Here is a 43,140-nt window from a genome sequence, read left to right on the forward strand (position 1 = left end):
ACACCAGGGAAAACGTGAACCTGCGTATTAATTTCTGGTCGTATTCGCAGGTTGTCGGGATTCGTTGATACATCATACAAGCAACAACATAGCAAATGTAAGCGCTCTTGTTACAAGATTCATTAAAATATGTGATAGAGATTACTGTTTGTCACTAGAACAGGTTAAGCGATTGACAGCATAAGAAAAGGGGGAAAGTGATGAAAAGAGTGGGTGTCGTGTTAAGTGGTTGCGGTGTTTTTGATGGTGCAGAGATACATGAATCCGTCTTAACACTGCTGGCTTTGGATCGCGCCGGTGTAGAGGCAGTTTGCTTTGCGCCGGATAAACCACAACTTCATGTTATTAATCATTTATCTGGTGAGGTTTCGGCAGAAGTACGTAATGTTTTAGTGGAGTCTGCGCGTATTGCTAGAGGCCATATTCAGCCGCTTTCGGCGGCCAATTCGGATAATCTGGATGCTTTGATTGTACCCGGAGGATTTGGAGCAGCGAAGAATCTGAGCAGCTTTGCCACCGAAGGCTCTGCGTGTTCTGTCGACCAAGATTTATATAAACTCGTACAAAAAATGCATAAGGCAGATAAACCAATTGGTTTTATGTGCATAGCCCCAGCTTTGCTGCCAAAGCTGCTGGGAGATCGGGTTCGCCTGACTATTGGTAATGATATTGATACCGCAGAGTCTATCGAGAGCATGGGGGGTGAACATATTGTCTGCCCGGTTGATGATGTGGTGGTAGATGCTGAGCACAAAGTGGTGACGACACCGGCTTATATGCTGGCCGGTTCCATTTCTGAGGCGGCAACAGGTATTGATAAATTGGTTGCCAAGGTGCTGGATTTAATCAAATGAAATCGGGTCGGTACGGGCTGAGAGGGGGCTGGCGTAGATTAAAACAGGGAGTTTTTGCGTTGCTGGGCTTTTGGCTGGCGGCGATTTTGATTTTCGCTTTCCTGCCCGTACCTTTCTCGATGGTAATGATCGAAAGGCAAGTGGGAGCCTGGTTTAGTGGCGAATTTTCTTATGTTGCCCATTCTGACTGGGTACCAATGAGTGAAATTTCGCCCTATATGGCTTTGGCAGTAATGGCGGCAGAAGACCAAAAATTTCCTGAGCATTGGGGGTTTGATGTCGCCGCTATCGAATCGGCATTAGCTCATAATCAACGTCATCAGAAACGTATCAGAGGCGCCTCCACGCTTTCGCAGCAAACGACCAAGAATTTATTTCTCTGGGATGGGCGCAGTTGGTTGCGAAAAGGGCTGGAAGCTGGGCTTACCGCTGGCATTGAACTGATATGGACTAAACGCCGCATCCTGACGGTTTATCTGAATATTGTTGAGTTTGGCGACGGTATTTTCGGCGTAGAGGCGGCCTCACAGCATTTCTTCAACAAACCCGCCAGCCGGTTAAGTGCATCAGAGGCGGCGATGCTAGCCGCGGTATTGCCTAATCCTCATCGCTATAAGGCGAATGCGCCTTCAAGCTATGTGATGGGTCGCCAGCAATGGATTTTGCGTCAAATGCGGCAATTGGGCGGTAAAACGTTCTTACAGGAAAACGATCTGTAAGCGGGAAGGGATTTGCAACTGGAATATCAAACTAGAAAAAAAGTGAGCCTAACAAAATCAGGCTCACTGGTGTTTATTTTACGTAGGTAAAGGCCGTTGTGACGTGTTTTACGCCCCCAACTTTACTGGCTATCTGGGCAGCGGACTGCCCTTCTTGCTGAGTAACCAGGCCGAGCAGGAAGACTTCCCCATTCTCAGTGGTGACTTTTACGTTGGATGATTTAACCGAATCGCTGGTCAGGATCTGCGAGCGTACTTTTGTGGTGATCCAGGTATCGGATGACGCGGTACCCAGATCAATCGGTTTACCTTGACGGATCTCGTTGTACACCTCATTGGTACCTTCAACACCCGCAGCGATCTGTTTGGCTCGGCTAGCCAATTCAGTGTTCGGTGCTTGGCCGGTTAATAGCACTTTGCCCTCATAGGCTGTTGCGACGATACGGGCTTCTTTTTTCAACTGTTGGTCTTTGCTTAGCGCATTACTGATGCGGGCTTCTAGCGTGCCGTCATCAACCTGAGTACCAACACTGCGAGGGTCAGTTACGGATTTGGTCGCCACAGCGGCGCTGCCAACCACGACGGCACCGACACAGCCTTGCAATAGCAGGGCGCTGAATAGCACGGCAAAAAATGGGAAACTAACCTTCATTTATGCTCCTTTAATCGTCCTGATGGGGAAATAGAGTGTTATCAATAAGATCACACAAGCAATTGACTGTAAGCATGTGCACTTCCTGCACTCGAGCGCTGCGATGGGAAGGGATGCGAATTTCCACATCTTGCTGACCTAACAGGCCAGCTAGCTCACCGCCATCATAGCCTGTAAGCGCAACAATAGTCATATCTCGGGTTACAGCGGCCTCAACCGCTTTCACGATATCACGGCTGTTGCCACGAGTGGAAATTGCCAGTAAAACGTCACCGGCCTGGCCTAACGCGCGAACCTGCTTGGCATAGACTTCATCGTGCAGCCGGTCATTGCCAATAGCGGTCAATACCACGTTATCGGCGTTCAAGGCGATAGCCGGCAGGCTTGGGCGCTCGGTTTCGAATCGGTTGATCATACTGGCGGCAAAATGCTGAGCGTTGGCCGCTGAAGTCCCGTTGCCGCAACAGAGAATCTTGTTACCGTTCAGTAGTGACTGAACCAGTGTCATGGCCGCCCGGGATATGGCATCAGGCAAGGCTTCTGCCGCCGCAATCTGGGTTTGAATACTTTCGGTAAAACAGACTTTGATTCTATCCAGCACGTTGATTTAACCCACTCAGTAAAATGAATTGCCCGGCTTTGCCGGAGAAGAATGATCAATCCGCATTAAAAGCATTAGGCAACCATTCTAACTGGTTACCGGTAATTGCAAAAACATCAAAACGGCAAGGCGATGTGTCAAAGCTGGCTCCACGTTGTGCCAGCCAAACGGCGGCGGCGCGTAATAACCGCTGTTGCTTGGTGTTAGTGATGCTGGCGGCGGCACCGCCAAAAACAGCATTACGTCGAAAACGAACCTCGACAAATACCCAAGTATCCCCATCACGCATGATGAGATCGATCTCACCGCCACGCACCGCCACATTGGCAGACTGGAAAACCAGGCCCGCTCGCTCAAGATGCTGTCGAGCCAGTCTTTCGTAACTTGCGCCAGTATCCCTTTGGCTCATGAAGTTATCCATTATTTAAGCCCCGTCCTGAGACGGGGTACTAAAACCCCTAGGGGTAGAGTTATGCGGCTGGAACCACCATACCTTGGCGGTAGATCAACCAAGGCAATTTGCGGTTAACCACGCAGTTTTCTGATGCAGTCAGTTCACCGGTCGTTCCTGATACTTTAAAACCGGGAATCTGGCGCATTTCAGCAAAGTGGTTGGACAGAGTCCAAGCATCTATCCCCATAGCGTACAGGCGTACCAGCGAGTAGTCATTGGCATATTTGGCGGCAGTCTGCTGCATCAGTGCCGGATTGGCTCCTGCCATCAGAGGAATATCGCTGAATTGCACCCCTTCCATTTCCAGGCGGTAGTCCGGGCCAGCGCCAGCCTGATAGCTGCGCGAGCTGGCGTACAGCGCGGGTTTACTCTGGGAAGAGGTCGCCATGTCGATCATCGGTTTAATCAATGTCAACTGGTCTGGGGTTGCCACAATATAGACCGCATCCACGTTACCGTTACTGGCGGATGTTGAAATGACCGGTGCATCAACCGGTGGAGCCGGAATGGTTAACCCCGCGATAGTGACTGATTGCGGTGCTGCTGCCGTTGTGACGGAAACAGGTTGGCCAGTGATCCGAATTCCTGCGCCACTATTGATGGACTGCTTCAATTCAGCGGTAGAGCCAAAACTTTGCTGTAGCACGGTTTGGCCACCCTGTTTTTGCCATTCTTCGGTAAAGGCTTTGGCAATACGATCGCCAAATGCTCCACGCGGAGTGAGCAATAACGGCATCTGTTTTTGTTGCTGCCATATATGGTGAGCGGCATCGCGTGCTTCATCTTCTGGTGACAGCGCGAAATAACAGATATTCGGGTTATTCGTGCTGGATTCCGGCTGGTTCAGTGCCAAGATATTGAGGGTCGTTGGTGTGGTTGCCAGTTGTTCGACCTCAGGCTTGAGTAAGGGGCCGACAACCAGTGTTGCTCCATCTTGCTGTGCCTGAGCCAATAGTGCAGCGATAGGTTGGGTCGTGGTGTCATACACTTTGACCTGTGCATTGCTGGTGGCTACGGGAGTTGCAACGGGTGCCGGTTCTGGCGTGGTTACCGGCGCTTCGTTACCGGTTGTGGCATCAGCATTGGCGGCAGGTTCAGTCACTGGCGCTGGTGCTGGTGCCGACAAACCGCTTTGCGCGGCCATAAAACCTTGCTGAATGGCATCACCGAACACTTTGGCCTGCCCACTTAACGGCAATAATAGCGCGATTTTTGCGGTAGATGCCTGAGTGAAATTCACCACTTGGGTTAATTGCGTCGGCAGTGATTTTGCCGCTGGATTCTGCGGATAGCGGGTTTGCCAGTCTTTGATCGCCGCCTTCAATAAATCCGGATCCTGACGGTTATCCAGATAGATATGCAGCAAATCCAGCCAGCCTTGTAGCACATTTTCATCAGCATTGATCACCAATGTGTTCAGCTCTTGTGGCGTCAGTTGCGCCAAAGTCTGCCAGGTCGCATCAATGTTGTCTTGATGGGCTTTCTCTTTCAGCAACGGCTCCTGCGCGATATAGGCACGGATGAGTGGCAGAGTGGGTTTTCCCTGATTTGAGCCGATAAGCGCCTGATAGTAGCGAACCTGTTGATTGGCCGATAACTGACTGGCGTCTAATTTGGTCAGTATTGTGGCGGCGGCAGAGGTATTCTTCTGTGCAATCAACAACTCAGCGGTCAGCAATTGTTGTTCCTGACGCTGAGTATCGTTCATTTTTTCCGGTAATGCGTTTAACTGTTCGCTGGCCTGAGGCAGCTTTCCTTCACGTAGCAGGGCACGAATGGCGAGTAATTGCCAGTCAGCCTTGTTATCATCACTGCTTTGCTGCAATTGTTGCAGATAATAATCAGAGTTCGCGCTTGCTTCGTCCTGTATATTTGACGGAGGCGGAGTCTGCGGGGCACGGCCAGAACAGCCAGCCAAGACAAGAGCGGCCAACACTGCAGGGATAAAAAAACCTGCTTTGGTACGAACGGATGTTGAGGAAAGCATACTGTATCCAGTGATGTTTTTTTCAAGATGCTCAATATTAAATCGGTAATCCGGATGAAACAATGAATCAACACGATCGAGCAGTGATTTCTGCATCTACGCTTTACGTGGTACCCACCCCAATCGGTAATTTAGGGGACATCACCCACCGGGCGTTAGAGGTACTGAAAAGCGTTGATTTGATTGCGGCAGAAGATACGCGCCACACGGGTTTGCTGTTGCAACACTTTGCTATCAACGCGCGCCTGTTTGCGCTTCATGACCATAACGAACAACAAAAAGCCGACCAACTACTGGCGAAACTTCAGGAAGGCCAGAGTATAGCGCTGGTTTCCGATGCTGGTACGCCATTAATCAACGATCCTGGCTACCATCTGGTACGCCGTTGCCGCGAGGCGGGCATCCGTGTGGTGCCATTGCCTGGAGCCTGCGCGGCCATTGCTGCATTGTCGGCTGCGGGCATGGCTTCGGATCGTTTTTGCTACGAAGGCTTCTTGCCTGCAAAAACTAAAGGCCGTAAGGATACCTTGCAGGCGCTGATTGAGGAACCACGAACGTTGATTTTCTATGAATCGACTCATCGGTTATTGGAAAGTTTACAGGACATGGTGACGGTACTTGGCCCACAGCGTTATGTAGTACTGGCGCGTGAATTGACGAAAACCTGGGAATCCATCCATGGAGCGCCAGTTGGCGAACTGCTGGCCTGGGTGCAGGAAGATGATATGCGCCGTCGGGGCGAGATGGTGCTGGTGGTTGAAGGCCATAAAGTACAGGCTGACGATGCGTTACCGGCGGAAGCCCTGCGGACACTGGCATTGTTGCAAAAAGAGTTACCGCTGAAGAAAGCTGCGGCACTGGCCGCTGAAATCCACGGCGTGAAGAAAAATGCGTTGTATCGTCATGCATTAGATCAACAGGGCGAAATGGCAGACGATTCGGCAGAGTAGAAGCCAGACCAGCTTGATCAAGACTGGTGAGCGGGTAATAAATCGGCATAAATCTTTGTTGCAAGGGAAAGATGACATTTCGTCTCAATGTGACTATAATCCGCCGCGGAGTTGACTAGACAGTCGCCGCTTCACTGTAGTCCCTTTCGGGGGAGACAGGTGGAGGGGAGGAAAGTCCGGGCTCCATAGGGCAGGGTGCCAGGTAACGCCTGGGGGGCGCAAGCCTACGACAAGTGCAACAGAGAGCAAACCGCCGATGGCTCACGCAAGTGGGATCAGGTAAGGGTGAAAGGGTGCGGTAAGAGCGCACCGCGCGGCTGGCAACAGTTCGTGGCAAGGTAAACTCCACCCGGAGCAAGGCCAAATAGGGGTTCACATGGTACGGCCCGTACTGAACCCGGGTAGGCTGCTTGAGCCAGTGAGTGATTGCTGGCCTAGAGGAATGACTGTCCACGACAGAACCCGGCTTACCGGTCAACTCCCTCGATAAATGATGACCCTGTGTGGCTTGCCGCACAGGGTTTTTCTCTTTTAGGGGATCGGCTACTGCGCGTTTGTCACTTGAGTTTGGGCTGTGCTCGGCCTCCTCGTGTACTGCGTGTACACTCCGGGGCACTGCGCGCAGGCCGCGCTCAATTGTCTGCCGCTCGTTACGCCCTTGGCTTGGGTGATTGTCGGCTACTGCGCGTTTGTCACTTGAGTTTGGGCTGTGCTCGGTATTCTTACTCATACCGGTAAGTCGATCAGCAGTGCGCGTAACGAGGTTTCAGCTTTAATCGTCAATGCTTGCTCTTCCTGCACAAATGCGCCATCGCCGCAGGTGAGCCGCTGTGGTGCGGTTGTTTGGGTTCCCGCTACCTTGACAGTGCCGTGGATAGATTGCAAATAGGCTCTTTGCCCTTGCAGAAAAAAGGTTCTCTCCTCGCCTGCGGTCATATCCAGATGGTGAATCCATATCTGTTGCCGTAATTTCAGGCTGCCTTGTGCGCCATCTGGCGAAGCCAGTAAATGATAAGATTCATTGTCTAAAACTAAATGCTGGCTTGGCTCGACTTCACGCTCGGGGCAGGCATTTAGCCATAACTGAATACGGGTTAACGGCTTACAGCGACTTAAATTGCGCTCGCTGTAGCTCACGCCTTGTTGAGGTGAGAATAAAATGGCTTCACCGGCCTTGGCCTGAATAGGGTTGCCCAGGCTATCCCGATATTCCGCTTCCCCTTGTAAAATCAGGTTCAGAATATCCACTTGAGGATAAATCCGTGGCTGAAAAGAGGCGTCGGGAGCCAGTACTTCCTGATTCAGTACGCGTAGCGAAGCGTAACCCAGCAGCTTGGGATCGAAATAATGACCAAAAGAAAAAGTATAACGGGCTTGTAACCAACCAAAGTCAGCTTGCCCGCACTGTTTTGCTGTTCTGCATGTGATCATGACGATGATTGCCCTTATTAATTGATAGATGAATGGTAAGCGTCTGGACGCAGGATTGTTAGCCAGTTAATCTGGTCGCTATATTCAAATTTCCTGATTGAGAAAACTGATGGCTAAAGATCGGGCGTTAACGTTAGAAGCGTTGCGGGTAATGGACGCGATTGATCGCCGTGGCAGCTTTGCTGCTGCCGCAGACGAGCTAGGCCGAGTGCCTTCAGCTCTCAGCTACACCATGCAGAAACTCGAAGAAGAATTGGATGTTGTCTTATTTGACCGTTCGGGGCATCGCACCAAGTTTACCAATGTAGGCCGTATGTTATTGGAACGTGGTCGGGCGTTGCTGGATGCGGCAGACAAGCTGACGACTGATGCCGAAGCGCTGGCTCGTGGTTGGGAAACCCATATCACTATCGTCAGCGAGGCCTTGTCGCCTGCTTGGAAACTCTTCCCACTGATCGATAAGTTATCCCTGAAGGCCAATACCCAGGTGTCCATTTTGACTGAAGTGCTAGCTGGGGCGTGGGAGCGTCTGGAGCAGGGGCGCGCTGATATCGTCATTGCACCGGATATGCATTTTCGCGCATCGTCAGAAATCAACTCGCGTAAATTGTATAAAGTCACCAGTGTTTACGTTGCCAGCCCAGACCATCCTATTCATTTGGAGCCGGAGCCTCTTTCAGAAGTTACCCGCGTGAAATACCGTGGCATTGCCGTGGCAGATACGGCGCGTGAACGCCCGGTGATTACCGTGCAATTATTGGATAAACAGCAGCGTTTAACGGTGAGTAGCATTGAAGATAAACGACGCGCGCTGTTGGCTGGATTAGGCGTGGCGACCATGCCTTATGAAATGGTCGAAAAAGATATCGAAGCTGGGCGCTTACGGGTTGTTGGGCCGGAATACAGCCGTGAGATCGATATTATTATGGCCTGGCGACGAGACAGCATGGGCGAAGCTAAATCCTGGTGTCTGCGCGAAATTCCTAAATTATTGGGACGCGGCTAGGTAAATAAAAAAACGGCGTAGTTGCTGATCTTTTTTATTATTTATCTTGAACCATCCCACCCAATAACAACGCCCTATCTGATGATAGGGCGCTAGAGATTAACCGCGGGCAATGATTACCACTTTTTCCCCAGCAGGCGGTCAATACTGAATGCACCAGGACCAGTCATTGACAGCAGCAGGAAGCCTCCGGCGATAGTCAGGTTTTTCATGAACATTATCTGGTTTACGCCTTCCGCAAAGTTGGTATGGAATATCAGCGCAGTTAACAGTGTAAAACCAGCGATAAACAGTGCGGTAGTGCGGGTCAGGAAACCAAACAAAATGGCCAGACCGCCACCGAACTCCAGCAGAATAGTCAATGGCAGGAAGAAGCCGGGAACGCCCATCGCCTGCATGTATTGTTGAGTTCCTGCATAGGCATCGCCCATTTTCCCATAGCCGGCAACAATAAACAGAATTGGCATCAGAATACGTGCAACCAATAGGCCGGTATCTTGTAATTTACTCATCGACTATTTACTCCAAATAAAGGGTGATGCTAATGCCTGACATTAGCGCAATACTTTCTGGTCATGCGTTGGGCTTGCCAGCGTTGTACCGAGTTGATGAATAATATGTTAGTCGTTAAGTTGGAAAGTTGTTAGCAAGTAAAACTGTCTGTTTTTATCAAAAAAATTGAAGGGTTTAACAAAGCGTGCGGAAAAATCATTTAGCCCGATATTTAGAGGTATTAATGGGCAATGACGAATGGATTTAATAAGATGAATAATAACAAGAAAAACTCGCCTGTGACTAAGTGGCGATATCAGGCGAGTTTAGCGAGAAGAGAAAGTGCGGCGAAAAAGGCGAACGGTTCCCCATACACTTAATGCACGGCGAGACCAGCGAATCACTCGGCTGGGATGACGGGTGCTATAAATAGCCAACACACTGGAACCCAGAACCAAAAGCTTACGCATTTCGAGGATTTTCAGCCAACCGCGATCGTAAGGTGCAGTGATTTCAAGCCAGTGTGCCGCGCTGTTAGCCAGATCCAGACGTTGCTGTTCAATTTGACGCAGCAATTTTTCTTTTTCTAACTGCAATTGTTGACGGCTCACTGGTCTTTCTCCAGTCGTTGTCGATCGATTTCCAACTGTTTACGGGTGGATGTCAAAAAGGTGGAACGACGGGTTTTAACCCATGTCCAGATGCCGCCAATTAGCGCCAGCGCCAGTAAAACGCCAGTGGTGATGGCCAAGGCCATAAAGCGATGAACCGGATCGACTGCCCACATCACTAATACCAGCAAGCTCATTAAACCAAAAGCGGTCAACAGCAAAGTTATTCCTGCCATTATCAGCAACTGAATCAGCGTCGCTTTTTCTTCTTCCAGCTCAATAACTGCCAGGCGAACCCGAGTTTCAACCATGCCGACGACAAGGGCGGCAATGCGGTGGACAGTATCGAGGACCCCTTTACCGGGGCCCTGAGTGCGAGGTTGTTCTGCCATAATTAGCGGCGGGACAACAGAACGCCTAACACCACGCCAACCGCAGCGCCGATCCCAACACCGGTCCAAGGATTGTCATGTACATAGTTATCTGCTTTACCAGCGATTTCTTTAGTCTGAGCGGCAATTTTGTCACCGGTTTCGCTCAAGCGCTCACGGGTATCCTTTAACGCACTTTCAGCTTTGGAACGTAATTTATCCAACTCAGCCTTAGGCTTGTCAGTCGAAGAATGCAGCACTTCTTCCAACGTATCGGCTAGTGATTTGAGTTCGGCGCGCAAGTTTTCAGCAGTTCTATCCTGTGTCATATAAATAACCCCTTAACATAACTGAGAAGAATAACTAACATAGCGGATTTTCTGAACGGTTAAAAGGTTAACCTTTGGGAAAACATGCTTATCTGTTTACAGATTCATCTTAAAAAACACCAGAAAATAGCGGTTAACCCCGATTTTTGACTGCAAAAAGCGGCCAGTTAAATCTATTCTGCTTGAAGCTGTTTCAGCTCATGTTGAGCCTCAGCCAGTTTATTTTGTTTTTTGGCAATTTTTTCTACGTCACCGGTTTGCTGTGCATCTTTTAGCTCTTGCTGGCGCTCGGCAACTTTTTGTTGCTTCTGACTCACTTTCTGCGCCTGCTCTGCCTGTAAGGCGGCTTCGGTACAGTGGGTTTTCACTTCTTTCAACGCGGTTTCCAGACCTGCAACGCGGTGAGTATTGCCATGCTGTTTGGCATAGTCGATCTGCTGCTCAATATTTTTTGCTTTAATTTCGCAGCCGTTAGTGGCCGTAGCCTGAGCCAGAGCACAAGAGAAAGCGAACGGTAAAACCAGCAGAAGAGAATGGCGGAACAACATCATATTATGTCCTTTTATGTAGCCTAATGGCACAAAACAGCACCAGTTCAATACCGCATAATGAGTTATAGAGATTAGTCATGATGAGGCTGTGCTTCGATTAAGCATAGCGCCGAATAGGGTATTGCCCAAGTTACCGTTGGTGTTATCTCAGTATAATCTTCATCTTTCAATTTGTTGTGGCGTTGGTCAGCACGCAAGATCGATGAGATATGTACATCAGTTATCAGTGAAAAAAGTTGAGGTCGGTCAAATCAGATAGGCGGGGGAATGATGATTCCCCCGTAGAGAGAAGTATTAGCCGATTTCTTGCCGGTCACTACCAAATTTAGGCAACCAGCGATGGCGCTTGGTTGACTCACTGGGCACTATAATATAGCCACTTGGTAATATGTCTTGCAGGGCTTCAATGGCTTTCTCCTGCTGTTCTGGTGACTCAAGACTCACGACCAGACTATCGTTTTCCGGCGTAATGCTTTTAATCCGAATACCGCGTTCGTCTAGATGTTGATAAAGATAAAAGCCATCCGGCAGGCTTAAACCTTGCTGATTAGGGCTAATTTTAAGCGTGCTTTCTGTCCGCAGCATAATAGGTGTGAACAGTGCGACCAGTAATAAAATGCTCAACGTCAGCACGGCATAATGCCAGAGTGGACGGCGAAAACGTGACAACAATTGGCTCACGCTTGATTTCCTTTATCACTTTTCTGGGTTTGTTTTTTACGCCATAACACATACAAAGAGCCAAACAGCCCGATAACCAGCAGTGCCAGCGGGAGCAACATCAGGAAAAACATCACTTCATCTTCGTACTTGCGGAATACTGGGGTCTTACCCAGAGCAAAACCTAACGTCGTCAGAATCAGTACCCACAGTAAGCCACTGACCCAATTAAAGAATTGGAAGCGTGTATTGCTCAAACCAGAAAGACCGGCGATGGTTGGCAACAGCGTGCGGACGAAAGCCAGAAAACGACCGACCAACAGTGCTGATAACCCATGGCGGTGGAAGAGGTTATGTGCGCGAGTATGGTAATGAGCGGGCAGATGAGACAGCCAGCTCTGCACTATTTTTGTATTCCCCAGCCATCGTCCCTGTATATAGCTGACCCAACAGCCCAAACTGGCAGCAGTGGTCAGAACGACCAAGGTGACTGGAAAGCTCATGGCACCTTTGGCAATCAGCACGCCAACCAGAATGAGCAAACTGTCGCCGGGCAAAAACGCAGCAGGCAGCAGGCCGTTTTCCAGAAATAGAATGACAAACAGCAGGATATAAATAGCCCATACCAATGAGGGATTGGCTAGCGTTTCATAGTCCTGCTGCCATAAAGCATGTAAGAGTTCTTTAATTATATCCATCTGGAATTCCTAAAACGTCATTGTTTGTTGTGCTCACCCGGCGGTTCAGATAAAGATGCTGACATTTACACAGTGAGCTAATCCTTTGATATTCATGATTAAATATATTTTTTTATATAAGTTATTATGATAACGAAAACGGAATATCTTTGTCGTGATAGATCAGCATTCCACTATAAAGAATATTACTCTCTTTCCAGCCGCCTAGGCGACTTTGCTGCGCTGCTGAGCTAAGAATCCAGTGGACGTTGTTCGATAATGCTGAAGGTTGTCTGGATTGTTTGTAGATCTCGTTGGCCTGAACGGTGCGTGAGGCGAGAAATAGCCAACGATGTCCGGACAGGCGCGTCCATAAAGTATTGCCGGTTCCGGTGAATTTAGCTGTGCCCAGCCGATTTTTTATTGAGAAATCTTTTACCCGTGGGCCAAGACGTAAACCATCTGCTGGCGGTACGTCATTTTTGGAAAGCTGTGGTGCGATGGGGATATCGCTACTCTGAGGTGCGCGATAGGAACAGCCTTGTATGGTGTTGGCGTTTCCAGCGAATAGCGACTTGCTGGCGACCGAACCGGTCCAGCAACAAAGAGCAATAAGCAGGGTAAACATCCAGCGCATATTTTCGCGTTCCGCTCCCAAAGTTGCGGGAAAAAAAGAGGAACCACTTTAGCAAAATAGCAGGATATGAAACAGGGAAATATAGATGTGAATTGGCGCTTTATTGAACTGATATTTAAAAATGGCAGCCATACTGACGTTTGCTGACAGAACTCGACATTTACTGACTTGATGGCAGCTGGATTCGGCCTATATCACGGGGGAAACCGCGCTTTTTATCCGCTGCATCCCCTTTATTTGTTGATTTCTCCCTCAGAGAAAAGTTTGCAACCCTGCAAGGGAGGTCATTTTGCTCAGACTTTGTTATTTACGGCGATATTACCGGTTGCCAGGCTATCCAAATGCACGACTGGATTCTCTGCAAACAAGTAGCGATCGACATTAAATTCGAAATCATCGGTAGTGGCGTGGAACAACATTTGTTTGGTGTTTTCCAAGTGTTGCCACATGGCTAGTTTGCTGGCGTAAGGATCTTTGCGCATTAGTGCCTTGAGGATCTGGTCGTGATCTTCACACCAGCTTTCAATCGATTTGTCATCAATATGTTCGTGTAGCTTAATCCAGTAAGGATTATGTACGCGCTGGCTCCACATCTTCTCGACGATGGTTGCCATGGCAGTGTTTTGGGTTGCCAAAGCGACCTGCACATGGAATTTTAAATCCCATTGTGAATCCCGGAAACGATCTTCATGGCGGGCATGATCCTGAATTTCAATCAGTTTGACGATGTCCTGACGAGTAATTTGCGTAGCGGCAAACTCTGCGATATTACTTTCAATTAATTGACGAGCTTGAAGCAGTTCAAACGGACCAGCAGCAGCGAATTCAATTTCATTGTTTGGCATGACCAAATGCTTTTGCTGATTGGACATGACGTGGATACCCGAGCCTTTGCGTACTTCTACATAGCCCTCGACTTCCAGCATAATAATCGCTTCACGAACGACGGTTCTACTGACATTCATTTCTTCAGAAATATAGCGCTCAGCAGGCAATTTATCGCCAACCTGATACACACCGGCTTCGATGCGTCGTTTTAACTCTGCGGCTAACTGTTGGTACAACCGACTGGTATCTGTGAATTCCATGATTAAGGCTCTTGGATCAATTGAGATAGCTAAGGATGCGACTCATTTTTGTCAGGAAGTTGAGATAATCCCGACGGTATATTTCGTGTACTTGTTATACCACTTATCCTGTTCTGGTTCTAGCTGTAGCTATCACAGTTATGTACAACAATAGCTGTAGATTATGGCTTGAAAAAACAAACCCGGCAAAATATCAGCCGGGTTTTTCAAAGAGTATTTAGCTCGATAGGAGATTAGTTTTGCTCAGCCGGTGCTTGTTGTATTGGGTCGATATGGGAGTCGTCGGCGGTGCGATTTTGCAGCACCGTCCAGATAACAATCACCGCCAGTACATCAAAGACAGCCAGTGCGGCAAACAGTGGGCTAAAACCGAGAGTATCTGCCAGAGCACCGACGACCAGAGCAAACAGGGTGCTGGCTGTCCAGGCGGCCATGCCAGTCAGACCGTTGGCAGTAGCCACTTCGTTACGACCGAATACATCGGAAGACAGGGTAATCAGCGCACCAGAAAGAGACTGGTGAGCAAAACCACCGATGCACAACAGTGCGATAGCGACATAAGGACTGGTGAATAGGCCGATGGTGCCAGGTGCGATCATTAACAGCCCCCCCATAGTGACCACCAGTTTTCGAGAAACGATCAGGTTCACTTTGAAGTGTTTCTGGAACAGCGGCGGTAGGTAACCACCCAGGATGCAGCCAAGATCGGCAAACAGCATAGGCATCCAGGCAAACATCGCAATTTCTTTCAGGTTAAAACCATAGGCTTTAAACATGAACAGGGGAATCCAGGCGTTGAAAGTCCCCCAGGCAGGTTCAGCCAGAAAACGCGGAATAGCAATGCCCCAGAACTGGCGGTTACGGATAATCTGCATGGCAGACATTTTTTTAGCGTTGGCAACGGAGTGATGCGCTTCCTGTCCATTTAAAATATAGTCGCGCTCTTCATCTGTCAGTCGTTTCTGATCTTTCGGATGCTTATAGAAAATCAACCAACAGATAGCCCAGATCAGGCTCAGTATACCGGTAAGAACAAAGGCCATTTGCCAGCTATGCATGACGATAGCCCAGACCACCAGCGGTGGAGCAATCATGCCACCGATTGATGAACCCACGTTGAAATAACCAACGGCAATGGAACGTTCTTTAGCCGGGAACCATTCGCTACTGGCTTTCAGGCCGGCAGGAATCATAGCGGCTTCAGCAGCACCTACCGCACCACGGGCAATCGCCAAACCACCCCAACTGCTGGCCAATGCGGTACTCATACAAAAGATTGCCCACATGACGGCGAACATGGCGTAGCCCACTTTTGTTCCCATGACATCAAGAACATAGCCAGCTACCGGTTGCATTAGGGTATAAGCAGCGGAATAGGCTGCGATAATATAAGAGTACTGTTGCGTGGTGATATGCAACTGTTCTTGAAGCGTAGGTGCGGCAACGGCAATAGCATTACGTGTCAGGTAACCCAGTATGGTACCCAAGGTGACCAAGGCTATCATGTACCAGCGTAAGCCTTTAATTTTACGCATCATTATAAATCTCTCCCCGTCTCTAAGATTACTGCTGTGGAATGCAACGTTGGTGGCCGTCCACGGCGCAATTTGGTCCAACCAGTCAATGCCAATGCATTCGGCGGCACCTAAAAGCTCCCTTTTTGATCGTATTTCCCAACGCGGAGTGTTTTCGCTTGATTACGCTCCCCAACGTTGTGATGCCTTGTATCATCACGCTCTTCAGCCGTTCAACCCAATGATACTGACGATGTATTCCTTCACCGACGACCTGTCATTTTTTTCAGCTTGGTTTCCCTGAACTCTCGGAATATGGATTCACAAGATGATTCAAGGCGACGCAACAATAACTTGTCATACAGATTTAAAAGTTGAGTGATATCACAAAAACCACTTTTCAATTAGGGAATAATAGAACTCATCATCCCTGACGGTTAAAGGGACAAATTAAACCGAATGTGTTGAGTATTTGTTCATTTTGTTAGGTTTTTGCGATGGCTGTCAGGTAAAAGTACTGGACGCTAGATTAAATTGGTGTGATAACTTCGCGATAACAGAAAACAGTGCTCTACGATGTAGCCATGTGAGGAAGCCAATATGTCGCAGTTTTTAACCGAAGATTTTTTGCTAGAGACTGAGTTTGCCCGTCGTCTGTATCACGATTATGCAAAAGATCAGCCGATCTATGACTATCACTGCCATTTACCGCCAGAACAAATCGCAGAAGACTATCGTTTCAAGAATCTGTATGACATCTGGCTGAAAGGTGATCACTACAAATGGCGTGCCATGCGTACCAACGGTGTTGCAGAGCGTTTCTGTACGGGTGATGCCTGTGATAAAGAGAAATTCGAAGCCTGGGCAGCTACGGTGCCTCACACTATCGGCAACCCGCTGTACCACTGGACGCATTTAGAATTGCGCCGGCCTTTTGGTATCACCGGTAAACTGCTTTCGCCAAAAACAGCGGAAGAAATCTGGCAGCGCGGTAATGAACTGCTGGCACAACCCCAGTTTTCAGCACGCGGTATCATGCAGCAAATGAATGTCAAAATGGTCGGTACCACTGATGACCCTATTGATGACCTGCGCCACCATAAAACCATTGATGCTGATAGCAGCTTTACTATCAAAGTGTTGCCAAGCTGGCGTCCGGATAAAGCCTTCAATATTGAAGCCGCTGGTTTTAATGATTACATCAAATTGCTTGAGGCTGCCGCCGACACTTCAATCAGCCAATTCTCCGATTTGTGTGATGCATTGAAAAAACGCATGGATCATTTTGCCGCTCACGGTTGCAAGGTATCTGATCATGCGTTGGATGTTGTGGTCTACGGCGAAGCTGACGAAGCAACCCTCAATGATATTCTGGCGCGTCGTCTGGCTGGTAGCTCGCCAACTCCGGAAGAAGTGGCTCAGTTTAAAACGGCGGTCTTGTTGTTCCTGTCCGGTGAATATCATCGTCGTGAATGGGTACAGCAGTATCACATTGGCGCTCTGCGCAATAATAATAGCCGCATGTTTAATCTGGTTGGCCCAGATATTGGTTTTGACTCAATTAATGATCAACCGCTGGCACAACCGTTGTCTCGCTTGTTGGATGCCCAAGGACTGCGTAATGCATTGCCTAAAACCATCCTTTACTGTCTGAACCCACGGGATAACGAAGTTATCGGCACTATGGTGGGTAATTTCCAGGGGGAAGGTGAGGCGGGGAAAATGCAGTTTGGTTCTGGCTGGTGGTTCAATGACCAAAAAGACGGCATGCAACGTCAGATGACGCAATTAGCACAACTGGGTCTATTAAGCCGCTTCGTGGGTATGTTGACCGATAGCCGCAGCTTCCTTTCTTATACTCGCCATGAATATTTTCGCCGAATCTTGTGCCAGATGATCGGCCGTTGGGTGGCTGATGGTGAAGCACCCGCAGATATCGAACTGCTGGGGGCGATGGTGAAAAATATTTGTTTTGATAACGCCAGGCAGTATTTCGCGATCGAGCTGTAATACGCCAAGCGGGAGTGCCAACTGGCCTCTCGCTTTTAAATTCTTGGTTAATTCAACGTTGTCTGCGGGATGGTCAGTGACCGATTGTGCATCGGATGCCGGTCTGGGGATCATGACCTGTCCACGGCTGAAAGCGTTATAAGGTGGACCCAATATGCAAACCCTGAACCGTCGTGATTTTCCTGGCCGTAGTTATCCTGACAAAGTCATCCAATTTGGTGAAGGTAACTTCTTGCGCGCCTTTATTGACTGGCAGCTGGATTTACTTAACGAACATACCGATCTTAATGCCGGAATAGTTGTGATCCGCCCGATAGATACCGATTTTCCTCCCTCTCTGAGCACTCAGGATGGCCTGTATACCACAGTTATTCGTGGGCTGAATGATCAAGGTGAAGCGGTGCGAGAGTCTCGTCTGATTCGCTCAGTCAATCGGGAAATCAATATTTATCGCCAGTTTGATGAGTATCTGGCGCTGGCTCGTGATGCCAATATTCGCTTTGTTTTTTCTAATACGACCGAAGCGGGCATTGCCTGGAATGAGCAAGATAAACCGGATGATGCGCCACCGAGTTCTTTCCCTGCCAAACTCACCCGTTTGCTTTTTGAGCGTTATTCGTATTTTGACGGCGCGACGGATAAAGGCTGGGTATTACTGCCTTGTGAACTGATTGATTACAACGGCGAGGCTTTGCGCGAACTGGTATTGCGTTATGCCGAACATTGGCAATTACCGGCAGATTTTACCCGCTGGCTAATAGAGAACAATACATTTTGCTCTACTCTGGTGGATCGGATTGTTACCGGCTATCCCCGCGATGAAGTGGCGACGTTACAGGCGGAACTGGGTTATCAGGATAGCTTTATCGACACGGCAGAATACTTCTATCTGTTGGTTATCCAAGGACCGCAATGGCTGGCAAAAGAGCTGCGGTTGGATCAGTTGGATCTGAATGTGCGCATTGTGGATGACATCAAGCCTTACAAAGAACGCAAGGTGGCGATTTTGAATGGTGCGCATACAGCGCTAGTACCGATTGCTTATCTGGCGGGGCTGGACACCGTCGGGCAGACCATGAACGATCCTGAAATCAGCCAATTTGTGGAGAAAACCATTACCGAAGAGATCGTGCCAGTGCTGGATTTACCTGAAGACGAACTGCTTTCCTTCTCTCAGGCTGTGTTGAGCCGCTTCCGTAACCCCTTTATTCAGCACCAATTACTTTCTATTGCGCTGAACGGCATGACCAAATTCCGTACCCGAATCCTGCCACAGTTACTGGCCTTTCAGCAGCAAAAAGGCATGTTACCACCGCGTTTGACGTTGGCACTGGCGGCATTAATCGTCTTTTATCGCGGTGAGCGTCAAGGGGGCGCCTACCCACTGCAAGATGATGCTCACTGGCTGGAAATGTATTCTCGCCTATGGAGCGGTGTGAAACAGGGAGAAATGACTACGGGTGCATTAGTTCAGACTGTTTTGTCTGATGCTGGCCACTGGGGGCAGGATTTGACCCAGGTTCCTCATCTGGTCGATCAGGTAACAGAGCAGTTGCAAACCATTCTGGATCGCGGAATGAGAGCAACCATTGCGGTTTATAGCTAAAGGTTTTTTCTATGCAAAAGACGATAAAAATTCATCCGCTGGATAATGTCGCTGTCGCGCTACAGGATTTGGCGCAGGGAGATGTCATTAACATCGATGACATGACAATAACGTTGGCTCAATCAGTTGTTCGTGGGCATAAATTTGCACTGTCTACTATCCAGCCAGATCAGATGATTGTGAAATACGGTTTGCCGATTGGGCATGCCTTGAGCCTGATTCAGGCTGGCGAACACATCCATTCACAGAATGCGAAAACTAATTTAAGCGACTTGGATCAATATCAGTATCAACCGGAATTCAGTGATCTGCCAGCACAAATGGCCGATAGAGAAGTTCAGATTTATCGTCGTAAAAACGGTGATGTCGCTATCCGTAACGAATTGTGGATCATTCCTACCGTAGGTTGTGTAAATGGTATCGCCAGACAAATTCAGCAGCGTTTTCTAAAAGAAACCAATGATGCGGCGGAAATTGACGGCGTGCATTTATTCAGCCATCCATTTGGTTGTTCACAACTTGGTCAGGATCACGAAAATACCCGCACCATGCTGCAAAATATGGTGCGTCATCCCAATGCTGGCGCGGTATTGGTGATTGGACTGGGCTGTGAGAATAACCAGGTTGATGTCTTTCAATCCACCTTAGGTGAAGTGGACAGCGATCGCGTGCGCTTTATGGTGTGTCAGCAGCAGGATGATGAAGTTGAAGCTGGCTTGGAACGTCTGCGCGAACTTTATCAGACCATGCGTGGTGACCATCGCGAGGCGGGCAAGCTGAGTGAGCTTAAATTTGGTTTGGAATGTGGTGGCTCTGACGGGCTTTCTGGTATTACCGCCAACCCGCTGCTCGGGCGATTCTCGGATTATGTGATCGCCAATGGCGGTACCTCGGTACTGACGGAAGTTCCGGAAATGTTTGGTGCGGAGCGTATTCTGATGAGCCGCTGTCGTGACGAGTCAATCTTCGAAAAAACCGTCAGTATGGTCAATGATTTCAAACAGTATTTTATTGCCCACCACCAACCGATCTACGAAAACCCATCACCGGGTAATAAAGCCGGTGGCATCACGACGTTGGAAGAAAAATCATTGGGTTGTACTCAGAAAGCAGGACAGAGCCAAGTGGTTGATGTATTGAAATACGGCGAGCGCCTCCAGCATCCCGGGCTGAATTTACTTAGCGCGCCGGGGAATGATGCGGTGGCAACCAGTGCTCTGGCTGGTGCCGGCTGCCATATGGTGCTGTTCAGTACTGGCCGGGGTACACCTTATGGCGGTTTTGTACCCACGGTGAAAATAGCGACCAATAGTGAATTGGCGGCGAAAAAATCGCACTGGATCGACTTTGATGCGGGAAAATTGATCAAAGGCACGACGATGGAAAATCTACTGGAAGAGTTTGTTGAGCTGATTGTCGCGATTGCCAACGGCAAATCAGCACGTAATGAAGTCAATGATTTCCGTGAGTTAGCCATTTTTAAAAGTGGCGTCACCTTGTAAGCAGTATAAAAAAACAAATCATGTAAAACGTCATTTCATTTTTACAGGTTGCTTACTGCCAGAAATTTCTGGCGGTAAGCGTGTCGTTTTACACTTGAACGGCCTCAGATGAGATAGGGACGTCTCTATACCAGGAATATCTCCCCATGACGTTCTATTGGTTTGCACAAGCTGTTGGTGTACTTGCATTTTTTGTTGGTATCACCATGTTTTTCAACCGGGATGAACGACGTTTCAAGCAGCAACTTTCTGTCTACAGCGCGATTATCGGTTGTCACTTTTTTTTGATGGGTGCCAGTGCGGCAGGCAGCAGCGCGGCTCTTAACGCCTTACGAACCCTGATTTCCATGAAAACCCGCAGCCATATTGTCATGGTGGTTTTTATCACTCTGACGTTGGTATTGGGTCTATGGCGTATGCAGCATTGGGTCGAACTGTTACCGATACTGGGTACCGTTGCCAGTACCTGGGCGCTGTTTCGTACACAGGGTTTAACTACCCGCTGTATTATGTGGGGTTCCACCGCCTGTTGGGTGATTCATAACATCTGGCTGGGTTCGATCGGTGGCTCGCTGATCGAAGGTAGTTTTTTGTTGATCAATGGATTTAATATTATTCGCTTCCATCGCCTGCAATTACAGGGTATCGATCCCTTTTTGGCCGAAAAGAAAACGTAAAAAAGGGCGACTTACGCCGCCCTTATTGCGAGTATCATACGAAATTAGCGAGTTGCCAATGGGTCTGGATTAGCCAGCTTAGCATCGTCTGCCTGACAAGCTGCGGCGGTAAACAGGACATCGGTTGAGGAGTTTAGCGCGGTTTCGGCGGAATCCTGCAATACACCAATGATAAAGCCTACGGCAACCACTTGCATGGCAATTTCATTCGGAATACCGAACATATTACAGGCCAAGGGAATCAGTAGTAGCGAACCACCAGCCACACCGGATGCACCACAGGCACAGACGGCAGCAACGATGCTGAGCAGCAATGCTGTCGGCAAGTCTACGGTGATACCCAGCGTATGCACTGCTGCCAGTGTTAGTACGGTAATAGTAATGGCCGCACCGGCCATATTAATGGTGGCACCTAACGGAATGGAAACCGAATAAGTATCTTCGTTTAAATTCAGCTTTTTGCACAACTCCATATTCACCGGAATATTAGCCGCTGAGCTACGGGTAAAGAAGGCGGTAACGCCACTTTCGCGTAGGCAGGCAAAGACCAGAGGGTATGGATTACGACGAATTTTCCAGAATACGATCAATGGATTAACAACTAGCGCCACCAGTAACATACAACCTATCAATACAATAAGTAATTGTATATAACCCAGTAATACGCTGAAGCCGGTTTCTGCCAACGTTGAAGCCACCAAACCGAAAATACCGATTGGCGCAAAGCGAATCACTACCCGCACGACAAAAGTCACGGCGTGAGACATATCCGTAATCAGTGATTTTGTTGAGTCTGCCGCATGGCGCAAAGCAAAACCTAGCCCCACCGCCCAAGCCAGAATGCCGATATAGTTGCCGTTAAGCAGAGCGTTAATTGGGTTGGCTACGATGCTGAGTAACAGCCCTTTCAGTACTTCTACGATGCCGCCTGGTGGGGTGATATCGGCGTTATGCGTTGCCAATACTAATGTGGAAGGGAACATAAAGCTGATGGCCACGGCGATCAATGCGGCAGAGAATGTTCCCAGTAAATACAGAAATAAAATGGGGCGAATACTGGTTTTCTGCCCTTGTTTATGGTTTGCAATAGAAGCCATAACTAGTATCAATACTAATACCGGTGCGACGGCTTTCAGCGCGCCAACAAACAAGGTGCCCAGCAAACCGACTGCAACTGCCGAGGCCGGAGATACGCTAGCTAAAGCAATACCGGCGAGTAGACCAACTAATATCTGTTTAACCAGACTGCCTCGAGATAGGTACGCTATAAGCCCTGATTGTTTATTTTCCATAGTTTTCGATTCTGCCTCTTCCCAGTGAACTTTATGCTGTTGTGTTGGACGGTGTTGCACAGGTTGCATACCTCGGCCGGAACCTGACCGGATATTTTTTCTTCAGACCTGTCACTAACGGTGTTTGCAAGATTGAGTATAAGGAAATGAATAGGGCTGAAAAGAGACAATTGGTAAAATATAATAATGATCACTTTGTATAACATTTTGTTTACATATCTGTGATCGAGATAACATTTGGTCATTAGTGGTATCAGCCAAATAAAGACGGGGTGCTTGGCACCCCGTGTAATAGATTATCAGGCAAGTAGACACAAAATTAGTGAGGGTGCTTTTTATTGTTTGTTAAACGGCTGTCGGCACGATGATTCACCCAAGCGTTAATCATCAGGGTAACCACCAGAATACCGGCCACAACGCCGAGTGAAATACCGATTGGAATATGGAATAGATCGATAATCATCATTTTGGTACCGATAAATACCAAGATTATCGCCAGGCCGTATTTCAGCATAGTGAAACGCTCTGCAACGTTCGCCAATAGGAAATACATCGCCCGTAGGCCAAGAATGGCGAACAGGTTAGAGGTCAAGACGATAAAGGGATCGGTGGTGACGGCAAAGATCGCTGGAATACTATCGACGGCAAAAATAACATCGCTCAGTTCAACTAAAATCAGGACCAACACCAAAGGCGTTGCGTACAACAGCCCATTTTTGCGAATAACAAAACGATCGCCTTGTAGTTCATCAGTCATACGCAAATGGCTGCGAATCCAGCGAACCAGCGGTTTGTCGCCAATAGGGCTGTTATCTTCTTTGGCCAGCGCCATTTTAAGACCGGTAAACAGCAGGAAGGCACCAAAGACATAAAGTATCCAGCTAAACTGGGAAACCAGCCAGCTACCGGCGAAAATCATCCCGGTACGCAGCACGATAGCGCCCAATACGCCGTAAATTAATACCCGACGTTGGAGATTGGCGGGAACGGCAAAATAGCTAAATAACATTAGCCAGACAAAGACGTTATCAACCGCCAAGGCTTTTTCAATCAGATAGCCGGTCAGGAATGCGAGCGCTTGCTTATCTGCAATATCACGTCCTACGCTTTCACTCAGATACCACCAAAAACCGGCGTTAAACAGCATCGCCAGACTGACCCATACCAGTGACCAGGCGGCAGCCTGACGTAGAGTCATGGTTTGAGAACCACGGCGTCCCTGCAGGAACAGGTCAATGGCCAGCATAATGGTTACAACAACGGCAAAACAGCCCCACAGTGCGGGCGTACCAACGGAATTCATCATTAAAGGAACCTCATAAAAAACAAAAACGGCCAACGTCGGAAGACGCCAGCCGCTATGTCTGAGCTGCAAGCAAACCTCGCCTTCCGGCAAGGTCTCACTTACAACACTGATGATGTAAAAGCGTACTCGTCGCTATTACATAATGAGGTTGCCCGGTAACCGGGTGCTTTCGCACCGTAATGACGGCAGACCGGCAATAAGAAGTTACTCCCCTTTGCAGCGCAGAAAATAATGCAAAAGGGTTATCAGGTCAATCTCATTCATCAAATTAGCCGATTAAGCATCTATCCCATTTGGTGGGCACCCCGGTGATGACCAGTCTAAACGAGGGTCGCGCAGAAGACTGTAGCGCACGCAGGGTACGTGAGAATCCCAGATACGACCCTGCTGCAACGTGGCAAATCAAACAGCCTTAAAAGGATAGGCAATTGTCTGCCGGGAACACGATTCCGGTCTGGCTACGAATTTCGGTTTGCAACCGTGCAGTACTGAGTGAAAGAGCCAATCCTGAATGCTCGAATTGATGATTTTCAATCAGATCAGCGAAAACCTCTGCTTCATAGCGCATATTGTTTTCATGCTGTGGCAGCGTCAAATCCTGTTTTTCTTCACCTCTTGGAGTATAGGTTATGCGGTGACACTCGGAGATTCTTTCAATAATCAGTGAGCCTGTTTCGCCCTGAATCTCGCTGGGGATATCCGATTGACTGACTTTAGAGTGAAACAGTACGACGTCAAAATCACCATAGTTCAGGCAAACCGTACCGTGAGCATCCACACCGCTTGGCAGCAGAGTGGCGCTGGCTTGAAGAGTTAATGGTTCTCCCCATAACGCAATGGCACTGGCGAGACAGTAGTAGCCAATATCCATAATTGATCCGTTGGAAAAGGCTGGATTGAAGGTATTCGGATTTTCGCCATCAAGATAGCGCTGATAACGAGAGGAATATTGACAGAAATTAATAAAAGCTTTGCGCAACTTACCCAGTCTGGGCAGAGCTTGTTTCAGTTGAATAAAGTTGGGCAAATAAGCTGTTTTAAACGCTTCGAATAACACAACCTGATGTTGTCTGGCGCAAGCCACCAGCGCTTCAACTTCAGCTAAATTTGAGGCGAGGGATTTCTCACAAATAACGTGTTTTTTATGACTAAGTAGCGTGAGAGCTTGCGAATAATGCAAAGAGTTGGGACTGGCGATATAAACGGCGTCGATATCATCATTGTTGGCTAATTGTTCCAATGAATCAAAACAGGTTTTGATCGCAAATTTATCGCCGAAATCTTGTGCCTGCGCCAGACTGCGTGAGTAAACTGCGGTCAGTTTCATCCGACCACTTTCGTGGGCGGCATCAATAAAACGTTCAGTAATCCAGTTAGTGCCAATCACAGCAAAACGAATCATCGGAAGCTCCGTATCAGTGCTCAATGTGAAACGTTAGGCCGACAGTTAAGACAACCATCGGTCGCGAAAATGAATTGATGCTGGATAACTCAGGCCGATTAAGGGTAAATATTGCCAAACAGAGAAAGCTGAGTCAGATACAGACGAGTATCAAACTCTAACTGATGGTATTCCGGCTCCATATGGCAGCACAAACTGTAGAAGGCCTTATTATGTTCCTTCTCTTTTAAATGAGCTAACTCATGTACCACAATCATTTTCAGAAAAGGTTCGGGTGCATTTTTAAATACCGTCGCCACTCGGATCTCTGCTTTGGCTTTTAGCTTTCCACCCTGGATCCGTGAAATAGAGGTATGTAGCCCCAAAGCGTGCTTCATGACCTGAATTTTACTGTCGTAAGCCACTTTACTAATCGGTTGAGCGTTGCGTAGATACTGGTTTTTTAGGTCAATCGTATATTGATAGAGCGACTTGTCAGTATTGTAATCATGTGGCTGAGGGTAACGGTTATGTAATACCTGTCCCAGACGTTGTTCAGTGATTAGCTGACGAACCTGAGTTTGCAACTGTTCGGGATAACCTTGCAGATAGGTCAGTTCCTGCATTTGAATGCGTCCTGGCTAGGAAAGTTCACGAAAAATGATCACTGTGGCAATTCTCGCGAAGAGAGCTGCATAGTGAAGTTATCCGCCGATAATACCGTTTCCCGCTATATTAAACAAAAAATGTACCGATGCAGGCACGCTTCATTCAACCTTTGCCAGCATCGGTATCCGTGTTAAAAGTGGTACTTGATACCTACACCGGCACTGGTGTCGGAGTAACCCTTTCTTCCGGCTTGATGCCCTAAATTCCCCCAAATATTGAGATTTTTGTCAAAGGTACCCTCAACGCCGATTTTGACTTGCGCAATATTCTTGTTACCCGCTTGCCCAACGCTGGCGTTATCCATGATAATGTCCGCTTTATTATCGTTATGAATCCAGCTTGTTTCTAAATAGGGTTCAACCTGTAGTGTTTGTTTCCCTGACAGAGTATCCATATTGATAATCATATGGCTGCGTAACCCGATATCAGTCATCAGATTACCTTTATGTGATGAGGATACCTGCATTCCGTTGGCTTCAGTATGCTGACCGCCCCTGATTCCCTGCCAGACAACTTTGGCCTTGGGTTGAATAAACAAACTTAATTGTTCCCGTTCCGCCAGCTTAAAGTTATATCCGGTGGATATGGCTGTGGTGAAGCCTTTACTCTGGTATTGCTCGCTAATTGAATTCTGGCTAGTTACGCTATTTTTATACCAGCTGTATTGCGCCAGAATATCAACATAGGCACCGAGTTGGTTGCGATAATCGGCATACCAAGACGTGTAAGCACCGAGGTTATATCCGTGTACTCTTGAATGAGCGCTGTACCCGGTAATATTTGATTGGTTATCCGCCTCACTTTTACCGTAACCGCCAGTTAAGCCGATATATCCACGATCCTTCTCAGTTGCTGACCATTGGCTAAGTGCGTCACCAATTTGAATGGAATAGCGAGTCGCTTTATTATTTAACTGACCTGATGTGTCTTTAAAACGGTGGATACCCTGCATACTTTTCATCCACATATGGGTGGTCATTTTTTCGCCGCTAGTGGGGTCAAGATATTCGCTTTCATTAAAGCGATCCTGTATTTCGCTCATAAACAACGTATTAGCTGCTGCCTGATTGGCGATATAGCCAGCGACTTCAGGACGATACACCCGCATAGCTGAGTTAGCCGCCGCAGGGTCGAGAGAGACTTTATTCGTCAAAGACCAGCGATAATTCCCCGCATCTTGTTGTTTGAGCAAGCGGTAGTCATAAGCACCGACCGTAATTCGCCCTCGTTGAACAAAGTCACCGTCTACCTTGCCATTCACCTCGATGAGTTTGAGTTCATCATCCTGTTCATCCTTGAACCCAGAAAAGAGATTATTATCCACTACGATATAAGTCGTACCTGTTACATTACCATTGATAGTTAAATGCGTTGCTGGGAATTTATTGTTTCCTATTTGTGTTTTTACGTGTATTTCATTATTCTTATCATCAGAAGAATAATTGCCACTCACGTAAATATCATTGGTTTTATTAACGGGGGGGATGATTATTTTTGCTTTGTTATAAAGAGAAAGTCCCTCAATCACAGAATTACCCTTGGTTACCCAATGGCTATTATCGATATCGACCTGCGTCATATTATTAATAGAACCAGTAAATATGGTGGCCGCGTTTATTTCTAACCATTTATTCTTCGGACGATAAATTTCAAAGACAGAGGGTGCGGCCAGTATAAGGTCAGGAAAAGATTCAGAGAGATTAAGACCTTGAATATTACCGTGGTGATTAGCGCCAGCAAGTTCTAACGTCCCAGAATAAACTTGTGTGCCACCATGATAGTTATTTTTTCCGGTTAAGGTGAGTTTGCCTACACCTTGCTTAATCAGCGTTCCTTTTCCTTGTAGATTACTGTTTACGATTTGAGCATCATCTTGAACGAATTTTATTCTACCATTATTGGTTAAAGTGACCGCTGAAGTATCCTCTAAAGTGCCTCCCATATAGAATATAGTATCGCCTCCCAGCGTGATTTTCCCATTTTCGAGCTTCAGTTTCCCCCCCCAGATCATATAAGCATCTTGCTGTACGTCGGCAGTATCTCGTAGTACTGCCTTAGCCGGTTCTCCAACCACATACAGTTGTTTCACACTGGACGAGTCTTGCATAAATAATGTGGCATGATCGTTCACGCTAATTGCATCGGTATGTGCCTGCTGGGATAAATGCATCACGCTATTGTCACTAAGGTGGGCATCAATGATGCCAACCTGGTCTCCGGCGTTAATCTGGCTATCACCATAAGCTTTTAGAACGTCGAGGGTGGATTGATCATTGAGGGTAACCTGATTGCCTTTTTTCGCTGTTTTAAGCGAATCTTCATAGCTATAACCGTGAAAGAACGCGTTTTGGCCTTCCTCTAGTTGGTGAGATGATGATATTCCAGGGCAACTCAGAGAGAAGGAGGTACCTGCCTTGAAACATTCTATTTTTGGGTTAGCAAAGTAGTGAACTATTCTTTGGTTAGCAGAGTAGTGAATATCAATATCAATAGCATTGACGCCAGCGCTATTCATCACCAATAGCGCAGTAGCAACGCTTTTAGTACATAAATTATGACGAAAGATTTGACGCATTCTGGTGTGACATAGTGGTGATTTGACGTGGGACTTTGGTGTTAAAAAATTGCAGACATCCATGAGTTCGTACCTTCCGTGGCTATTATATTGCAGGGCAAGCATAGGAAATTGCTTTTGTCGTTTCGCGTTAATTAGTTCTTTAATTTGTTTCATTAATAATGTATTATCATTACCGGATATATAACCTTGTCGCTTGGAATTAGTGAGCGGATTGTATATTTGCTTATTTCAATTTGATAGCTGCAATATCCTTAGTGAACTAAAAATGGGATAAACTGTAGAATTTTTTGAGGTTTATTCATTATTAAAATATATCCCTATACATCAATTATATAACTATAAGAAGAATTCCCCTCTGGTTAGTCCGTTATCAATAAAACTCTTATTAGTGAAAAAACAATTTACTGATCGCCCGTTTTAGGGGATAAACAGCCCAAATTTATTATTTAGGAGCGGCGATGAGCCAACTCGATTTGGAAACGCAAAGCCTTAGATTGGAACGTTTTCCACAGCAGGAAGATTCAACCAACCTTCAGGCGTGGGAAGCAGCAGATGAATATCTGTTAAAAAACATCGACATCAGTAAAGCTGCCGGGCGTCCGGTGCTGCTGTTTAACGATCAGTTTGGTGCTTTGGCCTGTGCATTACACGCGTCTAATCCATATAGCATCAGCGATTCCTACATGAGTCAGCTGGGTACCGCGCATAATTTGCGGTTGAACCGTCTGGATGAAGATGCGGTGACCTTGCTGAGCTGCATGGATGCCTTACCCGACGCACCGGCGCTGGTGGTGATCAAGATTCCTAAGGCTCTGGCATTGCTGGAACATCAGTTACAGGCGCTGCGCCGTGTGGTAGCACCGGATACCGTTATTATTGCCGGTGCTAAAGCTCGCGATGTACACAATTCCACTCTGCAACTGTTTGAGCGAATTTTAGGCCCAACCAAAACCAGTCTGGCGTGGAAAAAAGCCCGTTTGATTCACTGTGAAGTTGCCGATTTGCCGTTGACTGAAACGCTGGAAACAGCGGATTGGCCATTGGGTGGCACTGATTATGTAATTCATAATCACGCTAACGTTTTCTCTCGCAACAATTTGGATATTGGCGCGCGTTTCTTTATGGAAAACCTGCCATATAACCTGAGTGGCAAAATGGCTGATTTGGGCTGTGGTAACGGTGTTGTCGGGTTGATTGCCGTCGAGCAGAATCCTGATGCCGAGATGTTGTTCGTGGATGAGTCTTATATGGCGGTGGCATCCAGCCGTTTGAATATTGAACGCAACCTACCACAGGATCTGGCACGCTGTGACTTTATGGTGAGCCATGGTCTGGCTGGTGTCGAGCGAGAAAGTTTGCAGATGGTATTTTGCAACCCTCCTTTCCATCAGCAACATACGGTCAGCGACCATGTGGCCTGGCAGATGTTTTGTGATGCAAAACGTTGCTTGAAAACCGGCGGTGAGTTGATGATCGTCGGTAACCGTCATTTGGATTATTACCATAAGCTGAATCGCCTATTTGGCAACTGTGAAACCATTGACTCCAATCAGAAGTTTGTGGTGCTGAAAGCAGTGAAAACCAGCTCTGGCTCTCGCCATGAAGGTGGTGGTTCCGGTAGCCTGGATATGTCGTACAGCGATTTCTAATCGCGGGGTAGGGAGCTGACAACTCCTCCCCTGCCGTTGACGAACCCCACTTTGGGTGGGGTTCTGTTTATTTCGCGACCTAAAGTCGCGATCGCGATATTTTTTCTCTGCCACTTTATTTTGTCAGATGGCAAGTGCCAAACGGGTACCTTGATCGATGGCTCGCCGTGCATCCAGTTCCACCGCCACATCTGCGCCGCCAATCAAATGCACCGGTTTCCCCATATCCAGCAGCGGCTGGTAAAGTTCTCGGCGTGGTTCCTGTCCGGCACAAATAATCACGGTATCCACTGGCAGACAGCTTGATTGTTCTGCTCGGGTAATGTGCAAACCTTCATCATCAATACGATCATAACTGACGCTGTTAAGCATTTTAACACCCCGCATCGCTAAACTGGCACGGTGAATCCAGCCAGTCGTCTTTCCTAACCCATCGCCAACTTTACTTGTTTTACGTTGCAACAAGAATATCTGTCGTGGAGACGCTGGAAGTGCTGGGCCTTGTGGATCAAGGCCTCCTCGGTGTTCCAGACGCTGATCGATTCCCCATTCGGTATTGAATGCCTGGCTATCCAGACTGGTAGATTCCCCCGATTGGCTGAGATATTCGGCGGTATCAAAGCCGATCCCTCCGGCACCAATAATGGCTACTCGTGCTCCAACGGGTTTTTTATCCCGTAGTACATCAATATAGGTGAGCACTTTGGCATGATGAATGCCTTCGATTATCGGGAGTCGAGGCATGATACCGCAGGCAAGAATCACTTCATCAAACCCGACCAATTCTTCGGCTTGTACCGGTTTGCCCAACATTTGAGTGACGCCTTGGATGTCCAACTGTCGACGGAAATAGCGCAGAGTTTCATTAAACTCTTCTTTACCGGGAATCTGGCGGGCAATATTGAATTGGCCACCAATATCATCGGCAGCTTCAAATAAAGTGACCTGATGCCCCCGACTGGCGGCAGTGATAGCAAAAGACAAACCTGCCGGGCCGGAACCGACAACCGCCAACCGCTTGGGTACCGATGTAACAATAACCGGCATTTCACTTTCGCGACAGGCGCGTGGGTTGACCAGGCAAGAAGTGAGTTTGCCTTCAAAAATCTGATCGAGGCAAGCTTGATTACAGCCGATGCAGGTGTTGATTTCATCGGCTCGACCTTCTGCAGCTTTTTGGACAAATGCCGGATCTGCGAGGAATGGGCGAGCCATCGAAACCATATCGGCACAGCCGTCAGCCAGAACCTGCTCCGCGACCTCTGGATCATTTATTCGGTTAGTGGTGATTAACGGGATGGTTACTTTTCCCATCAATTTACGGGTAACCCAACTGAAACCGGCCCTTGGTACCATGGTCGCAATCGTGGGAATTCGAGCTTCATGCCACCCGATGCCGGTATTTATCAAGGTTGCGCCTGCTTGTTCAATCGCCAGTGCCAGTTGTTCAATTTCCTGCCAATCGGAGCCTTCCTCCACCAGATCCAACATGGATAAACGATAAATAAGGATAAATTCTGTACCCGCAGCCTGACGTACTGCTCGGACGATTTCCACGGCAAAACGCATACGGTTCTCAAAGCAGCCACCCCATTCATCGGTACGCTGATTGGTTCTGGCGGCCAGAAACTGGTTGATCAGATAACCTTCGGAACCCATGATTTCCACGCCGTCGTAACCGGCTTGCTGGGCGAGCTTGGCGCAGTGAGCAAAATCAGCAATGGTTTGCTCGATCTCCACTGCGGTTAATGCTTGCGGTGGAAACGGGTTAATCGGGGCTTGCAACGCGGATGGTGCTACAGGGTGTTTCTGATAACTGTAACGTCCAGCATGGAGGATTTGCAGCGCGATTTTTCCACCGGCCTGATGGACGGCATCGGTAACCACTCGATGATGGGCGATTTGGCCTTCCTCAGTCAGCATCGATCCTCCCTGATAAACGACCCCTTTTTTATTCGGGGCAATACCGCCGGTAACAATCAGGCTGACGCCCGCAGCGGCTCGCTCGGCATAGAATCGCGCCATACGTTGTGGGCCATTGGGCAACTCTTCCAGACCGGTATGCATAGAGCCCATCAGTACGCGGTTTTTTAACGTGGTAAAACCGAGGTCAAGCGGGGCGAGTAGATTAGGGTAGGCGATCATTGCAGTCTCCATCGAGTGTTTGGGTTATATCAGATACCACCAAACCATTATTGTTATTTATCTCTCTGACCTAGGCTCACTTCAGTGGTCGGATGAGATTTTTATTTCAATCTAGACGTTGCAGTGTAGCTTGGGAAATTTCTCTGTGGCGAATGTGATATCCGTCATGAATATGCTGGATATATACATTGACGCAGGCACTGCCGGTGGGCGAACTAAAATGAAAACGGCGCCGACACTGCTAATGCCTTGGGTTATTTGACTAATGAGAGAATTTAAGGTTTTCCAATAATAACCGTGCTTTATCAATTAGCGACTTATTTCTATTTTCTATAGAAATTCAAAATAATAGTATCTTTATTTATTGGGTAAGATATTTCTTGTTTTTTTATATTTTTTTATTGGTATTAAAATCATATTGTAAATAACCCTGGTGTGGGCATAATACATTAAACTTTTTATTCTATTTATTATCTTCCCCAGCTGGGAAAATAAGGATATGCCCCGTGCTGCGTTATTTGTATATTACATTAATAGCCTGCTTACTATTGCCAGTGATGGTTATTTCACGCGTCGGTTATGGCGCGGAATTAACGCCTATTCAACAACAGGATATTCATCAACAGGAACGGCAACGGGCGTTGGAACAGCGTTTGGCTCCACCGGCACCGGATGTGCGTTTGTCTGCGTCTTCCGCTTCCTTTGGTCGCATTTCCTTCCCCGTTGAGAAACCCTGCTTCGTTATTGACCGCATTACCCTCAGCGGCACCGAGCCTTTACCCCACTGGTTGCCACTGCAACGCCTTGCCGATCAGGCGCAAGGCCAGTGTTTGGGCGGACAGGGCATTAATCTGCTGATGAGCCAATTGCAAAACCGCCTGATCGACCATGGCTATGTAACGACGCGAGTTTTGGCTCCGCGACAGGACTTGAACAGCGGCACTCTGGCGTTACAAATTGTACCCGGAAAAATACGCCATGTTGAGCTGAAACCCGGCAGTGACCGTCATGTCACGCTATTCAGTGCCTTCCCCGCTCGTCCCGGTAACCTATTGGATTTACGCGATATCGAACAAGGGCTGGAGAATCTACAGCGCGTCCCCACCGTGCAAGCCAGCATGGAATTGGTTCCCGGCGCTGCCCCAGGAGAGACGGATATCGCCCTGAGCTGGCAGCAGAGCAAAATATGGCGGCTGGCGGCTTCACTGGATGACTCAGGCACCCGCAGCACCGGTCGTTATCAGGGCGGTGCGACCCTGTTTCTGGATAACCCGCTCTCTCTGAGTGACCTGTTTTATGTCTCTGCGGGTGGCTCAATAAAAAATCGCGGCGAGAAAGGCACCAATAACCTCACCGGTCACTACTCACTGCCGTTCGGTTACTGGACCGCGGGCATCACTGCCAGCAGCTATGACTATCACCAAACCGTGGCGGGCCTGAATGGTGATATCCGATACAGCGGTGACAGTGAGAATGTGACGCTGCAACTTAGCCGCCTGCTGCACCGCAATGCCAGCCAGAAAACCACCCTGACTTACGATGTGCTGACCCGTTCGTCGAAAAACTTTATCAATGACACTGAAATCGAAGTGCATCGCCGCCGCACCTCAGCCTGGCGCGTTGGCCTGCAACACCGCCACTTTATTTCGCAGGCCACGCTGGATGCCGGTGTCAGCTACCAGCGCGGCACCCGCTGGTTGGGTGCGGTACCCGCACAGGAAGAATATCTCGGTGAAGCCACCGCCCTGAGCAAAATTTTGCGGCTGAATGCGCAGTTGGATATTCCTTTTGCCGTCCAAAAACAAAACTTCCATTACAACCTGCAATACCAGCGCCAAAGCACCAACACGCCATTGACGCCACAGGATCAGTTCGCCATCGGTGGCCGCTGGTCAGTGCGTGGCTTTGATGGTGAACGCACGCTGAACGCCGACCGTGGCTGGACGGTGCGCAATGATCTGGGCTGGTATACCCCGCTGCCGGGGCATGAGCTGTATGTTGGCGTGGATTACGGTGAGGTCAGCGGTCGCAGTGCCCCTTATCTGCTGGGCCACCATCTGGCCGGTAGCGTCGTCGGGGTGCGTGGCACTGTGCTGAATACCCGCTATGACCTGTTTGCTGGCAAACCGCTGTCTCAACCTGATGGCTTCAACGTCGACTCGGTGACGGTGGGTTTTAACCTGAACTGGCAATACTGATGCACCTTATTAACGCTTTACTCTCTGGGATGAGATATGAATAAGAACCTGTACCGTATCGTGTTCAACAAAGCTCGAGGCATGTTGATGGTGGTGGCGGATATTGCGGCCTCCGGTCGAGTCACCTCCTCTGCGTCATCCGGCGTTGGGCACACGCAACGTCGCTGCATCAGTGCCTTATCCTCGCTGAGTTTTAGCCTGTTACTGGCCTTGGGCTGCGTCTCGTTATCCGCACAAGCCAATATTGTCGCCGATGCCCGTGCGCCGGGCAATCAGCAGCCAACCATTATCAGCAGTGCCAATGGTACACCACAGGTCAATATCCAGACACCCAGCAGTGGTGGCGTTTCCCGTAATGTTTACAGCCAGTTTGATGTCGATCATCGCGGCGCTATCCTCAATAACGGCCACGGAATAAACCAGACCCAACTCGGTGGTTTTGTTAACGGCAACCCGTTGCTGGCGCGGGGTGAGGCCAGCGTTATCCTCAACGAAGTCAACAGTCGCGATCCGAGCCAACTGAATGGTTATATCGAAGTGGCAGGGCGCAAAGCGCAGGTGGTGATCGCCAATCCTGCCGGCATTACCTGTGAGGGCTGTGGTTTTATCAACGCCAATCGTGCGACGCTAACTACCGGTCAGGCACAGCTCAATAACGGCCAGATCACCGGCTACGATGTGGATCGGGGCGAAATTATTGTGCGGGGCGCGGGCATGGACAGCAGCCGTCAAGATCATACCGATTTGATCGCCCGTTCCGTCAAAGTGAATGCCGGTATCTGGGCCAATGACCTGAAAGTCAGCGCCGGGCGCAATCAGGTGGATGCCGCGCACCAGAACATCAATGCCAAAGCCAGCGATGGCAGCGTTCGCCCTACGGTAGCAGTGGATGTTGCCAGCTTGGGCGGTATGTACGCCGGTAAAATCCGCCTGATCGGCACTGAAAGTGGTGTTGGGGTGCGTAATGCGGGCGAGATAGGGGCGTCAGCGGGCGATATCACCATAACCGCCGATGGCATGCTGATCAACAGCGGCCAGATCAACAGTGCTCAACAACTGGCGGTGAAGACCTCAACGGGCATAGAGAACGCGGGTGCGCTTTATGCGCAGGGCAATAACCAGCTCACCACTGCGGGCACGTTGAGCAACAGTGGCACCATCGCGGCGGCGGGTGATACCTCACTGCGCGCGGCAGAAGTCAATAGTAGCCGCAACTCGGTACTGGGTGCCGGCGTCAAGTCCGACAACAGCGCGATCACCAGTGGCACCTTGCGCGTTGATGCCAGCGGGATGTTAACCGCCCAAGGAAAAAATATTAGCGGCACGGCGCTAGCGCTTAACGCACGCAGTCTCGATCTTGGCGGCAGTCAAACTCAAAGCCGTGACCTAACACTTACTGCGCAAAGTGGGGATATCGATCTCACTGGCGCGAATCTGTCCGCTAGCCACCACCTGTCTGTCTCGACCACTGATCTATTACGCACCGACAAGGCCAACGTGATGGCCGAGCAGATGGCGCTTGATGCACACACATTGTCCAATATTGACGGCGTGATCGCGCAAACCGGGGCGGCAGATTTCAATCTGAAGCTGCCGGGTTATCTGGATAACCGGGGCGGTAGCCTGATCGCCAAAGGCAATCTGGGGATCGACGCGGCGCGGCTGGATAGCAACGGTAACAGCCTGCTGGGCGCGGGTGTACAAAGCGATGGCAAACTGACGGCCACGGGTGATCTGGCGGTGGCAACCGGTGATGACTTGATTGCACAGGGGCAAACGGTCGCCGCCGGTGCACTGACTTTGTCGGGTAGCCAGCTTGATCTGACCGACGGCCGAGTGCAGGCGCGGGAGATGCAGTTGACGGCGACGGCGGGCGATATTGTGTTAACCGGTGCAAAAGTGAACGCGACGGACACCTTATCGGCGAAGACCGGGCAGACGCTGCACAGCGACAAGGCCCATCTGACGGCTGAACAGATCGAGATGACCGCCGGGTCACTCTCCAACGTGGACGGGCAGATAATCCAGACCGGTCGTGGTGATTTCCACCTGAATCTCCCCGGCGAGCTGGATAACCGGGGCGGAGTGCTGCTGGCGGCCGGTAACATGCGACTGCAAGCCGACAAGCTGACCAGTAACGACCACAGCCTGCTCGGTGCCGGGATACACGCGGATGGCCGTCAGGCAGACCGCGGGAATTTGCAGGTCAACACGGCGCAGGCGCTGATGGCGCAGGGGCAGAATGTGGCGGTGGACGCCCTGACGCTCTCCGGTAGCCAGATTGATCTCACCGGCAGCCAGACTCAGGCCAGCAATATTGCGCTGACCGCCCGTGACGGTGATGTTGTGACCCGTGAGGCGACGGTGCTCACCCCCGGGACTTTGGCGATCACCGCTGCGGCCAACCGGGAGCAAAATCTGGATAACCGCGGCGGGAAACTGCATGCCAACAATCTCCGGCTGGATCTGGCGCGATTGGATAACGGTCACGGAGAAATTGCTGCCGCGACCGACGCGTGGATCGCGCTGCAACGTGATTTTACCCATCAGGTGGGGACGCGTTTAACCGCGGGACGGGATCTGGTATTGCACAGCGCGGGGGCGTTGATTAATCAGCATAAACTGGAAGCCGGGCGAGATATGCAAGTCACCGCGGATCGGATCAGCAATGCGGATACCCACAGCGGCCTGCTGGCTGGTCGGGACATCTCATTGCACAGCGACAGCCTGTTTAACCGCGGGGCAATCTATGCCACCCATCGCGGGCAATTTACCGTGAACGGTAACGCTGAAAACCACGGAGAGATTTATACCGAACAACCGCTGACCTTCACCACCTCCGGCAATCTGGTTAACCGTGGCGTGCTGCAAACGGGTGAAGAGATGCAGTTATCGACACAGGGCGATCTCAACAATAGCGGCACGCTGTACGCTGGCGGTGACCAGATGCAGTTGTCGATCAACGGTAACCTGAGCAATGCCGGCAGCCTGTATGCAGCCCACGGGAGTCTGGATCTGCTGACTGATGGTGATCTGGCCAACAGCGGCAGCCTGTACGCCGGTGGGAACGGCAAGTTCACCACGCACGGCAACGGGGTTAACAGCGGCTCGGTTTATAGTCAGGGCGCACTACAGTGGCAGGCTGGCGGGAAGGTTGCCAACAGCGGTTCCCTTGCTGCGCTGGGTGATCTCCAACTGCACGCTAACGACTTACTTGGCACCCATCAATCCTTGATAGGGGCGGGATTGAAATCTGATGGCAACCGAGCCAGTAGCGGTGATTTGACGGTCAGCACGGAGCAAGGCCTGGTGGCTGAAGGGCAAAATATCGCCGCCGGACAGGTTGCGCTATCGGGGCGCGACATTGATTTAACTGGCAGTCAGACACAGGGGCATGCCATCAGTCTCGTAGCCCAATCTGGCGATATCACCTTGACTGATGCGGTGGTCAACGCGGCTACGACGCTGTCTGCCCGAACGGCCGCGCGGCTGCGCACCGACAAAGCTAACGTGATGGCCGAGCAGATGGCGCTTGATGCACACACATTGTCCAATATTGACGGCGTGATCGCGCAAACCGGGGCGGCAGATTTCAATCTGAAGCTGCCGGGTTATCTGGATAACCGGGGCGGTAGCCTGATCGCCAAAGGCAATCTGGGGATCGACGCGGCGCGGCTGGATAGCAACGGTAACAGCCTGCTGGGCGCGGGTGTACAAAGCGATGGCAAACTGACGGCCACGGGTGATCTGGCGGTGGCAACCGGTGATGACTTGATTGCACAGGGGCAAACGGTCGCCGCCGGTGCACTGACTTTGTCGGGTAGCCGAGTCGATCTGACCGATGGTCAGATGCAAGCCCGCGAGATTAAGATCTCCGCCAACAAGGGGGATGTGACCACTCAACGTGCCAATATGGTTTCTCTTGGTTCTCTGACCATTAATGCCGGGGCGAACTTGGGACAAACTCTCAATAACCAAGGCGGCACGCTCCAAGCGAATAACATCTATTTGAACCTTGGTCGGTTTGATGGCAGTGAGGGAAATATAAGAGCCAGTCAGGATCTGACAATTGGTTTACAAAGTGATTTTAGTCACTTGGCTGACTCCAAACTACAGGCTGGGCGTGATTTAACCTTTACAACCACGGGAGCCTTAACGAATGACGGGCAATTGGTGGCGGGGCGAAAACTTAGTACCAAAACCAATAGCTTACTGAATAATGGGAAAATCCTTGCGGTTGAAGCCAATCTCAGAACGGTAGGCGCCATGATTAACCAAGGGGAAATATTAACGAGTGGTTGGCTCGCTAGCGACACCAACACCTTGTTCAACAGTGGCAGCATCATTGGTGCAGAGGTCGAGCTTAAAGCGCGGGAGCGCATGACCAACTCAGGTACTAAGGCACTGATTGGCGCAACGGATGAAAAGGGCACCTTGGCGTTGCTGGCACCGGTGATTGAAAATAGTGATACCGTCACTAACACGGACACATCACCGAGTACGACCATTTTAGGTATGGGCAAAGTGGTGCTGGCGGGAGGACAGGATAATAGCGGTAATTATCAGACTGCGGCTCAGATTCTTAACCTTTCAGGCCTGATTGAATCAGGAAAAGATCTGCTGATTTACGCTAACACGCTGACTAACCGTCGTCATGTTTTAACCGCCAATACACAATTTGTGGCGGGCGATACGGTGAATGGTACGGCTTACTGGACGCCACAAAACCCGGATATCCCCGGAGGACGCTATATCGAGCCACCTCACGGTGGGAAAAATAATAGTTCTTACATCAACACTAGCTATACATCGACAACATCCTATAACAGCATCGATAAGATCAGCCCTGAGGCACAACTGTTAGCTGGCGGCAACTTGACTCCACATGTTGGTACCCTAGAAAATTACTGGAGTAAAGTGAGCGCTCAGGGAGAGATTAATCTCACCGGTGTTGCACTGCAACAAGACGGTTGGGGAAGTCAACAACGCCTGATCGAAAAGGTAATATCGAAAGGCTATTACCATTACCGAACCTATAAAGGCCGTTTGTGGACTAACGGTTGGGGTCCTGAAGTAAAAGAACGTCCTAGCACCCAATATGCCTCAAGTCTTACGGCAAAAACACTGACTGGCAGTGGTACCGTGATTAACAACGGGGCGAATCCCGGATCCATTGCCTCGCCAGCGAGCCGTGATAGCACAGGGAAAAATATTACAGTCGAGTTTAATGGCGTTTCCTTGACGCTGCCCAGCGGTGGGTTGTATCGGCTTAATACAGATAAAGGTGATTATGCACCAGAGCCTGACGGTGGGCTTTCTTTTGCGAATGTCAATACGCCTTCCACTCTTGATTCCACGGGCAAGCGCTTTGATTCTCAGCAAACAACGGCGGTGTCATTAACGCCATCAACGGGTGAACTACAGCAGGTCAACGCTGTGGGTGGGAAATATGAACCGGATCCTGAAGGGGCGTTATCTTTTGCATCGCTCAGCAGTCCTTCATTTGTTGACTCTACTGGTCAGCAGCTAAATTCCAATCAGTCTCAAGGGCTCAACCGATCGAATCTTTCGATGCCTAACCGTGCGGTGGGCGGAGGTTATCTGATAGAAACCAACCCGGCGTTTGCCAATCTGAATCACTGGAAAGGGTCGGATGCTTATTTGCAGACGTTAAATAACGATCCTTCACTGATACACAAACGTTTGGGCGATAATATGTATGAACAACGTCTGGTACGGGATCAGGTATTGGCGTTGACGGGTAAAACCGTTGCCAGTGATTATCGCAGTGCTCAGGAACAGTTCGAGCAGCTCTTTGCCGCTGGTGCGCAGTACAGTAAAAGGTTCAATCTTTCACCCGGTACGCACCTCAGTGCCGAGCAGATGGCGACATTAACCGACAATATCGTGCTGATGGAAACCCGGGAAGTCGCCGGGCAAACCGTGCTGGTGCCGGTGGTGTATCTGGCGCGAGTGAAACCGGGGGAACTGCATGCCAATGGGGCATTGATCGCGGCTGATAATATTGAATTAACCGATGTACAAGGGTTAACCAATCAAGGTGCGATCAAAGCGACAGACAACCTGCGTATTGGCATGGCAAAAGATATCATACTGAATAGCCGTGGCGGATTACTTCAGGCGGGTAATAACCTGCAGCTCAGTACACTGAACAGCGATATTGACCTGACCAGCGCGCGGATCAATGCCACCAACCTGCAACTGGACAGCGGGCGCGATGTCATCCTGCGCACTGCCGGTGATCAGCTCAGTAGCAATAATGGTGTGGTACAGCGCACTCAAACCGTTCTGGGGCCGCTGGCGAGCATCAATATCAGCAATAACGCGGTGATCAATACCGAACGCGACTTTATTCAGCAAGGCGCTGGCCTCAATGTCGGCCAAGATCTTCAGGTCAATACCGGCGGCGGCTGGATCCTGAATACCGTACAAAGCAGCGACCAGATAAGTGCGAATTATGGTTATGGCCGTTCGACCAGTGAGCATATCCGCCATCTGGGCAGCGAGGTGAATGTCGGCGGTGCGCTAACGGCCAAGGTAGACAATTTTACTGCCGTAGGCGCGCGGATTAATGCAGGCAATATTCATCTGCAAGCGCAGAATATTGACCTCAGTGCTGCCAGTGACCGCTTGCAGGTGACGGGGAGTTCCTCAAGTAAACGCCATACCAGCAGTGTGAATCTCTATGATGAAACGCTGCTGGGTAGCGAATTGATCTCAAAAGGGAATATCCATCTACAGGCGGTACGAGATATCAATCTGAGTGCCAGCAAAGTGGAGACTGAGGGTGCCATGAAGCTGGCTGCTGGCGGGGATGTCACGCTCACCACCCAGACTGAACAGCATGACGCACAGCGCAATCATACCGGTAAGAGTAAAGGGCTGGCATCGACGACGACCACCCGTACCGAAGACAGCCTGAGCCAGAGGCTGGCGGTCGGCTCGATGCTGTCGGCGGGGACTATCGATGTCAGCGGCAAAAATATCGCGGTCACCGGCAGTCACGTGGTGGCAGACAAAGAGATTAACCTGCGGGCAAAAGAAAACATTACCGTGGGCACCGCGCAGCAAAGCGAGAGCGAGTCTCACCTGTTCGAGCAGAAAAAATCCGGCCTGATGACCACTGGCGGGATAGGTATTACGGTCGGCAGTAACAGCAATAAAGTGACGGATAACGGTAAAACCTTCTCCAGCGTGGGCAGTATGGTTGGCAGCGTGCAGGGCAATGTCAACATGACCGCCGGTGAAGACCTGCGGGTGCAAGGCTCCGACGTGTTAGCCGGTAAAGACATCCATCTGACCGGTAAAAATGTCGCTATTGTGGCGGCGGAGAATCAGCTTAGCCAGACTCATAGCGTCGAACAAAAACAGAGTGGCCTGACGCTGGCCTTGTCCGGCCCGGTGGGCAGTGCCATTAATACCGCCGTCACCACCGCCAAAGCCGCCAGTGAAGAGAGCAATGGTCGGTTGGCCGCGCTGCAAGGTATTAAAGCAGCATTGAGTGGAGTGCAGGCGGTGCAGGCAGGCCAACTGGTGCAGGCGGAAGGGGGTGATACTGCCAGCATGTTCGGTATTAGTGCCTCATTAGGTTCACAAAAATCGTCCTCGCAACAACATCAGGAACAGACCAGCGTGGCGGGCTCGACCCTGACGGCGGGCAACAACCTGAGCGTGATGGCCACCGGTGAGGGGAACTCGGCGAACAGTGGCGATATCCTGATTGCGGGCAGCCAGCTTAAGGCCGGTGGCGATACCACGCTGGATGCGGCGCGTGATGTATGGCTACTCGGTGCCGCCAATACGCAAAAAACCGACGGCAGTAATCGCAGCAGCGGCGGCAGCGTGGGTGTCAGTCTGGGCATGGGGGGTTCTGGCAGCGGCCTGAGTGTCTTCGCCAACGCCAACAAAGGTCAGGGACGCGAGCGCGGCGACGGCACCTTCTGGAGTGAAACCCAGGTCGACAGTGGCGGCACGCTGTCACTGCACAGTGGTCGTGATACGTCACTCATCGGCGCTCAAGCGAGTGGGGAAAGCATCAAGGCCGATGTGGGGCGTGACTTGTTGCTGCAAAGCCAGCAGGACAGCGATAATTATGATGCGAAGCAGACCAGCACCAGCGGCGGCATCAGCATGGCGGTGGTCGGCGGCGGCGGCTCTGCCAACCTGAGCATGAGTCGCGACAAGCTGCACAGCAACTATGATAGTGTACAGGAGCAGACTGGGTTCTTTGCAGGCAAAGGCGGCTTTGATATCACCGTCGGCGAGCATACTCAGTTAGATGGCGCTGTAATTGCCAGCACCGCGGACAAGAGCAAGAACAGCCTTGACACGGGTACACTGGGCTTCAGCAATATTGAAAACAAAGCCGATTTCAAGGCTGAACATCAGGGCGGGAGTTTGAGCACTGGCGGGCCGGTGGGTTCTGACCTGTTGAGCAATCTGGGCGGTGTGGCATTGTCAGGGCTGGGCAATGACGGCCATGCCGAGGGCACCACGCAGGCGGCAGTCGCGGATGGCAGCAT

General features: G+C 49.7%; 32 protein-coding genes and 1 other RNA gene. 12 read left to right on the forward strand and 21 right to left on the reverse strand.

The genetic code is table 11. The annotated features are described in order from the left end of the window. The first annotated feature begins 200 nt into the window (after positions 1–200). Together elbB and mtgA are read left to right on the forward strand one after the other, a co-directional pair. Positions 201–854, forward strand: a complete 654-nt coding sequence (elbB, locus tag DJ39_RS03810; RefSeq protein WP_004723310.1) for an isoprenoid biosynthesis glyoxalase ElbB — start codon at positions 201–203, stop codon at positions 852–854. Beyond that, complete coding sequence (gene mtgA, locus DJ39_RS03815) at positions 851–1,573, forward strand: monofunctional biosynthetic peptidoglycan transglycosylase (protein WP_038241158.1); 723 nt, start codon at positions 851–853, stop codon at positions 1,571–1,573. Before elbB ends, mtgA begins: the two co-directional genes overlap by 4 nt. Before the next feature lie 73 nt (positions 1,574–1,646). Here the strand turns inward: mtgA and dolP are convergent, their stop codons facing one another. From dolP to DJ39_RS03835, 4 genes are all read right to left on the reverse strand, one after another. Further along, a complete protein-coding gene (dolP, locus tag DJ39_RS03820; protein WP_004723308.1) occupies positions 1,647–2,225 on the reverse strand; it encodes a division/outer membrane stress-associated lipid-binding lipoprotein in 579 nt (192 codons plus the stop codon). 10 nt (positions 2,226–2,235) lie between these two features. Then, entirely contained in the window at positions 2,236–2,826 is a 591-nt protein-coding gene (gene diaA / locus DJ39_RS03825; protein ID WP_004723307.1) for a DnaA initiator-associating protein DiaA, read from the reverse strand. 55 nt (positions 2,827–2,881) lie between these two features. After that, positions 2,882–3,235 (reverse strand): YraN family protein, encoded by a 354-nt coding sequence (locus DJ39_RS03830; RefSeq protein ID WP_045844317.1) that lies wholly within the window; start codon positions 3,233–3,235, stop codon positions 2,882–2,884. Between the two features lie 61 nt (positions 3,236–3,296). Then, positions 3,297–5,267 carry a penicillin-binding protein activator gene (locus tag DJ39_RS03835; RefSeq protein WP_038241273.1) on the reverse strand — a complete coding sequence of 657 codons (1,971 nt, stop codon included), beginning with the start codon at positions 5,265–5,267 and terminating at the stop codon, positions 3,297–3,299. Positions 5,268–5,329: 62 nt separating this feature from the next. Here DJ39_RS03835 and rsmI point away from each other — a divergent pair, with 62 nt between their 5' ends. Continuing rightward, the gene (gene rsmI / locus DJ39_RS03840) at positions 5,330–6,217 is read left to right on the forward strand and encodes a 16S rRNA (cytidine(1402)-2'-O)-methyltransferase (RefSeq protein ID WP_038241157.1); all 888 of its coding nucleotides are present in this window, start codon (positions 5,330–5,332) and stop codon (positions 6,215–6,217) included. 107 nt (positions 6,218–6,324) lie between these two features. After that, an RNA gene (rnpB, locus tag DJ39_RS17155) (RNase P RNA component class A) lies at positions 6,325–6,703 on the forward strand. A gap of 240 nt (positions 6,704–6,943) precedes the next feature. Here rnpB and DJ39_RS03845 read toward each other — a convergent pair. Then, a complete protein-coding gene (locus tag DJ39_RS03845) occupies positions 6,944–7,648 on the reverse strand; it encodes a pirin family protein (protein ID WP_004722595.1) in 705 nt (234 codons plus the stop codon). A 109-nt stretch (positions 7,649–7,757) separates the two neighbouring features. On the opposite strand from DJ39_RS03845, the gene DJ39_RS03850 reads away from it, so the two are divergent. After that, positions 7,758–8,654 carry a LysR family transcriptional regulator gene (locus DJ39_RS03850; protein WP_004722593.1) on the forward strand — a complete coding sequence of 299 codons (897 nt, stop codon included), beginning with the start codon at positions 7,758–7,760 and terminating at the stop codon, positions 8,652–8,654. A 116-nt stretch (positions 8,655–8,770) separates the two neighbouring features. Here the strand turns inward: DJ39_RS03850 and DJ39_RS03855 are convergent, their stop codons facing one another. The 10 genes from DJ39_RS03855 to DJ39_RS03900 all read right to left on the reverse strand — a co-directional run bounded on the left by DJ39_RS03855 (position 8,771) and on the right by DJ39_RS03900 (position 15,605). After that, complete coding sequence (locus tag DJ39_RS03855; protein ID WP_004722590.1) at positions 8,771–9,166, reverse strand: DoxX family protein; 396 nt, start codon at positions 9,164–9,166, stop codon at positions 8,771–8,773. A gap of 306 nt (positions 9,167–9,472) precedes the next feature. Further along, a complete protein-coding gene (locus tag DJ39_RS03860; RefSeq protein ID WP_038241151.1) occupies positions 9,473–9,757 on the reverse strand; it encodes a YqjK-like family protein in 285 nt (94 codons plus the stop codon). Next, a complete protein-coding gene (locus DJ39_RS03865) occupies positions 9,754–10,149 on the reverse strand; it encodes a phage holin family protein (RefSeq protein WP_004722587.1) in 396 nt (131 codons plus the stop codon). Before DJ39_RS03865 ends, DJ39_RS03860 begins: the two co-directional genes overlap by 4 nt. Positions 10,150–10,151: 2 nt before the next feature. Beyond that, a complete protein-coding gene (locus DJ39_RS03870; RefSeq protein ID WP_004722585.1) occupies positions 10,152–10,457 on the reverse strand; it encodes an ElaB/YgaM/YqjD family protein in 306 nt (101 codons plus the stop codon). A gap of 173 nt (positions 10,458–10,630) precedes the next feature. Further along, positions 10,631–11,005 (reverse strand): DUF1090 domain-containing protein, encoded by a 375-nt coding sequence (locus DJ39_RS03875; RefSeq protein ID WP_038241271.1) that lies wholly within the window; start codon positions 11,003–11,005, stop codon positions 10,631–10,633. A gap of 297 nt (positions 11,006–11,302) precedes the next feature. After that, complete coding sequence (gene mzrA, locus DJ39_RS03880; protein ID WP_038241148.1) at positions 11,303–11,689, reverse strand: EnvZ/OmpR regulon moderator MzrA; 387 nt, start codon at positions 11,687–11,689, stop codon at positions 11,303–11,305. Then, entirely contained in the window at positions 11,686–12,366 is a 681-nt protein-coding gene (locus DJ39_RS03885) for a DedA family protein (protein WP_004722577.1), read from the reverse strand. Before DJ39_RS03885 ends, mzrA begins: the two co-directional genes overlap by 4 nt. A gap of 124 nt (positions 12,367–12,490) precedes the next feature. Beyond that, complete coding sequence (locus DJ39_RS03890) at positions 12,491–12,982, reverse strand: hypothetical protein (RefSeq protein WP_004722576.1); 492 nt, start codon at positions 12,980–12,982, stop codon at positions 12,491–12,493. A gap of 293 nt (positions 12,983–13,275) precedes the next feature. Beyond that, positions 13,276–14,070 carry a transcriptional regulator ExuR gene (gene exuR, locus DJ39_RS03895; RefSeq protein ID WP_004722573.1) on the reverse strand — a complete coding sequence of 265 codons (795 nt, stop codon included), beginning with the start codon at positions 14,068–14,070 and terminating at the stop codon, positions 13,276–13,278. 233 nt (positions 14,071–14,303) lie between these two features. Continuing rightward, the gene (locus DJ39_RS03900) at positions 14,304–15,605 is read right to left on the reverse strand and encodes an MFS transporter (protein WP_038241266.1); all 1,302 of its coding nucleotides are present in this window, start codon (positions 15,603–15,605) and stop codon (positions 14,304–14,306) included. A gap of 579 nt (positions 15,606–16,184) precedes the next feature. Here DJ39_RS03900 and uxaC point away from each other — a divergent pair. From uxaC to DJ39_RS03920, 4 genes are all read left to right on the forward strand, one after another. Then, positions 16,185–17,594, forward strand: coding sequence for a glucuronate isomerase (uxaC, locus tag DJ39_RS03905; RefSeq protein WP_004722568.1), 1,410 nt, complete (start codon positions 16,185–16,187; stop codon positions 17,592–17,594). Positions 17,595–17,748: 154 nt separating this feature from the next. After that, on the forward strand, positions 17,749–19,200 hold the full coding sequence (locus DJ39_RS03910; RefSeq protein WP_004722567.1) for a tagaturonate reductase: 1,452 nt from the start codon (positions 17,749–17,751) through the stop codon (positions 19,198–19,200). Between the two features lie 11 nt (positions 19,201–19,211). After that, the gene (locus DJ39_RS03915; protein ID WP_004722565.1) at positions 19,212–20,702 is read left to right on the forward strand and encodes a UxaA family hydrolase; all 1,491 of its coding nucleotides are present in this window, start codon (positions 19,212–19,214) and stop codon (positions 20,700–20,702) included. A gap of 146 nt (positions 20,703–20,848) precedes the next feature. Continuing rightward, positions 20,849–21,379, forward strand: a complete 531-nt coding sequence (locus tag DJ39_RS03920) for a YgjV family protein (protein ID WP_004722562.1) — start codon at positions 20,849–20,851, stop codon at positions 21,377–21,379. A gap of 44 nt (positions 21,380–21,423) precedes the next feature. Here DJ39_RS03920 and sstT read toward each other — a convergent pair whose 3' ends face one another. The 5 genes from sstT to DJ39_RS17090 form a co-directional block, all read right to left on the reverse strand. Further along, on the reverse strand, positions 21,424–22,671 hold the full coding sequence (sstT, locus tag DJ39_RS03925) for a serine/threonine transporter SstT (RefSeq protein ID WP_004722559.1): 1,248 nt from the start codon (positions 22,669–22,671) through the stop codon (positions 21,424–21,426). Between the two features lie 319 nt (positions 22,672–22,990). Next, positions 22,991–23,977: a TerC family protein gene (locus tag DJ39_RS03930; RefSeq protein WP_038241141.1), complete on the reverse strand. Its 987-nt coding sequence runs from the start codon at positions 23,975–23,977 to the stop codon at positions 22,991–22,993. A gap of 412 nt (positions 23,978–24,389) precedes the next feature. After that, positions 24,390–25,379, reverse strand: a complete 990-nt coding sequence (locus DJ39_RS03935; RefSeq protein ID WP_004722556.1) for a Gfo/Idh/MocA family protein — start codon at positions 25,377–25,379, stop codon at positions 24,390–24,392. 98 nt (positions 25,380–25,477) lie between these two features. Next, on the reverse strand, positions 25,478–25,984 hold the full coding sequence (locus tag DJ39_RS03940) for a M48 metallopeptidase family protein (RefSeq protein ID WP_004722554.1): 507 nt from the start codon (positions 25,982–25,984) through the stop codon (positions 25,478–25,480). A 173-nt stretch (positions 25,985–26,157) separates the two neighbouring features. Further along, a complete protein-coding gene (locus tag DJ39_RS17090; RefSeq protein ID WP_049688231.1) occupies positions 26,158–28,758 on the reverse strand; it encodes an autotransporter outer membrane beta-barrel domain-containing protein in 2,601 nt (866 codons plus the stop codon). Between the two features lie 305 nt (positions 28,759–29,063). On the opposite strand from DJ39_RS17090, the gene rlmG reads away from it, so the two are divergent. Then, positions 29,064–30,254, forward strand: a complete 1,191-nt coding sequence (gene rlmG / locus DJ39_RS03950; RefSeq protein WP_004722549.1) for a 23S rRNA (guanine(1835)-N(2))-methyltransferase RlmG — start codon at positions 29,064–29,066, stop codon at positions 30,252–30,254. Positions 30,255–30,377: 123 nt separating this feature from the next. Here rlmG and DJ39_RS03955 read toward each other — a convergent pair whose 3' ends face one another. Further along, complete coding sequence (locus DJ39_RS03955) at positions 30,378–32,399, reverse strand: oxidoreductase (RefSeq protein WP_004722548.1); 2,022 nt, start codon at positions 32,397–32,399, stop codon at positions 30,378–30,380. A 506-nt stretch (positions 32,400–32,905) separates the two neighbouring features. Between DJ39_RS03955 and DJ39_RS03960 the strand changes: the two genes are divergently transcribed. Both DJ39_RS03960 and DJ39_RS03965 read left to right on the forward strand, forming a co-directional pair. After that, entirely contained in the window at positions 32,906–34,597 is a 1,692-nt protein-coding gene (locus DJ39_RS03960; protein WP_004722544.1) for a ShlB/FhaC/HecB family hemolysin secretion/activation protein, read from the forward strand. 36 nt (positions 34,598–34,633) lie between these two features. Next, positions 34,634–43,140 (forward strand): two-partner secretion domain-containing protein (locus tag DJ39_RS03965; protein ID WP_038251148.1); only part of this gene is annotated, 8,507 nt, incomplete at its 3' end.

It is taken from the genome of Yersinia ruckeri ATCC 29473, from assembly GCF_000754815.1.
Classification (GTDB): Bacteria; Pseudomonadota; Gammaproteobacteria; order Enterobacterales; family Enterobacteriaceae; genus Yersinia; species Yersinia ruckeri.

Bases quoted from the DNA above. Each gene is read 5' to 3' on its own strand.
- rsmI (WP_038241157.1), top strand. From the start codon at position 5,330: ATGAATCAACACGATCGAGCAGTGATTTCTGCATCTACGCTTTACGTG.
- rlmG (WP_004722549.1), top strand. From the start codon at position 29,064: ATGAGCCAACTCGATTTGGAAACGCAAAGCCTTAGATTGGAACGTTTT.
- DJ39_RS03900 (WP_038241266.1), bottom strand. From the start codon at position 15,605: ATGCGTAAAATTAAAGGCTTACGCTGGTACATGATAGCCTTGGTCACC.
- exuR (WP_004722573.1), bottom strand. From the start codon at position 14,070: ATGGAATTCACAGATACCAGTCGGTTGTACCAACAGTTAGCCGCAGAG.
- DJ39_RS03920 (WP_004722562.1), top strand. From the start codon at position 20,849: ATGACGTTCTATTGGTTTGCACAAGCTGTTGGTGTACTTGCATTTTTT.
- DJ39_RS03910 (WP_004722567.1), top strand. From the start codon at position 17,749: ATGCAAACCCTGAACCGTCGTGATTTTCCTGGCCGTAGTTATCCTGAC.
- DJ39_RS03890 (WP_004722576.1), bottom strand. From the start codon at position 12,982: ATGCGCTGGATGTTTACCCTGCTTATTGCTCTTTGTTGCTGGACCGGT.
- DJ39_RS03850 (WP_004722593.1), top strand. From the start codon at position 7,758: ATGGCTAAAGATCGGGCGTTAACGTTAGAAGCGTTGCGGGTAATGGAC.
- DJ39_RS03830 (WP_045844317.1), bottom strand. From the start codon at position 3,235: ATGAGCCAAAGGGATACTGGCGCAAGTTACGAAAGACTGGCTCGACAG.
- DJ39_RS03940 (WP_004722554.1), bottom strand. From the start codon at position 25,984: ATGCAGGAACTGACCTATCTGCAAGGTTATCCCGAACAGTTGCAAACT.
- DJ39_RS03865 (WP_004722587.1), bottom strand. From the start codon at position 10,149: ATGGCAGAACAACCTCGCACTCAGGGCCCCGGTAAAGGGGTCCTCGAT.
- elbB (WP_004723310.1), top strand. From the start codon at position 201: ATGAAAAGAGTGGGTGTCGTGTTAAGTGGTTGCGGTGTTTTTGATGGT.
- dolP (WP_004723308.1), bottom strand. From the start codon at position 2,225: ATGAAGGTTAGTTTCCCATTTTTTGCCGTGCTATTCAGCGCCCTGCTA.
- DJ39_RS03835 (WP_038241273.1), bottom strand. From the start codon at position 5,267: ATGCTTTCCTCAACATCCGTTCGTACCAAAGCAGGTTTTTTTATCCCT.
- DJ39_RS03930 (WP_038241141.1), bottom strand. From the start codon at position 23,977: ATGATGAATTCCGTTGGTACGCCCGCACTGTGGGGCTGTTTTGCCGTT.
- DJ39_RS03955 (WP_004722548.1), bottom strand. From the start codon at position 32,399: ATGATCGCCTACCCTAATCTACTCGCCCCGCTTGACCTCGGTTTTACC.
- DJ39_RS17090 (WP_049688231.1), bottom strand. From the start codon at position 28,758: ATGAAACAAATTAAAGAACTAATTAACGCGAAACGACAAAAGCAATTT.
- mtgA (WP_038241158.1), top strand. From the start codon at position 851: ATGAAATCGGGTCGGTACGGGCTGAGAGGGGGCTGGCGTAGATTAAAA.
- DJ39_RS03885 (WP_004722577.1), bottom strand. From the start codon at position 12,366: ATGGATATAATTAAAGAACTCTTACATGCTTTATGGCAGCAGGACTAT.
- DJ39_RS03875 (WP_038241271.1), bottom strand. From the start codon at position 11,005: ATGTTGTTCCGCCATTCTCTTCTGCTGGTTTTACCGTTCGCTTTCTCT.
- DJ39_RS03915 (WP_004722565.1), top strand. From the start codon at position 19,212: ATGCAAAAGACGATAAAAATTCATCCGCTGGATAATGTCGCTGTCGCG.
- sstT (WP_004722559.1), bottom strand. From the start codon at position 22,671: ATGGAAAATAAACAATCAGGGCTTATAGCGTACCTATCTCGAGGCAGT.
- DJ39_RS03855 (WP_004722590.1), bottom strand. From the start codon at position 9,166: ATGAGTAAATTACAAGATACCGGCCTATTGGTTGCACGTATTCTGATG.
- DJ39_RS03935 (WP_004722556.1), bottom strand. From the start codon at position 25,379: ATGATTCGTTTTGCTGTGATTGGCACTAACTGGATTACTGAACGTTTT.
- DJ39_RS03845 (WP_004722595.1), bottom strand. From the start codon at position 7,648: ATGATCACATGCAGAACAGCAAAACAGTGCGGGCAAGCTGACTTTGGT.
- DJ39_RS03870 (WP_004722585.1), bottom strand. From the start codon at position 10,457: ATGACACAGGATAGAACTGCTGAAAACTTGCGCGCCGAACTCAAATCA.
- uxaC (WP_004722568.1), top strand. From the start codon at position 16,185: ATGTCGCAGTTTTTAACCGAAGATTTTTTGCTAGAGACTGAGTTTGCC.